The organism is Brevibacillus fulvus (assembly GCF_016908525.1).
GTDB classification, from domain to species: domain Bacteria; phylum Bacillota; class Bacilli; order Brevibacillales; family Brevibacillaceae; genus Brevibacillus_G; species Brevibacillus_G fulvus.
This window is the reverse complement of record NZ_JAFBEB010000022.1, coordinates 1-46,237: the sequence shown is the minus strand read 5'-3', so window position 1 is coordinate 46,237 and position 46,237 is coordinate 1. Positions and strand designations below refer to the sequence as shown.

Below are 46,237 nucleotides of genomic sequence, written 5' to 3'. Positions count from 1 at the left end.
TAGTTAAGGGAGGAAAGAACGATGGAAAACAAAGGTTTGTATGTGAAGTACGAGGTTCGTAAGAAGGAGAACGGGGAATTGGTGGACGGCTGCTTTGTTCTCCGGCCAGATAAAGACGGTGCAGCCCTCGCAGCACTGAGGAAATATGCAGAAGCTACATCCAACAAGCAATTAAGCGAAGACATAAACAATTGGCTTGATTCCATCATCTACGAGAAGACAAAAGATTTAAAGGCATTTGCGATTGGCCCGGATCGTTATGAGGTTGTCGTAGGTTACGACAAAGAATCAGCGGTTGCTTGGTATAAACAAAACTCCGGCATCAGCGAAGATGAATGGGCCGAATATGAAGTGAACGACTATCCGATGGATAAACCATTTAAGGTCGAGGCCGGAAATGGCATCGGTTTTGAAATGACCACCGTTAGGCAATTCGTTGCTCATGTAAAGGAGTTTCCTTGCATCGCATGGTGGTCGGAGTGATTTAACACTACGGTAATTCGGATAAGGGGGGGTATTGATATGGCATTTTACGATAAAAACAGTTATTTGGAGAATGACGTGATAGGTAATTTTCTCAATGAGAATTGCCCTAAGTGCGGAGCCACTCTGCTAGGGAATAAACGTGGTGACAAATGGTGCTCTAATGCTGGTGGAGTCGGTACGAGCGTTTGCGAATATGGCCTGAAGGATGAACCGAGCGATCAACAGATCATAACTGAATTGGCAAAGAAGGTGATGGGGTGGCATAGGGAAATCCACTTCAGAGATTTGGAGGATCAATACGGCGACACATACTGGGTGGATAAAACGGGATTGGCCGTTGCTAAAGATGGATTATGGAACCCACTCCAAAACATAGCCGATGCGTTCATGTTGCTGAAAAAACTAAAACACATGGAGCCTGTGGTTTATTACGTTGAACAAACGGTGGTTCCCGACAAGGTGGGATGGGGATGCAACATCGGAGGAGAGGTCATTGAAAGAGGACACCATACTGCACAAGAAGCCATTTGTCACGCTGTTTATAGAATGGTTAAGAGGGGGAAGCGAGAATGGCAATAAACGAGGGAATGTTCACATCAAATACGGATCTTTGGGAAACACCACAAGACTTTTTTGACAAATTGAATGAAGAATTCGGATTCGAGTTGGACGTTTGCGCGCTTCCTGAGAATGCAAAATGCGAAAGATACTTCACGCCGGATACGAACGGATTGGCACAGGAATGGACAGGCGTCTGCTGGATGAATCCGCCTTACGGAAGGCAGATCGGTAAGTGGGTTCAGAAAGCGTATGAATCATCCCTGAAAGGCGCAACGGTAGTTTGCTTGGTTCCAGCTAGAACGGATGCGCGATGGTGGCATGACTACTGTATGAAAGGTGAGATTCGCCTTGTAAGAGGCCGACTGAAGTTTGGCGGCAGTAAATGGAACGCGCCGTTCCCAAATGCAGTGGTGATTTTCGGGAAGAATGCACGGATTAACACAATAATTTCAATCGCTTAACACGGGATTGGTCAAACGATTTGTAAGGGAGGGTGTCTTTAATGACTAAAGAACAAAAGCGACAGATCAATGCGAAGGTTGCTGATATGTTGGGGTATGAAGCAATTAGTGGCGAAGTGGATAATGTGAATCCTTTGTATAGTAACGGTCACAGGTTGAAGGAAATGGATTTTTCGGGATCGTGGGCATGGATGGGCATCATGGTAGAGAAGGCAAGAGAACAAGGCATATACCTCCGCTTGTTCCCAAGAGTGAAAACATATTACGGCTCCGCCATCAACGTGTTCGCGCAAGAATTGGGACACGCCGCGTCAGAATCAGCGCCATTGGCTGTAGCTCTCGCTTATTTGGAAGCTAAAGGCATAGATACCGCGCAGTACCAAATAGAAAGTTAGTCGAGAAGATCGAACCGGTGCCAGCAAGGACTCTGGAATTGGGGTGGGGAACGGGATGCAAGCAGGACGTGAGCTGGATAGAAAAGTAGCAGACGCGCTTGGGTTGCCTACAAAACAATCCGACCAAGAGGAGGGGACAGAAGGATGAACTCTGAGACTATCGTTAAAGAAATAGTCAAAATGACCGATCAAGCTAAGACGTTGGAAGAGTTGTACCAAACGTTGCATTCGATGGCATACGCAATAGGCGGAATGGTCTGCCACTTTGACCAAGAGGATCGGACGCAAGTGGTCATAGGACTAACCGAATCAATCGGGATTGGCTTAATGAATACATCGAAGTCATTGGGTCAGCCTTGCAACCTTGAAATAGTGATGGGCAAACGATCTTAACAAAACTCGCATTGAGGAAAGAGGGGAGTGAACAGTTGTGAAATGGATTGACATTGAACGGATTGGACGTGAAATTTACGGTCTGTCGGAAGAGTGGATTTTATGTGCGGCTGACGCCTCCGATCCTTACGTTATGAAGATCGAATTTGGCAAGAAGGGGCCGCGCGGAGGTTGGCTCAAAGGGAAGGAAAACAAATTCAGCGGTTACATCAGCAACTACAAGCAGTATATGTCTTAACACAATGTGTATTGAGAAAAACGGGAGGAAAACGGTGCGAAAATCATTTGATTGGAGAAATGTTCTTCTGTGGGGAGTGGCAATCGGAAGTCATGAAGTAATGGTTTGTATCGGACCGTTGACCGTCTTTTTCACCAGAAGAACGCAACTCGTAAAAAGGTGATTTATATTGAACGGATATAAAGGCACAGTAAAAGAAGTGACCAAGGAGGAATACGCCGAGTTGCTAGCGTACACCAAATCGGTGGTTCATTAACAAAACGGTAACTTTGATAAATGGGGAGGGTACCTGGTGAAGGCATACCATGTTCATGATAAAGAAAATAGCGGTGAAGAAGCGTGTCACGAGATCGTATTTGCGGAATCACCAGCACAAGCAAAATACAAAAGTGAAGCCTACTCTAACGGCGTCCCTTGGACGGATATTGCAGCAGTTAGAAAACCGCAGTTCGACCAATACGCCGAAACTGGAATCATACCGCGATCTGCCTATATAGCAGATGGATGGTATTTCGAATGCGATCAGTGCGGCAGTTTTTCAGCGACAAATGAGGTAAACGGCCAAGTGATTTGTGAATTTTGCTTGGAAGATCAATCTGCTTAACACAACACACGATTTGATGGATGGGAGGCGAGCGAAATGAACGAGAAGTGCGGTGTGTGCGATTTTGAAATTCCGATTGACCTGCGGCGGTGTTGAGGAAAGAGTATGACGGGGCATACACGTTCTACCATCTGAGCTTGAGTATGATGAGACAATCGATGAAAATTGTATCTGGTGTACTTAAGGGCAACCTAAAAGGGGGAGCGAAGATGAGCACACAAATATCTTTCCTGCCAAAGATCGACCGAAAAGAGACGCAAAGAAGGGTTGAGGAAGCCCTGGAAACAACAAGGATATATAAACAAATTGGTTTTGTTCGTAGACAGTTAAGCAGCACATCAAGTTATGAACCACGATTTCATGGACCGACAAATAAAACGAGCGATCCTGCAGGGGATATCGCAACATGGAACGTTGACCAAGAAGAACGATTAAGAAAAATGACAGAGAGAGTAGAATGGGCTGTAAGTCGATTGCCAGCTAAATTAAGGATGCTCATTCAAAAGAGATACCTGGAATCAGAAGATGCGTTGGATTATGTGGTCTGCTCGGAGCTGAACATGAGCAAGCGTACATACGAGCGCGAAAAGCCGCGTGCGATCTATATGCTTGCCTTCATGCTAAAGCTCGAGGTAATCGACAACGATGTCGCATGAATGTGGTGGCGGGAACTTGGCGGATTTTTGGCGGAATGATGGCGTGTCGTTTGGAAGTATCGGTGGTATGATTGTAATATGAATATTTGGGACAAGCCACTGGGAGACAATCCAAGTGGCTTTTCTTATTGGAGCGGGATGCAATGAGAAATTTTTCTGGTCAGGCCCCAAAATTAAAGAAAGGGCATTTTTGCTTCCGTTGCCCCTGGGCGAACGCCACCGGAAATAAAGTTGTGTGCTCAAGGTTGCCATGTGTGAAATCAGGAGCCAAGGATCGGACAAATGAAGGGACGGCAGCCAGTTTTATAAGGGGGGATGAGCAATGTACTGTTGCCCAAATTGTCTAAAGACATTCGAGGAAACGACTACACTCTTTGATCATCTGTCCTCATGCAAAGACGATTCCGAAATGAAAAAAATACTATGGGGAGGCCAAAGTCATGGTACGAAAGCTTTTCAGTTTGTTTCGGAAGCAGAGCAGGAAAGCGAACCGGTTGAGCAGAGCTGAGCCAAGACGTATCTGGAAATCAACTTGGAACCAGCATTTGCATGAGTCCCGATAATAAACATTATGTAAACAAGAGGGCCAAAATCCGATTTTCAGCCAAATTTGGCGATTATCCGCGATTATGGCCTTTTTGTTTGCCTGAATTTTGATCAAAATGTCCACCCATCGTGGACAAAACGAGGGGGAAAGGGGAAAAAACACGATCTCCCGTTTTCTCCGTTTTTCTTCGATTTTCTCGCTCCAATTTTCGGAAAGGAGGACGGTGATGATGCTTGAATGCAGTCGAGCCAATACGTGATATTCTTGTCATCGAGTCGATTCAGAAGGATCTCAAGAAAGAGAGTCTTAAATATCATGCCTTTTTTAACGTGGGAATATATACCGGATTGAGAGTCTCGGACATGCTCCGGTTAAAAGTGCGTGACATGAGAGGCGAAGAAATCAAGATTAGGCAGAAGAAAAACAAGAAATGGGTTATGCTCCCCATTCATCCGGATCTCAGGCGCGCGATTGCAGAGTATATTGCCGATAAAGACGACGATGAATGGTTATTCCCCAGTCGACAGCGGAAACAGAAATTGAAGGTGAAGAGGGAGCTCGACCGGAGCACGGTTTATAAAATGCTGAACAAGGTTTGTCGTAAGTATGGCCTTCGATCCATCGGCTGCCATACTACGCGCAAGACCTTCGGCTATCACCTGTATATGGCAAACGAAAAGAATATCGCGCTGCTCATGGAGATATTTGGGCATAGCGATCCATCCATCACCCTTCGATATATCGGCGTTACTCAGGACACAATCAACAAAGCCGTACTCAAATTCAAATACACCAGTTAACCACAAATAGTCGGTGTGGAACTCGATTTCTGAAAACTGTATAAAGCCTTGTCAGTATTAGCAAAACCCGGTTTGCTTGAGTGCAACAGAATATAAGATATGGAGAACTGATAGAGATGGAAAAAGAAAAACGATCGAGGAAATCGCTCAAACCCTTGCGGCTCTAAGGCTGGATGGGCTTTTGGCATCCGTTATCCGATCGGGGCCTGTGGGCGCTGGTAGGTACTTCTGGAGGTTCAAAAAGCCTGCGGGTGCGCGTGACCCCGAAATCTCGCTAGGCACAAATTTTTTTTAGCAATTTCGCTTCTGAATAACATAGTAATTCATAACTATGCATGAATATGCAATCTCTGTCATCCTTAGAGCCATCTGGGATCACGGCTTTTTGTATTTGAAAAGATGGGAGGGAAAAACTGGCCGATGGGTAGCGAAAAGGAGTCTCAAAACGAAATCATTTTAACGACAAAACAGTTCTCTGAACTGCTCGATTTGAGTCCTCGACGCATCCAACAATTGGCCGAAGAAGGTGTCTTGGTCAAGGTCTCTCGGGGGCAATACAAATTGATCGAGAGCATTCGGAATTATATCGCTCAACTTCAGTCGCGCGCCAGCGAGCAAGAGGTTGACTATTACAGAGAAAAAGCCCTTCACGAAAAAGCAAAGCGGGAGAAAGCAGAATTAACTTTGATGGTGATGAAGGGAGAATTGCATCGATCGGAAGATGTTCGATTCGTTATGAATGATATGATCGCAGCTTTCCGTTCCAAAATGCTCAACATTCCAGCAAAAATTGCACCTCAGCTTGTCGGGAAGAAAAAACATAGTGATATTCAGCATATGCTTGCTCGTGAGGTCAGAGACGCATTGGCCGAACTATCCGAGTATGATCCAGAGGCATTTTATGCGAAAAGCTCCGATTATGTGGATGTGAATGACGATGAGGACTCGGAAGAATAGGACGTTTCGTTTATTTAAGGAGATTGCCAAGCTTGCAGCACCACCGCCAGATCTTACGGTTTCCGAGTGGGCGGATGAATATCGTTATCTCTCTCCGGAAGATTCAGCGGAACCCGGAAAGTGGCGGACGGATCGTGCCCCTTACCAACGTGAGATGATGGATGCCGTCAATGATCCAGATGTTGAGACAGTCGTTTTTATGACCAGTGCACAAGTCGGGAAAACAGCGATCATTTCCAACATTATCGGCTACCATATCCACCAGGATCCGGCTCCTATGATGCTTATTCAACCAACGCTGGAGTTGGCCCAGGCTTATTCCAAAGACCGCTTAGCTCCGATGCTTCGGGACACACCGGTATTGAGAGGAAAGGTAAAAGATGCAAAAGCCCGGGATAGTGGAAATACAATGCTCCATAAAATCTTTCCGGGTGGCCATATCACCATGGCAGGGGCAAACTCTCCTTCCTCCTTAGCAAGCCGACCTATTCGGATCGTTTTATGCGATGAGGTAGACCGTTATCCAATTTCAGCGGGAACAGAAGGTGATCCTGTATCGCTTGTTGCCATGCGTGCCTCAACATTTTTGAACAGGAAGATCATCCTTGTGAGCACCCCTACCATCCGCGGTGCTTCGCGCATTGAAACTGCGTATGAGGACAGCACAATGGAGCAATGGTGCCTACCCTGCCCGAGTTGCGAAGAATATCAGCCACTGAGTTGGAAACAAATTCGTTTTGAGGATGCAACTCATGTTTGTAAATTTTGTGGCGCCATTCATGACGAATTTGAATGGAAAGAAGGGAAAGGGAAGTGGATTGCACGCAAGGAAAACCCAAAAATTCGCGGTTTTCACCTGAATGCATTAGCGAGTCCATGGAGGCTATGGTCTGAATTGATCGAGATGTTTCAAAAGGCTAATGCAGACGGCCCCGAGAAACTCAAGGTTTTCATCAATACCATTCTCGGAGAAACATGGGAAGAAAACAGTGAACTTGATAATATTGACACGTTTTTGGATCGGCGCGAGGAATATGAAGCTGATCTCCCGGATGGCGTGTTGCTGCTTACTGCCGGTGTTGATACCCAAGACGATCGGCTGGAGTATGAAATTGTCGGATGGGGAAAAGGGCATGAAAGTTGGGGCATCGAATACGGGGTTATCATCGGAAAACCGGATGATGCCCAGACGATGCAACAACTGGATGATGTCTTGAACCGTGTGTATAAATTTCAAGATGGGAAGGGGCTCAAAGTTGCATGTACCTGTATCGACTCTGGCGGCCATTACACGACAGAAATTTATAAATACACCAAGCGCAATGAACATCGCCGAATTTTGGCGATAAAAGGTCTTGGGAGTCCGGGCATTCCGTTGATTCATCGGTATTCGCGGAACAATAAAGAGAAAGCCTTGCTTGTGACTCTTGGTGTGGATGATGGGAAAAGTAGCATTTACTCCGCGCTAAAGGTTCAAGAACCTGGTCCGAGATATTGTCATTTTCCAAGCGATGATAGCCGTGGCTATGATCGTTTTTATTTTCAAGGATTACTTTCGGAGAAACTGGTTCCAAGGAAGAAAAACGGAGCAATCCGATACACATGGGAAAAAGTCTCGTCCAGCGTCCGAAATGAAGCGCTGGACACGCGTAACTATGCCCAGGCGGCTAGAGAGATTATAAATCCAAACTACGAGGCATTGGAGAAACGTCTCAAGGGAACAACTGCTTCGGTTTCCACTCCAGTAAGAAAAAGACAAGAACTTAAAAAACAACTGGTGAAAAAAACAAATATTTGGTAGGTGGCTGAAATGGGTCGAAGGGAACGAATACAGGCGCAGCTGAATCTCGTCAATCAACGACTTGAAATGTATTACAAGGCCGAGGCAGCAGTTCTGATAGGAGCACAATCCTACCAGATGGGGCAAAAGCAGATTACAAGGGCCACTCTCCCGAGTTTACAGAATCAAATACAAGAACTTGAGCGCCGGAAGGAAGAGCTAGAAACGGCGCTTGCTACAGGGGCTGACAAACGGAAAGCGGTGCGGGTTCTATTCCGAGATCTTTGAAAGGGGTGATGTAATTTGTGAATTTCATCGATAAAACGATAGCCTGGGTTTCCCCAACTACAGCTTTGCGACGTGAATATGCCCGCGCAAGGCTATCACTGCTACAACGATTCACGAACAGCGGATACTCGCACAATGGAGCGAGTAGGAAGAAAAAATCCATGCAAGGATGGAAAAGTACAAGTCGAAGCCCGCAGGAGGATGTGGGGGAAAATCTAAGCTTGCTTCGGGAGCGGAGCCGCGATCTTTATATGGGCGGCGGGCTCGCCACCAGCGCAATCAAAAAAAATCAGTCCAACGTATTGGGCTCAGGTTTGGAACTGAAGTGTCAATTGAATTATCGGATGCTTGGATTGACACCGGAGCAGGCAAAGGAGTGGGAAGAGAGGACCGAGTTTGAGTTCAAACTGTGGGCAGAGTCGAAAGTGGACAACACTGGGCTGAACGATTTTTATGACGCCCAGAGGATAATGTTGACCGGCTGGCTGCTCAACGGTGACTCGCTTTCTGTTACGAAATACGCTGATCGACCAGAGGGTATGAACCCTTATCGTCTTCGTTTGCATCTGATCGAAGCTGATCGTCTGAACACGCCGGCTTCTGTTTCGTCTAACACATCTGCGGTTTTCGGCGTATCCGATTTCTCTGTCAACGAATATATCGAGTTGCCAAACGGCGGCAAGATCCAAAATGGCGTGGAGACAGACGAAAATGGAAAGGTTGTAGCCTTCTGGATAAGCAACCGGTATCCAAACAGCCTCTTGCCAACTCGCAAAACGATAGAGTGGGCGCGCGTTGAAGCCTACAACCCGGTGAGCGGATTGCCAAACGTTCTTTTCATCATGGACCCAGAAAGAGCTGAACAGTATCGCGGCGTTCCCTATCTGTCCCCCGTGATTGAGCAGCTGAAGCAAATCAGTCGGTACACGGAAGCGGAGATTGCAGCTGCCATCATCAATAGCTTCTTCACAGCGTTTATCACGACGGAAGGTGACAAGAATGACCTCCCGTTTGGTGATGCAATCCCCGAGGAGGATCAGACCAGCCTTTCCCCGGAGGAAAGAATCGCAAGCTATGAAATGGGGCCAGGTACGATGAATGTTTTGGGACCTGGCGAAAATGTACAGTTTGGCGATCCCAAACACCCTGTTGCTGGATTCGAGGCATTCACAAAAGCGATGGCGCAGCTGGTAGGCGCTGCACTTGACATACCGTATGAGATGCTTCTCGGCGTATTCAATTCCAGTTATTCCGCAAGCCGAGCGGCATTACTGCAGGCATGGCGTCCTTTTCGTGATCGGCGCGACTGGTTTGCCCATGATTTCTGTCAGCCAGTCTATGAAACCTGGTTGTTTGAGGCTGTGGCCACCGGGAGAATTCAGGCGCCCGGTTTTTTTACCGACCCCATAAAGCGAAAACTTTGGAGCCAGGCTATTTGGATCGGACCGTCACCGGGACAGATCGACCCAACGAAAGAAGTTCAGGCTGCTGTGATGCGCATTAACAACGGATTCAGCACACACGAACGCGAGACGGCAGAACTGACAGGAATGGATTGGGATACGAACATAGAAGTCCTGAAACGGGAATGGGAGGCTCTCCAAGGAATTCCACAGTCAACAGCCAAACCATTGAGCGAAGGAGGTGAGAATAGAAATGGCGCCCAAACTTAAATTTTGGAATCTGGTGAACACTGACACTGATAATGCTGACCTGTATGTATATGGGACAATTACGAACGGCGATGGGTGGATTTACGAGTGGTTCGGAATGGAAGCGACTGATCAAGTCGAGTTTATCCGAGAACTCAATGCCCTTGGTACAAAGAAAAACATCAATGTGTATATCAATAGCGACGGCGGCGATGTGTATGCAGCGCACACGATTCACAATGTGCTGAAGCGTAATCCAGCAAACATCACCGTGTATATTGATGGCATTGCAGCATCAGCAGCATCAATCATTGCAATGGCTGGTGATGTAGTGAAAATGCCAGTAAACTCAACGCTTATGATTCACGACCCGTTGATTGGAATTAGCGGGTATTTTAATGCCCAGGACTTGGACGGCATGAAAGATTTGCTTGACCAAGTTAAAAACGGGATTATTGCCGCCTACGCTGCAAAATCCAATATCACCGAAAAAGAAATTTCAAAGATGATGAGCAGGCAAACGTACCTGACCGCAAAGGAAGCCGTAGAAATGGGCTTCGCCGACGAGATCCTGTATGACAAACAGATCGAAGTCGTTAACGCTGGTAAATACGTGATTGTCAACTCACTTAGCTTTGAAATGGATAAGCTGATAGGCAATCCGATATTACAAAACAAACCTGGAAGGATGGATCCTATGCAAGTACCAACGCAAGCACCAAATGTAACGAACGCGGTACAGACTCCTGTCAACTCGGCACCTGTTGCAGATGCTCCTGTCGCGGTAACATCTCCACCCTCTCATCCAACACCTGCACCTGCGGCAACACCGATTGTAAACACAATTGATTTTGCGGCCCAAGAGCGCGCGCGGTTGAAAGCAATCGATGAAATCGCAGCCAACATCGATCCGGAACTGGTGAACGAGGCCAAATATGGCGACAACCCGATGACAGCTGAACAGCTTGCTTTCCGTGCGATGAAAGAAGGCAAGATGCGCAATACCGGTATATTTGAAGCTGCAATACAGGCCAACAAAACAGCGGGAACAGAAGGTGTGCTGGCCCAAGCACAACACCAAGGGAATGAAAAAGAATACGACTTGAACAATATCAAAGACGTAAACGCCATCTTCGCCCAAATTGCAGCAAGCTCGCATATGGGCCGACTGTAAAAGTGAAAAGGAGGTAACAAACCATGCCTGATTTTGGAACTGTAGAGAATCGCACGTTGTTTGCCGGGACAGAGATCCCTGCCATGACTTCTTCCGTTACTGTTCTTGCCGGCCAGGGTGTCCTGAAGACCGGCTCCATCCTTGGGAAGGTAACAGCCGATGGAAAGTACAAGCTGGTGAATAAAGCTTCCGCAGATGGTAGTCAAGTCGCATCCGTGGTCCTTGCTGAAGACCTTGATACCACGGGCGCTGATCAGGTGGCTGTGGTTTATACGTCTGGCCTGTTTAACGCCGATTCGCTGAGTGTGGCCGCCGGAGATACCGTTGAGGCCCACAAAGAAGAACTGCGGGATGGGAATATCTACATCAAAACGGAATATTAAGAAAAGGGTGATTAAGCCATGAAAATCAGACAAAGCGCCATTCAAAACCGAATTTTCCGTCCGCAAAACGTCGTGGCAGTAACCGGCGGAAATGTCAACATCTATGAACCACAAACGATGCAACCTGCATTCGAAAAGCGGATGCCGGTCACCACGTTTCTTCGCACCACCTTTTTCCCAGGGTTTTCAACCTTCCCTACGGAAACTGTCTTGATGGACTTTTACAAAAACCGCCAAAAAATCGCTCCGTTTGTTGCGGAGGGATCCAAGCCAGTAAATATCCGTCGCGAAGGATACGAGACAAAAGTGTATAAACCGCCGTACATCGCGCTTTCTGCACCATACGATACGAAGCTGCTTCAAGGCCGTTTGCCAGGTGAGCAGGTGTTTGGTGGTATGACGCCAGAGGAGCGCGCGTTGGCGTTGATGCAGCGGGACTACCAAGAGCTGGATGACATGATCGTGCGCCGAGAGGAAGCGATGTTTGCCGATCTTCTCCAAAACGGAACTGTAACCATCACCGGGTACGTCGATGACAGCGCAACACAGGTGCGAACTGAAACCATTGACTATGGCTTCGACAACGTGCTCAACCTCACGGGTGCAGACCAGTGGAGCGATGCGACATCTGACAAGTACGAGGATCTGTACAACGCCGTGTCGAAGGTACGGCAGGCGGGATACAACCCGACGATTGTCATCCTGGGCGAAGGAGCTTGGAATAATCTGCGGAAAGACAGCAACTTCATGGACAAATACATGGATCTGCGATACGCCCAATTCGGCATGATCAATCCGCAGCTGAGCCTCCGCAACGGGAACGGTTTTGCATACATTGGCCGGCTGTCTGAGCTCGGGGTCGATTTGTACCAATACATCGCATGGTACTATGACGAAACAACCCAATCCCTCAAACCGTACATCGAGGCGAACAAGGTGATCGTTGGTGCGACGAACCTTGGCGAGGTACTCTACGGTGCCACGACAATGATTCCGGAGGATTCGATCGATTACGTTACAGTTGAAGGACCGCGCGCCACAAAAGTAACCGTCGACCGAAACACAGATACGAAATCGCTGATCGTGAAGTCCCGCCCGATCCCGAAACCATTTGACGTGAGTGCATGGGCCGTGATCAATACTGTGACAGGTTAAGGAGGGATCCGGCCATGAGATATGAAGTGAAAAAAGGGACGGTAAAGCATAAAGGAGTCTTTTATCCGAAAGGCTCCTTTTTTGATGCCGAAAAACGCGAGGTTAAGGGGTTGATTGCTACAGGTGCACTCGCCCCTGTACATTTCGAATCGCTCGACAGCAGCGGGGGAACAGGAGAAGGAGATGCAATTTCGAATCCCCAGCCTGACATGACGATTGAAGAACTCAAAAAGTTCCTGGAGGATGCAGGATTTGAGGAAGTGGAAAGAGTCCTCGAAGCTGAACTTGCAAAACCGGAACCGAGGAAAACGGCGGTTAAGCTGCTGAATGATTGGCTTGAAAATGCGGATGTGCAGCCGCCAACCTTGGATGCGGATGATGTGATCGTCGAATGAATTTCAAAGATTATGTCGCACAAGACACTCGACTGGTGTTCTTCAATCCTGATGAATTTGGTGAGATCCACCATGTCGGCGGCAGGGATATCTGCATTGTGATCGACCATGAAGAGCTCACGAGACGCAAGGCAAATACGACCAACCCGGACGATGGCATCCACGATGCTGAAATTCTGTTTTACGCGAAGCGTGAAGACTTCGCCGGCCGGCCGGCCATCGATGGCTTCCTGACTATGGACGGAAAGCAATACCGTGTTACGTCCGTCCAGGAAGATGCTTTTTCATACACTATAGCATTGGCGGCGACTCGATCATGATTACGATCGATGCAAGCAAGCTGAAGGAAGTAGAGGATCGGCTTGGCCAGTATCGGAAAAAGGCTCCTGTGGTGCTTTACCGTGCGATTAACCGAGCTGCTTCTAACTTGAAAACCAATGCTGCCAAAGAGGTGCGGAACTCCTACGTTATCAAAGCCAGCGAGATAAAAAGCACGATGACAATCAGCCGCGCTACCAGCAAACGCATCGCAGCAGCTGTCGTTTCACGCGGTAATGCACTGGGGCTGGAGAAGTTTAGCATCCGTCCTACACAGCCACGCCCCGGAAAACGACCAAAAAGCCTGAAAGTCCAGGTTAGAAAAGACAATAGTATGAAGGGGTTACTCAGCGCGTTCGTTGCCAATGTTCAGGGAAATCGGGTATTTGAGCGTGCAAAAGGAAGAACATCGCATCGGAAAAGAAGCGACGGACAGTGGACCGAGCTGCCGATCAAGCGTCTTTTTGGCCCTCCTGTTCCCGTTATGCTGGAAAATGAGGGAGTCCGAAGCAAATTGGAATCCGAGGCGGCAAAAGTATTTGAGAAGCGGCTTGAGCATGAAATCAAGCGCGTTTTGGAGGGGAACGGATGAGCACGCCGTATTTGCTGCAAGTGGCCTTGGTCGAAGAGATCAAGGCTCTTTTTGCGGACACAAGGCTCAAAAATAGCAAAGGCGAGGAAGTGGCGTTGAATGTCTACTCGCAATTTGTTCCGGGGAAACGATCCGATCAAGATGATGATCCCTTTCCGTATGCTATCGTCCGGCTTCAGGAGGGTAATCTATCCGCCTTGACTGATCCGGAAACGTGCAATGTTCTCATTTTCTTCGGCATATGGGATGATTCGCTCAACTTCCAGGGATATAAGGACGTCCTAAACGCCATTACCCGCCTGAAAATTCACCTTTTTGCTAAAAAGATCATCGATAAACGCTACCAAATCAGCTACCCGTTTGATTGGGCCATCGACGAGGATGGGAAGAATCACCCTTACTATTTTGGCGGTATGCAAACCACCTGGATGCTGCCGCAAGTTCAACAGGAGGTGCATTTGTTTGAGTAGGAAACAAACAGAAGCTGTAAATATGAAGGCTGAGAAAACGGAAACTACGGAACCAGCTCAGGAAGTGGTGGAAGAGGACAGACAGGAATCTGCACCGCAAGAAAAACGGGAAAAAAATCAACTAATTTACATCGGTCCAACACTGCCAGGTGGTTTTCTGGCACAACATACGGTTTTTCGGGATGGGATCCCGAAGCATCTTGATGGGATCAGGAACACATATCCGCAAGTCGATACGCTGATCGTCCCGATTGAGCAGCTGTTGGAGGCACAAGCAGAACTGCAGCACAAGGGAACGGCAATACAGCAAGCATATCAGGCGTTAAGCAGAAAGGAGTAGGCAAATGGAAATTAATCATGGCGTATCGGGCAGCGAGGTCTCCACTTCGCTGCTTACCCCAGTAGAGGCTACCGCAAGCTTGCCTGTCGTAGTCGGCACAGCTCCGGTGAATCTGTCCACGAAAGATACACCGCCGGTCAATGTCCCGGTGCTTTGCTACTCTTTTGCAGAGGCGGTAGCAAACTTTGGGTATTCGGACGATTTCGAGAAGAATTCCTTGTGTGAAGTGATGGACTCACATTTCCGCTTGTTTAATCTGGCACCTGTCGTGTTGATCAACGTACTGGATCCCGCGGTCCATAAAACAACGGTTCCTCCTACGGCCGTCAATGTGACGAAAGGGATCGCTACCGTGGAAGTGGAGGGAATCCTGCTTGAGAGCGTTGAGGTACAATCGGCAACGGAACCAAGCGTTACCTATACGCGCGATACCGATTACACGCTTTCCTTCAATGATGACGGTCATCTGGTGGTGTCTGTAAAAACAGGCGGAGCGATTGGCAACGCGACATCTGTGCTGATTAGTTACGATATGCTGGACCCGTCAGCGGTAGATAGCACGGATATCATTGGTGGCGTGGACAGCAACGGGAACTTGACTGGACTGGAATTGGTCAAAGAGGTATTCCCACGATTCGGTCTGGTGCCGGGTTTGATTCTGGCCCCCGGCTACTCTCAAGATCCACTGGTAGCTGCCGTAATGACCGCCAAAGCAAGCAACATCAACGGCGTTTTCAATGCGTTAGCCCTGACAGACCTGCCCTCGGATACCGTGAAACAATATGCGGATGCGCCGGCCTGGAAAAACAGTAACAACTACACGAATTCACGCCAAGTTCCTCTGTGGCCAATGGTGGCCATGGGTGGAAAAAAATATCATTTCTCGACGCAATTGGCCGGAGCAATAGGGGCGACAGACGCGGCAAATAGCGGTATTCCGTATGCGTCACCATCGAACAAGGCGCTAAAGGCGAACGCTGCTGTACTTAAAGATGGAACGGAAGTGTTCTTGGGTCTGGAAGAGGCGAACTACCTCAACAATCAAGGCATTGCGACTGCTCTTAATTTTATCGGCGGGTGGAAAACGTGGGGGAACTTCACTGGCGCTTTCCCTGCAGTCACAGATCCGAAGGACAGCCTGATCCCAGTACGTCGTATGTTCGACTTTGTCATCAACTCACTAATTTTGACCTACTGGAGCAAAGTTGATGACCCGACCAACAAACGGCTGATCGAAACGGTAACGGACGGCGTGAACATTTGGCTCAACGGCCTAACCTCTTCCGGTTACTTGTTGGGTGGACGTGTCGAGTTTCGCCGGGAGGACAACCCTGACACCGAATTGATGGCAGGGCACATCAAATTCCGTGTGTTCTTGACTCCGCCTTCACCAGCACAAAGCATCAGCTTTATTTTGGAGTACGACACATCTTATCTGGCTGCCCTTGCAGCGTAAGGAGGGTAACACATGTCAGAACAAATCTCGGCGATTCTGAATGATTTCAACGCCTACCTTAATGGGACTGATTATCTGGGCGTGGCCGATGTTGACCTGCCTGACCTTGAATCAATGACGGAAACCATTAGCGGTGCCGGAATTGCCGGTGAAATCGATAGCCCGATTTTGGGGCACTTTTCTTCCATGACGGTAACGATTAACTGGCGCGTCTTGGAAAAGGCAAATTTCAGTCTCGCAAGGCAGGAAATTCACCATATTGACTTCCGCGGCTCTATTCAGCGGATTGATAAAAAAACAGGGACATACGACCAGGTTCCGGTGAAAATTACCGTTCGCGGCATCCCCAAAAATACGCCACTTGGAAGTTTTGCAAAAGGATCTACCATGGACAACTCAAACGAGTTGGAAGTGGTGTATCTCAAAGTGTTAATTGATGGTGAAACAGTGGTTGAAATCGACAAATTCAACTACGTTTGTGTGATTGATGGGGTAGATTACCTAGCCAAAGTACGTTCAAATCTTGGCATGTAGGAGGAGTTTATGATGGAAATGCAGAGTAACGAAATGGCGTCAAATCAAGAAAAAGCGGAAAAACAGGTAGCAGAAGATACCGTATATAGACTATCTACGCCGATCCAGTTTGATGGGGAGACGATTACCGAATTGGATTTGCGTTTTGATGATTTAACAGGGAAAGACCTGATTCTATGTGCAAAACAGGCCAGACGAATCGATCCACAGGAGATTCATCCTGGACGAGCCTTGTCTTTATCGTATCAAATTGCTGTTGCGGCAAAGGCTGCCGGCGTGACACCAGAACTGTTTGACAAATTGAAGGCTGACGACTTTACCATTGTTACGCAGATGGCAGAGAATTTTTTATTGCGACGGGGATAGAAGGGAATATTAAAAAGGGCCTCCGCGTTATTGCGGTGGCTCTTGCTTCTTCTATGCCCTATTCAAGCCCTCATGATTGGCTCAATGAAACTTTACCCGATCTAAAAGAATGGGTAGAAGCCAATAAGGAAGTGGAGAACCGACGCGCGAAATTAAGAGGACAAAATCAAGAGCAATCTGGGATGCGTAAATTTCGAAGACGAGGGGGGAGACGGTAGTTGGCTAAAGTATACCAAACCACTTTTGCATTCGGGGGAGAGCTAAACCCGACGTTTTCGAGTGCGGTGGATAAAGCGCGTGACGGAATAAAAGGCCTGGAAAAAGAGGCCGGGAAAGCAGAAGGCGTCTTCGGGCAACTGACCAAGTCCGTCGGTGGGTTCGGGAAGATTGTCTCCAGAGTGGCGCAATACACCGGGGCATTCGCGCTGGTAACGGGCGTCACCGATGCCATTGGCAACATGACCAGTTCTATCGTGGGCTTTCAGGACTCGATGGCTCAGCTGCAGGCTTCGACCGGGGCAACCGTGCAGGACATGCAGGAATTATCTGAATCAGCCAAAAACCTGTATACGCAAAATCTAGGCGAAGATTGGAACGATGTCGCCAATTCCTTGAGTCTGGTAAAGCAGGTGACAGATCAAACTGGTGCCGATCTGGAGAATACCACGAAAAATGCGATCGTCTTCCGCGATGTATTCGGAGAAGAGATCCAAGAGTCAATTAAGGCGACGGACACCATGATGAAAAATTTCGGGATCACCAGCGACCAGGCTTATAACTTATTGGCGCAAGGAGCTCAGAAGGGTCTGAATAAGTCGGATGAGCTGCTGGATACCGCCAACGAATATTCGCCTTACTTCAGTGCCCTTGGATTCAGCGCCAATCAAATGTTTGATACATTTAGCGCCGGTCTCGAATCTGGCGCTTTTAATTTGGACAAAGTTGGGGATGCGGTTAAAGAGTTTAACATTCGGGTGAAAGATGACTCGAAAACGACGAATGAAGCCTTTGCTGCTCTCGGTTTTAATGCCAACGAAATGGCACAGACGTTCGCCCGAGGTGGCCCAGCTGCTCAAAAAGCATTTACGCAGGTCGTCGATGCAATTTCAAAGGTTCAGGACCCCGTACAAAAGAACATTCTTGGTGTGAAATTGTTTGGGACACAGTTTGAGGACTTGGAGAAGGATGTCATTGCAGCAATGGGGAGCGCTCGTAGTCAATTTGATATGACGAAGAGCACCATCGATGAGATCACAAATGTAAAATACAGTACAGCTACGAAAGCCATTCAGGGGATCGGCCGACAGATTATGACCGGTATTATCATGCCGATCGGTGACTTGGCATTACCGGCCTTACAAGGATTTAGCGATTGGCTGGGGAAATCCATAACCAAAGTAACGGACTTTTTTAGCAATACCGGACAAAAAGTAGGACCGTTTGTCACTGAGGCATATGAAAACTTGCAGTGGCTCTTTGAGAATGGATTCGATGGAGAAATGAAAGGCGTCACTATCAACTACGCAAAAATGCTTGGGATTAGTGAGACTGACGCATCCGAGATTGCAAATGGCATAGGAAGAGTTTTCTCAAACATAGCCGATATAAAAGACGATTTTATCAGCAGCTGGGAAATCATTTCCCCCAGTGTACAAAACGTATTTCAGTCCATTCAAGAGATTGTCATGCAAGTGGTTCCGATTTTTCAGAAGGTCGGAATAGGCGTCTGGGAAGCGGCGACGAAGATTACCAAATCCCTTATGCCGGTGGGGGTATTTATCCAATCGAAATTGTGGCCCATTATCACAAAAGTGTTTGGTTTTCTTGCCAACGACGTTGCTCCTGCTATTTCGCATGCCTTTTCCGCAATGGTTCCGACGTTTGTTAGTGTAGCGGGCAAGGTAGGGAATACGGTATCTGCTTTGTTCAACCTAGTTAAGCCGGTCATTGACGGACTTGTCGGAGCATTTAACTTTGCTTTTCCGTTCATCAAAGCAACCGTCCTTAGTGCCATTAATAGCGTGTCAGGCATTTTAAACGGGCTCATGACGACTTTAGGCGGTGTCTTGGATTTTATTACAGGCGTTTTCACTGGCGATTGGAGCAAAGCTTGGACAGGAGTCAAAGAAATTTTTGGAGGCGTATTTGATGGCCTCGCAGCTTTACTAAAAGCTCCCATTAATGCTGTGATCTCGCTCATCAATCAAGCGTTTCAATCGATTGGCAGCATTAGTATCGACATCCCGGACTGGGTTCCAGGCATGGGTGGGGAAAAGTTGAGTTTTAGCTTCCCGGAAATTCCGATGCTTGAAGCGGGAGGGATTGCCACCGGTCCAACATTGGCTATGGTTGGGGAAGGTACAGAAGATGAAGCCATTCTTCCTCTCTCCAAGCTAGAAAGTCTTTTAGGGTACGGAACAGCAACAGCACCAACCAGTGGAGGCGGAAGCGGTGACATCTACTTGAACTATTCTCCAAAGATCATGATTGAAGGAAGCAACAACCAAGATGCGCAGGGAATTATCAATCAAGCATTAGACCTGAATTTGAGAAAGTTGGAACAAATGCTGAGAGATTTAAAGCGCGACCAGCAGAGGAGGGCCTTTGTAAATTGAATACCTATACAACAGTACAAGGAGATACTTGGGACGGTATCTCCTTTAAACTTTTCGGTACCGACAAGCACATGCCGCGGCTGATCGCGGCCAATCCAGCCTATGCCGAAACCGCGATTTTCTCGTCTGACGTGGTACTCAAAATCCCAACGATTCCGGCCGACGTCTCCTCCTCACTTCCGCCGTGGAGACAAGAGGGGTAGCATGGACATGATCGACGCACGACGCGCGGAATTAGTCATCTTTTATAACGGCCATGATGTGTCTATCGATCTGTCCAACTACAACTTAGACTTCACCTATACCGACGCTGCCCCCGGCGAGTCCGATGATATACAAATTACATTAGAGGACCGGGAAAACAAGTGGAAGAGTCCGGAATGGATGCCCGTACAGGGAGACAGTATCCAGGCAGAAATCAGAACGATTGGTTGGGAGAAGTCAGGGGAAATCAAACGACTTCCACTCGGGAATTTTGAAGTAGACTCCGTCGAGCTGGACGGCCCTCCTGATACAGTGAAGATCAAGGCGACGAGTCTTCCTGTTAAGGGAACGGCCAAACAGGAGAAACGTACAAAAGCGTGGGAAAACGTCACACTTGAATCAATCGCTGGGGAGATTGCCAAAAGAGCGGGATTGAAACTTACCTACCTCGCTCCGGTAAATCCCACTTATGAGCGGGTCGATCAGACTGAACAAGAGGATCTGGCTTTTTTGTATAGTCAGGCGAAGGAAGAAGGAATCGCCGTTAAGGTTGCTTCTGGCCAGTTGGTACTGTTCGATGAATTTGAATTTGAAAAAGGTGACCCAGTTGCTACCTTCACCCGCGGTAAGGACAACATCCTCTCGTACAAATTTGATTGGAGTGCCTCCTACGCTGCATACGTTGCATGCGAAGTGAGTTACACCCAAGCGAAAAAGAAACAGACGATCAAAGCCAAGTACGTGCCACCGGGAGCCCCAACTGTCGGCCCGGTGCTAAAGATCAACGAGCAAGCGGATAACGAAGCAGAGGCCCTGCGTAAAGCGCGGAAGATTTTGCGCGATAAGAATAAAGAGATGTCACTCGCTTCAATGTCCATGATGGGTGATACCAGACTTGCTACAGGAGTGACGATCTTGGTATCTGGATTTGGAACGTTTGACGGGAAATACCTCATTCTGAGCGCCAGTCACAACATCGGCAGCGGTGGCTACACAACGAGCATTACAATGCGGAAGGTATTGGGGTGGTAAAGGCATGAGTGTGTTGAAAAATATGCTAAGGGTCGGCATTGTATCTTCATCAAATCCGGCAAACGCAACGGTCAGGGTCTACTTCCCAGATCGAGACAACTTGGTTTCCAATGAACTGCCAGTGATCTTCCCGCACACGCTAAAAACCAGGCATTACAGCCTGCCGGAAGTGGGCGAGAGTGTCATTTGCCTCTTTCAAGGAAACGGGATCCAGGACGGCTACTGTCTTGGGGCGATCTACTCGGAAGTCGACTTGCCGCCTGTGCAGGATAAGAACCTGTCGGGGGTATGGTTCGAGGACGGTAGCCACATTTATTATGACCGCGAGCATCGCAGGCTGTATGTAAAAGCGGTTAGCGATATCTATATCGACGGTAATCTGCATGTATCAGGTCAGGTATACACAGGTGGTTCCACATGAGCAGTGCTCTTGGAAGTCTTGGACCCGTTGTGTTTGTCGCGACTCCAGAAACCATGCGTACATTTCAAAATTTCACACGAAGCGGCGCCAGCCGATACGCCGATCACGAAATCCTCGGAAACAAGCCTAAGACACAGTGGATTGGTCCAGGTCTGGATACCATTACATTCTCAATGGTGTTTGATGCCTTCTATGGTCTTAATCCGCGGAAGGAATTGAACCAGCTGGTGGAGATCGAGCGAGCAGGAAAAGCGATGCCTTTGGCCGTTGGCGGCGTCGGTATTGGCGTTTATATGTGGGTCATTACCTCGCTGGAGCAAACGTGGGACGTGGTCGATAATCAAGGCTACGTGCTGAAAGCTACAGCAAATATCTCCCTAAAGGAGTATGTGAAATGACGGAATACACAGTGACCATATCACCCACTCGAACGTGGGTAAATTTCGCGCCTGTGACGCAGTTGGAGGAAGTAAAGCAGAACATACGAACGATTGCGACGACAGCTCTCGGATCGGCTCCGGGATCCAGATCGATCGGTGTGGAATGGGAATTGGTAGATGAACCCATCAACATTACCAAATCGAGAATTACAGGGATGTTAATGGCAGCCATTGCCGAACAGGAACCGCGAGCTCAAATCACCCGAATCGATTTTTACGACGAGCAAGACGCTGCGGCAGGTATGTATGGGCGATTGGTACCCATCATTCGCTTTATCTTGGCAGAGGGGGAAACTTAATGTCAGATTTAACGAGTTTGCCAGACATTCAATTTATTAACGTGGATGCTGAAAAGACCACGAACGAGATCATTACGATTTACGAAGCGCTGGCAGAACGCAGCTTATACCCAGGGGATCCGATTCGGCTGTTTCTTACGGCACTGGCGCAAATTATCATCCAGCAGCGGGTGCTCATCAACCAAACAGCATTAAAAAATCTTTTACGGTATGCAAGCGGGGATATTCTCGATCACATAGGCGCTTTTTACAAAGTTCCACGTCTTGCAGCACAAGCATCTCGAACCACAGTACAATTCACTCTATCTACGGCATTATCCTCTGTAACCCTTATACCAGCGGGAACGAGGGTTGGGCCAGCTGGCGCAAACGGCCTGTTTTATGAGACGGTGGGACCTTTGGAGATCAAAGCTGGATCTCTGACCGGCAGTGTAGAAGCGATTTGCACAACAGCTGGTGTTATCGGGAATGACTTTCTTCCGGGACAAATTAACACGCTCATTGACCCCATCCCTTTCGTTCAAAGCGTAAGCAACGTAAATACAACTTCGGGTGGTGCGGAGCGGGAAAGTGATGATCACTATCGTGAACGCATTTACAATGCTCCAGAGTCCTTCAGCGTTGCAGGACCGGATGGGGCCTATCGCTTTCTAGCTGCCTCTGCACATCCACTTATCGTGGATGTGTCTGTGGACAGTCCAAATCCGGGTGTGGTAAAGATTGTTCCCTTGTTAGAGGGCGGGGAACTGCCTTCACAGGAGATTTTAGACTCGGTGCTTGCAAAATGTTCTGCATCCGACAAACGACCATTAACCGACCTTGTGACAGTCGTGGAACCGAATGTCCGCAAATATGACATATCTTTGACCTACTGGATTAGTGTATCGCGTGCAGCTGAGGCTCAAACCATCCAAACCACAGTAAAACAAGCGGTAGAGAATTATATCCTTTGGCAGAAATCAAAACTCGGGCGGGACGTCAATCCATCCGAACTAACTCGTCTTGTTATGCAGGCAGGGGCACATCACGTAAAAGTTGATTCACCTGAATATACCGAACTGCAAAACGATCAAGTAGCTGTGGCAGAGTCGGTATCGCTGACATACGGGGGGTTAACCAATGGTTAATTTAAGCGAAATCAGCCTAATCAATCTGCTTACTCCCAATTTGCTTGCGGATGAAAACATTCGCAATGCTGCGTTAAGCCTCGATAGGGAATTACAGGACATCGCTTCCGCAACAAGTCGATTGCCACTGCTCGCAAACTTGGACAGTTTAGATGAGCAATGGCTTGACGAGTTACTTTGGCAATTCCATGTAGAAGGCATTGAATTTGCGGAAACTCTCGATGAAAAGCGTGGCTTAATCCGAAACTCGATCGATGTTCACCGGACGAAAGGAACGCGTTATGCCATAGAAAGGATTCTGGAAATTTTATCAATGCAAGGCGTGATCGAAGAGTGGTGGGAATTCGATGGGGAGCCCTTTACATTCCGAATCGACATCAATATCAAGTCTGATCGTGTCATCACTAATGAAAAACTGAACCTACTTGAAAAGCTTGTCAAAGAGTACAAAAATACAAGGTCGCACTTGACGAAAATTGGTACAGTCCTGACAACAAAAGGGATCATTGAATATTCGTCTCCAGAAAAATTGCTGGTTGCAGAAAACATGCCACTCGATTGTGGAGCCTTTTATTGCGGGGGTGAAAACAGCTTATGTTAACAGACTATGCCCTGGAGCGACAGACTAACGCACTAGATACGTTATTTACCAGTGCAGAAATTGAAATTAATGGCATGACTAAGACTATGGAGTTATTAAAAATACGGAATAGTGCCAGTATGATCACCTTTTTGATTCGTGTACCGGAAAATGAGACAGGATTGATTACAAAACGGATTATCCGGGACAGAGAGGGCGTTGTCATATGGCAAGACAACGTGGAAGTCAACAAGGGAATTAGGGAGTTAGCCTTGTCTATTCCAATTGAACTGAAATGGAAGGTAGGCGAAACGAATTGACCTATGAAAAACAACGACATATTAACCGTCTGGTTGATCGTCCTAATACCTATACTTTGACAGAAAATGAGGACGGCACGGTTTTGATTGTGCCCGCGTGGCGGGTAATAGCGGGAACACCGGTTGACGAAGTTCGTTTAAATCATATAGAGGATGGGATCGAAGGAGCACATCTATTAATTGAGCAAACGGATCGACGGGTCACTCGTATTGAAGCCTTTCTTGATATTGATAGCCGTGGTGTAACCGGCGCGCAGGCACGATTTGCAGATACTTATGACGGCCAGACAGATCCAGTTCTTCAGTTCGATCAAACCAAAACCTTTTCCCTCATCGAATTGGCAGCAAGCACCTCTTTAGTCTCTGTGCCAGTCGCCTCCATAACTGGCTTTTCCGTTGGCCAAGAAGTTACCATTGCCTCTAGCGCTGGTGTAGAGGATCAGCCGATTACCGCCATTAACGCGGATTCCAATACACTCACCTTCCCGACGGTGCTATTTAGTCATCCAAAAGGAGCCATGATTGCCCGGTCGACGATGGAAAGGGATACAGAAAATCAACGCTTGCGAATCGGCAATTGGTCAACTTATTCCGTCACGATAACGGAGATTTAGGGGGATGGGAATATGAAGCAACCTTCGGATAACGGCCATTTAACGAAGTAAGAAAGGGGGAGGAACATGCCGGTAGTTACTTTGAATCGAAGCAATTCAGTTATACAAGACACTTATATTGATCAAGCAAATCCAGCAGCCAACAATTCTTCCAGTTACACATTAGTGGTCGGGAAGTCCGCAACAGCTAATTCAGTGAAGAGGGCATTGATACAATTTGACTTTGGGCTTATCCCTAATGATGTTATCATCAACAGCGCAACTCTAAAACTATATCAAAACACTTCAGGTACAACACCAATGACTATTCATCCAATTACGAGTAGTTGGGTTGGCGCATCGACGACTTGGAATACACCGCCAACATTCGATGTGAGTTCCGCAGTCTCTTTTTCAGGCTTAGGTGCCGCTGGCGTTTTGTCGATAGATGTGACTTCACTTATTCAAAGATGGATAAATGGTGAAATTCTTAACAACGGCTTTTTAATAAAGGCCAATGATGAAACGGCGGTAAATGCGATTGAATTTGCATCTTGTGAAAACGGAGTTACTGCAAACCGCCCAACCCTCACCATCGACTACACCATCCCGACAACAGGCAAAAAACAGGTAGAAGTTGTAGGTAGTGGTGCTGTTAAAACTGCATCAGCCGCGTCGTCTATCTCTCCTTCGTTGCCTGCTAACATTCAAGTGGGAGACCTCCTTGTTGCGCATATTGTCGCTACATCATGGAGTACGGCAATAAGCGTTCCGTCAGGATGGACAAAACATATTGAATTTGGTGATGGGGGATTAAACAGAAGAATATGTGTAGCCTCTAAGAAAGTTGTTGCTGGAGAAACTGCTCCTACTTTTACAGGACCATCGAACGAAAGTTATGGAGCAATAATTTCAGCATTTAGAAATGTAAAGGGCGTCGTGAAAACTTCTTACAAAACATTCGCATCAAGCGTGACTGCCGTCTACCCTTCTGATAGTCCCGTAACGACAACGGCAGAGAAAACGATGTTCCTACTTTTGAGTCAATTTTCAAGCACAGGAAATGCCACTCCACCATTAAGCTACAATGAATTGTATGATGTGAACGCAAGTACTTCCGTTACGAATTCACTTGAGGCTTCCTATCACTACATGTACTCGGATAAAGACCAGAGTATAGCGGAAATGACAACTAGCGCTGGATCCTCGGGATATGCCGCGTCCGCTTTGTTGGTGCTAGAGCCAATCGTCAACAACCCTCCAACGCTAACTCTCACATCCCCTGCCGATAATCAGACATTATCCGAAGGAAACAATTATCCTGTTGAGGGCAGCGCGACCGATACAGATTCCAACAGTACAGTAATCATCAAGTGCCAAATTAACAACGGGCCAATTCGAAATATAGGGTCAGGCGTATCCGATGGGATTACGCCTATTCCTTTTTCTCGTACATTGGTCTATCGGAATAAAAGAATTTGGGACGGCACAACAGATATTGTTGGTAGCGACTTGGCAGAAAACGTCGACCATACCCTCAAAGTCTGGGCAGAGGATGATCAAGGCGGAAAGTCTCCAGAGCAGACCATAAAATTCCGAGTGCTCCACAACAAGCCGCCTTTGCTGATGGTTGATGCATTTACGCCTGTTCAATCTGGATTGATACCACCGGATTTAATCACATTCTCTGGAGAGGTATCGGATCCGAATGGGAACACCGTGACCGTTACCGGCCAAGTGAACGATTTGAATCCAGTGACACTTCTGCAAGGCGTCACTGAAGGGTCATGGAATTTTTTCTTTCCAGTTAACCTGCTTAAAGAAGGGAATAACACTGTTACCATAAAGGCCACTGATCAATTTGGCTCTTTCAGCGTAAAAAACTACAACATAAACACCGCAGTTACGAAAACACTTTTAACCAAAGGAGTCGCCCGGTATAAGATCATCCCACCACTCGGCACAGCTAAGGAAATTCTGGCCTGGTTACAGCGGGAAATAGGAGATTTATCCGTAGAGGGTGCCGCCTCATTCGTGGATGCTGGGCAACCAGAGACATACACTACGTTGGCTAAAACTTCTGTCGATCTTGCGAACGGGGTAGCAGAGGATGAGTTGATTGGCAGCGTCGTGGATCCGAAACCTAATATTGTGTTTAAGCAAACTTTTATACGGGCTAATCCAGAATCAACAGAAGGGGCTGTCCAATTAGTGGGGGTGATTGAGTGAAGTACCGCAAGAGAAATCCAGACGGAAGTTTTGGGGAATTGGTTGAAACACCTGGGAACATCGAAAAGTTGAGTCCTGAAATGCAGATTCTTTTCGAAGCTCTCGTTTATAAAGACATGGAAGTGGCTGAGTTAACCGAACGACTTTCAACATTAGAGGCGGAAGTACAAGCCTTGAAAGGAGGTAGTGTTTAATGGTAAAGCCGTACATGATTCCGGCCTATGCCGTACTGGTTAAGTCCGGAGGTTGGGCGCTGGAGCCAACCGGTGCCGAAGGTGAAAAGGTGGTTCCGGAATCCTATCGCGTGCCGGTTGCTGAATATTTGGCTGCTCAAGAAACAGCAGCGTAAAACGCTCTCATAAAGGGAGAACCTTTGGGTTCTCCCTTTACTTTTCCCCTGAAAGGGGTGAGGAGGAGAAAAGTACGTGGATGAAATCAAGGATCTACAAAAAGGAATTACCGACATTTTAGTGGCCATCGGGAAAATCGAAACCGAGATCAAGCAGCTCAACAACATGGCCGGCAAACTGGATGCAACAGAAAAACTTGCGATCGAAGCCATGCAGAGCACCCGATCGGCTCACAAGAGGATTGACGGCTTGAACAAAGAAGTGGAAACCCTTGTTCACAAGGCAGAGGAGAGCAAGCGGGAAGGGAAAGACGATAAAAAATGGCTCATCGGTGTCGTCCTCAGCGTTCTGGCACTCATTTGGAATGTCATGAAAAGGTAGGTGCAAGCGGATGCGATCGTCGCGAAGAAAAAAGACCTGGGAGTTTTCAAAACTGGTGCTGGCTTTGGTGATGGCCACCTACTTTTTCGGGGTACTCTTCGGGGCCTACATCGTTTATCGATCCACTGCTGATCCTGGAACGACACTCGCCTCCCTCCTAACCTTCATTGGAGGCCCGACAGCGGTAGCCATCCCTTTTTACCTATGGAAAGCCAAGAACGAAAATATGCAAAAACACGGGGAGATGTCGTCTTTGACCGATAATGCCCCCGTTCAAAACGAGGAGGTTCAAAATTATGACCTTTGATATGACAAAGATTGTGGAAGCTCTGATTGCTCTAGTGGCTGCGGTGATTACAGCCTTCGTCATCCCCTACATCCGTTCCAAAACCACAGAAGCACAACGTTCGCAAATCCAAGCGTGGGTAAATATTGCCGTTGCCGCGGCCGAGCAAATCTTTAACGGAAACGACCGCGGAGCCGAGAAAAAGCGGTATGTATTGGATTTTCTCAAAAGCAAAGGCTTCACACTGGACGATGCAGCCATTGAAAATTTGATCGAAGCAGCGGTCTTTGAACTTTCCCAAAAGGTGGTGGAATAAGATGGCCTATCCAATAATTAATAACATTATTCCCGGATTGCCGAAGCAGGCTTTTCGTAATGGGGTTGGTAACTATGAAGGGGTTGTCGCCCATTCCACCGGCAGTTTTGCTCCCGATGAGAATCAAGTCAAATATTTTCAGAACAACTGGCAGAGTAGACAAGCCTTCGTACAGTTCTTTGTAGACTGGGACAGTATCCGGCAGACATCTGACCTGAACTATCGGGCATGGGGAGCGGGACCGACTGCAAACCAGCGATATGTTCATGTGGAGCTGTGCCAAACCCATGACCACGCCCAATTTTTGGAGAGCTACAAGCGGTATGTCTGGGTATTGGCATGGATACTGAAACGCAAAAATCTGGGCGTTTTTGATGGCAAAACGTTAGTGAGCCACGACTATTGCAGTAAGACATTCCGGGACACAACGCATACAGACCCCATTGGCTACTTGAAAGAGCATGGAAAGACATGGGCAAATCTTGTGGCTGATGTTAATGCGGAATACAGCAAGATTGATACGAATGGGAATTATTTATCCACAGCAAAAACCGAATCTGTGGAAAAGTGTAAGATTCAACTGAACGGTATCAAATTGCCCATAACCGGTTTTTTGAAAGCCGGCGTTTCGTACATTCCTGTTCGTGCCATTGCCGAATCTGCCGGCGGGAACGTGTACTGGAATCAAGCGACGAAGCAGGTCAAAGTGAACGATCACGACCTGGACGAGCACATCATTGATGGTGTTTCTTACGCACCTGCCCGGGAATTGGCGGCCGCATTAAACCTTTCCGTTGATTGGGACCAGCCCAACAAAACGGTAAAACTTTCCCAGGCGTAAGATGCAGAGAGGCGCAGTGTCCCCTCCCCGGGTTTTTCCGTGGGAGGATGGCTCATAGTGGCCCTGCTCTTGAAACAATCCACCCGTCTGACGCAGATGCTCCACTAAAAAGTGGGGCATTTTTTATTTGCATGTTCGTGTCGCTGCTGTTAATGGGAAAACTCAACCGGTTCCAGTCTTAACTACAGCGCATATCGTTGCTTTTGAAAAGTTAAGACAGGGGAAGTCAGTTAATTGTTCTGTCCAAATCATTGAGGATCTGATTCGCTTAGGCTGGATCAGCCCTCAAAGAACGGAATGTCTAGTATGACCCCACTGAGCGAAGAAAAATGGCGGCCAGTCCTTCAAGAATGTATTGTGTATGACCTCCTATTCAAAGCGCTCATGGCCGATAAAGAGAAGATTGGAGAGGCCGGCCTAAAGCTCCGTTATGGCCCCACGCTTGAAAAACTGTCCTTACTTGCAGAGAAACAGCATCACCACTTCCGGAGAGAACTGGGGAAACTAGGTTGTAAGATACTCACCAGGGAGAATAGAGGCGGTTTTTATGTCGTTCAATGCAAAGTAAGGGGTTTTATCCAGGAGGCCATTTATTGGGGCGAAATGCTTCAATCTGAGTGCGAGGTGCGGCTCCTGAAGTTAATTGGGCAGGAAAACCAGTTGTAACATCGATCAACTCAGTCATATCAAGGATTTCAAAAGCGTTGTATACTACATTCATCCGCCCTGTAGACCGTATGAAGCCAATCGTAGCGCGGCTTCCAAGTTGGCTGTAGCCAACTTAATATCCTGCACTTATAGGGCACAGTCCGAAACAGCCTAACGGCTGCCCCGGACCATTTCTACCAATCCACGGTCAATCTGATGGTTATGGAGCGGATGCTTTTTCATCGCGTCTAACACCTTTGAATTATCGATAGCCAAGTAATGCTCAAGCGTTTGTACGTGGGCATGGCCGGATATTTCCTTCAGGACGAACAGATCCACTCCCTGCTTGTATAGGAACGTCAAGCAGCTGCGCCTGAGCGCATGGAGACTTAATTTATCTTTGTAGATCCCCAACCTCTTGGTGTAGGACTTAAACAGCCAATCAATTCCTTTCTCCGTATATGGCTCACCAAACTTGGTCAGAAACAGTGTCTGATCGTCCTCCCCTGCCACAAAGTATTTGCGGCCGCACTTATAGCGGTTGATTTTACTTCTCTGATTTTCATTCTTGACCAATTCCTCATAAACAATCCCACTCTGCAGATAGAGCTGCAAGGCATTCGCCAACTGCGGAATCATCGGGATGATCCGATCTTTCCCGCCTTTTCCGTCCCGAACGTGGATAAAGTTCTCTTCAAAGTTGATGTCATATGTCTTTAGATTGATCAGTTCGGACACCCTGACACCCGTGAAAAGGAATGTAGCAAAGATCGCATAGTCCCGGACTGCGTACTTGCCGGTCAGCATGATTCCGTCCAGCAGCGTTTTAGCCTGCTGCTCTCCCAAGGTGATCGGGACCGTCTTGGGAACCTTCATCCCCTGAATATTTTTGGCTGGATTTTTCACGATATCGTAATCATCGTGATCAACAAAGTATTCATAAAATGAGCGGATTACAGAAACATGTCGATTAACAGTTCTGGGCGATAACCCGGTGTCCACCAGGCTGAATTTGTACTCTCTGATCTGCTGCTGCCGAAGCTCCAGCACATCCTGGGTGGAGAAATGTCTAATAAAGCGTTTTAGGTCGGTTTCGTACCCTGTTAAGGTCTTTGGTCTGGCCCCCTTATCAGACCGCATAAAAAGCAGGAATTCGCGCAGATACAGGTCGTTTTGGTTCGTCTTAACGATACTCAGTACATTGGTCACTCTGTTTCCCCTCCCTGGAACTTGTTCCAGAGCAGCGCCAGATGTGGTATCATCGTGTTGGCAGGCACTTTGGCGTTGCCTGGTAGGAAAAAGCCGTTTCACAGTCTGGCCGGACGGGAACGGCTTTTTTATTGTGATTTTTGCAGTCAAAAAACCTAGTAGTTGGGTTTCGGATGCATTTTCTTCATCGTAAAAAAGCAACTTGATGTGATCTGGTACAAAAAATGCGAAAAAGATTGATAAACAAGCATTATGTGATGCCTTGCCGTTAAATGTAGTATCCAATACGTTTCAAATACCTACATGCTCTTGATACCATTACAGATGCATTACAATTACATTGTGGTTACATCATATTGATTTGCAAAAAATCGATTAGAAAGTAGAGCCATGATACATCTAAAATGCAAACGCATTGCATCGCAGAAGATCATACGTTCCGAGATCATACGTTCTGATTTTTGTCGAAAAAGACCCAGGGATTCGTTCCCTGGTGATTAATTTGTTCACTTTTTATTTGCGTTTATTGAGGTCTTCAATTTTCCAATCTTCGGTTTTAGTCTTTCTTGTTTTTCCTCTACCTGTTGATTCGGCTCTTTCTCGATCAATCCAGAAATATCGGTTAATCGACCAGAGAGTAATAAGACGTCTATCGCTTCAAGGATTTCGGCTTTGTCAGCTCTAATTTTCTTGTACTCCCCTGATTTAATGGACATCCCTTCTCTAATGATTTCCCGTAGCTTCTCTTGTCGATCAGGATCGTCCGCATATGCTTTCCACCATGCTACAATTTCCGGTGTTGCCAGAAGTTGAATGCGTTCGTATTCTTTTTTAGACACTCACATCATTCCTTACCTGCAGCCGTTTGTTCTCTCAATTCATTCGCCAAATACTTTCCATACCGGTACATTCCTCTTGCAGAAGAAAATTGCGGATCTTCTGGGATTTCAACTCGCTTCGACCACTTTTTAAAATATTGACCCCAAATCGAGTCTACAGCTGCTCCACCTACGACTCGGACGCGATTAAAAAGGTCTGGGTCTGGAATCAGGATTTGCAGCTCTGCAAACAGGTCATCGAAAACGGCTTTCACTGTTTTCTTGTAGATATCATCGAAGCCTGGAATCTCTTCCCCTACAAATACAAATTTCTTGGTTTCGGAAGCAATCTGTTCATCCAGTTGTCGAGTTACCTCTTGAACGGTGATCTCTTTTCCTATCTGCTCGGTAAGCCAATCCTTCAATCGTTGGATCACATCTAAGTAGGAAACCTTAATCGTTTCCCTGTCCAGCGGGATGTACTCCAACTCGTTATACCGGCTAATATCGGTCGTACCATACCCGGCATTAATGACGATGATATCTTGATTTTCAACAGAAGCATCAGCAACGAAGCCTTCATCATTGAGGTACACGTCATACAGAGAAGCTTCAGTTTCGGACATCGTTTCATAGTTGGTGACGTTAATGATGACTCTTTCATCATTAATTTTTAATTTATGCACATCGCGGAAAATTTTGTCCAATGCTTCAACAATCTTTTTGTCCAAGGAATCGCGGGCTGGCGTTGAAGTAACTACAAGCACACGCGCAGGACGCTGATCGCCAATTGCTTTGGCAAGACCAATTTTTGAATAAGTGCTGTACATTGGTTGACTATAACGAACCAGTCCCTCTCGACCAGCAACCAACAGCGGCGCTGCTTTAACGCGATCAACATCTTGGTATCCAATTACCCACTGCTGCGGATCTCCTTCTACCTCATACAGAGGAATGTCCCGTTCCGATTGCATTTTGGTTTTACCCAGCGGAGCCTTGTAACGGCCAAGCACCCCTCCCACTCTTAACCGTTTTACCGAGTCAGAAACAATCTTTAATTCTCCATTCCCAGTGTCTAATGCTACAACAAACCAATCATTGTTGAACATGAAATACCCCTCCATTACACAATAATTAATCATTGTTTTTACTGACAATTATCAATTTCATTGGTAAATATTGCACAATTAGAATGTTAAACTAATACACAACGGAAATCAATATAATTTTAGCTTTTTCCCAATTTTCCTTTTCTGTTATTGTGTAATAACAAAAAACTCCTTTTGGAAAAAGGAGTTTTTTTGAGCTTCGTTATTCAGCTGGTTCAACTTGGTAGGTCCTTACTAAATTCCACTTCGCGCTGTGGGCCTTTAACCAATAACTAACCAACGCTTTTCCGTCAATGAGTTCAATACCCAACCCTGTCGCATATTGTTTAGCTCCATCCGTAAACGAACTTGTCGTTACTACAACCCCCCCTTGTGCTTTCTGCTTCACCATCTGGGAGTGGATGATCGCAATCGGTTCATACCCGACCGGCTTGTTATAACATTTGACCTGACCTACATAGAACCCATCCGGACGGTTGTGTTCAATATCCACACCAAAGTCATGGGAACGCTTTGTTACGATAGCTTGCCCGCCATGCAGATCCTCCAAGATTCCCGCAACAAATCCCTCAAAATCAAATGGATTTTCGCCGGTATCGTCCGCATTGTTGAATCGATAATACAATCCAAGCCTCATTGTTTCAAGCATTTCTTCGCTGGTGTTGGTAAAGTCAAAACCAAGTTTTTGTAAAAAGTCCAAAGTTGCCTTGTGCTTCCGAACAAGGAAAATCACACCCGTAACAACGAGCAGAGAAATTACAAGCAGCATCATTTTTTCTCCCTTCAAATTGACCAAAAATCTTCGTAATCAACGTTTTTTCCAACACGACGAAGAGCACTAATGATTTTCAGAGCGCTCTTCATCGATGGTTTGAAAGCATCTCCACTGCATAAACGGCTAATCGTTGACTTGTTTACCCCACTAATACGGACCAGTTCCTCCTGGCTTATTCTTTCTGAATCAAGCCATCGTCCAAATTTTGATCTCGGTTTTCCTAATCCCATGCGAATCCTCCTGAATTTTCTCGTTAGATGAAGTATGTCCATAAATTTCTTTTTGCAAACATTGCTAAATATGGAATATTGGACAATCCGTATTGCATTCTCTAGGAACATATCAACACCACCAAGTATGGCAGCATTGCAGATCCTATCGAGTTCTGTACCAACGTTCATACAGCTACGTTCATAGACAACGCGAAAAAGCTATTGTCACGAAAAATTGAATCTGTGTTAAGAAAGGAGCGGAAGCGAGCATATTGCGAGCGGAGCGACTCGCCAACAAATCGGCTGGAGGTTTTGAAAAGAGTATGATGCGCGAATTGTGGAACAGCTTAAAAGAATGGAACGACGTCATGGATGATTTCATTGGTTCTGTCATGTTTGAATTGTTTGGCGCTACCTTTGTGGGGATTCCGTCGGCAAGTCTTGGAAAACCCTTATCCGTCTTAACAAAAATGATCGCAGGTGCCTATATTGGCGCCAATCTTTATACACGATTACCTTCCTTGCTATCAAAAAAGGCACAAGTTCGTTATCGACTAACGAATTCATTTCTTCATTCCGGCCTTTTCCTTACAATCAAACGGCGTGACATAGGGGATGGTCAAATCAAAGAAGTGCGGGTATTTCCCAAAATTAACGATGTGAAAATTGCGAGCAAACTGACCGAAGTTCGGATTTCGCTTCCGCTCGGGATGGCGCCTGAAATGATCCAGCAGCGAGAGTGGGCCTTTCAGCGGACATTTGGCGACACAACGCAACTGATCGAGGATTCCCCTGGTCATTATCGCCTTCGTATTCCTGCAGCCCTTCCGGATTCTTTCCGATACGATTACGAGCAGGCGCGTACCATTTTAGAAAGAACGGGGGGATTTCCGGTTTATGTCGGGGAATCTTCCGAAGGGCCGGTTGCCATTAATCTTCAGAAAACACCGCACATCGGCATTGTTGGCGTTACAGGATGGGGAAAATCCTCGCTACTTCGAATCATCTTAAATTCGTGGTTACGCTATTATTCCCCTGACCGGCTGCGGCTTTTCTTGGCCGATCTGAAAATGAGCGAGTTTGGTATGTACGAACGAGTCCCGCATGTGGAGGGGCGTGTCGCTGTCAGAAAGCATGAAGTTAGGTCCATGCTTTCCGAAGTCCACGAAATCCTGCTCGCTCGGCAGGAAATGTTCTACAATGCCGGCGCCATCGATCAGGAGGAATATGAGGAAATGACCGGGGAGAAATTGCCCTTCATTGTGGTCGCGATTGATGAGGTAGCGGCCCTGCGAAAAGAGACAGAAATACATGACGTGCTGGATGATATTGCGGCCATGGGGCGCTCGCTAGGAGTGTTCCTCATCCTGTCCCAACAACGCGCTGACAAAGAAGTCATCGACGGCCGCCTAAAAAATAACTTGAATATCCGCATTGCTTTCCGCATGAGCGACGAGTTGAACAGCCGAATGTTTTTAGAAAATGGGCTAGCCGCCAAAATCAAGGTAAAGGGGCGCAGCCTGGTCAAAGACACTACCGATCTATTGGAGACACAAACCCCTTGGCTCGATACAAAGGAAGCACGCGCCATGATCGCGGAGATCAAAGACAAATACAGGGATCACAGGAAAAAGCCTCTACTTGTGAAGATTAATGGGGAAGTTCCGCAGGATGTGGAGCTGAATGCACAAGATAACAAGGATCTGCTCGACCTGGTTATGCAGCTCCAGAGCAGCAAAAAAGACTGGATATTCCCGAAAGAGGAGGAGGAAATTTCATGAGGCTGCGCGATAAGGAAATCATCAAGGATTTGGAAAAATTTCGATGCCTTTCCCGGAATGACATCATCAAACTACACTTCCAGGGGGTAAAAGACCCGATCAACTCGGCAAATCGTGTGCTTCGCCGTCTCCGTGACCGCGGTGAAATCGAAGTCATAACTTCACAGGCTCCGTATGTCTATGCGTGCAAGCCATCCCCAATTAAGCGCGACTCGCAGAAAATCCCGCACTATCTGGAAATCGTTCAGGTCTATCATGACATGGCCCAAATCGGCACTCCTTCGACCTTCATTCCAGAACCCAAATACGGGAAAGGATTGCCAGAGCCTGATATTTTCACCATATGGGGCGGAAAGCCAATGTTTATTGAGGTACAGCGCAACACGTTCACTTCAGCGGTATGGGGAGAAAAATTCGCTCGGTACCGCACATACTTCCACCGGAAGGACTGGATGCGCGAGCCCTGGCAAGGGAAGGAACCTGTTTTCCCGTGGCTCATCATTCTCACCCAAACGAGAATTGCCGTTCCCGATGGGCTGCCCTTGAAAGTATTCCAGATCCCAGGGATTCGCCATCTTCTTCACAAGGGGGCATCCGCAGAGAAGGTTACAAGTAAGGATACAAAGGAGTTGATGAATCCATGACACCCTTAGAATTTTTCCTATCCGCTGGTGCCATTAAATACATCGTCATTGGTGGCTATGTTTGCCACAAAGTGTGGTGGAATCGTCAGAACAGAACAAAGCATATGACATGGGAGCAATTTTTCAAAAAATACAAAGACCACGAACTCGCTCAATAAGAGCGAGTTTTTAACATTCGGTTCTAGTTTGTCCTCTCCACTCATACAACTGTAGTACTACGGTTCTAAAGTGGTATAGTTGTGGGCTAACACCCTCGGAGGAGGGGCAAAAAAGCTAAAAAGTGAGGTAGAGGAGATGGCGACTCAAAAACGTGCCGAACGTTCTGATAAAAAGAAACGGATTTATCCGTATCTGACAGATGATTCCCACACACGATTGGATAAACTTCGCCAAGCCATTAACAGCCAAAAGTCCGTATCCATTCACGATATAGCCGAGGAGTTGCTGGACATCTGCACGCAATCTCCAGAGGTCATCTCCTGGATTCAAAATAAATACGGCGTACCAGCGGATCACCCCATGCGTGTAATCCGTGTAACGGAAATGGGCAAAAGCGTCCTTAGACACCTATACGAGTGCTAACTCCGGTAAGCTTTTTTAGTGTCTTAGGAAGTGATTTCAACGTCTTATGACAGGGATCGCACCGCCCATGGCGAGCCTCGTAACCCCGACTTGTTGTTTGGTTTCCGCAAAGTACACACTTAGCCACAATGATCCCGACCTTTCTGAATTGTTTGGTTAGTCTAAGGATCACCACTCTGGGCATAAGTTATTCGCTTTTACGCATATTTTTTCCGCAGACGATTCAACATTTCGCGCAATTCGGGATCATCTTGAACAGTTGTGACGTTGGAAGCCTTGATCGAATGCTGTTGTTCCCGTTCTAACTGACGTTGCACCGACTCCGGCAGCTTGTCCGTTAAAACTTCTTTACCTAAGAGTTGCGAATATACCGGTTTCCACGACCCTAAATGCCCGTTTTCCCTGCCTTCCCGATCAATTTGACGTTGTACGGAGGCGGGGAGTTTGTCCATCAACATCACACCACGCGTTTGATTTGGCTCGTTTTTACGCACCAGTTGGTTGTAGATGGCACCATAGAAGAACCTTCCAATATCCTCCGCCGTACCTTTCCGTAATGCGTGGCGAAGCGATTTTAGGCTACTGGTCAGCTGCATCGCAGTGATCATGTTCGTTTTGGCTTTCTTGAGAGCAAATATCACACTATTCCAAAGCTCCGTGACGGTTAGCGGATCTTGGCTGATTACCCTAACGGCTTTAATAAACCAATCAGGAATTGTAGAATCAATTACCAATTCAATGGACGTTTTCACTACGTTCTCTTTTTCTTTTTGATCGTAAGAAATTATAGTTTTAGAAATTATAGTTTCGGCTTCCAAAATATCGCCTTCATCGTTAGAGGCATCGATATTTGTATGTTCAATGCCGTGTATCATTTGCCGTGTATCAGATGGTGTATCACTGACGTGTAGAGAAGGCTGGATGAGGTAAATGGAGCTGCTAAACTTCCCTTGTTGTGAACGACGTTGCTCCTTCAGCCGTTGAATAATGCCCAAGGATTCCAATTTCTTAATGGAACGCCATACGGTGGGCACAGAGACTTCTAGATAGGCAGCCAAGGTTTTGGCTTCTGGCCAAGACACGCCAAGGATCTTGCAGCTAAAACGGGATAGAAGTTTCAGAAGAGATTTTTCTGTTTTGGTGAGTTCATGTGCATGGAAATAAAGATGCTTGCGGACGGCCTCGTTCATGGCATCGACGCTGCTGAACGTGGCGAGGGAATGACAAACGTTCATTAAACTTTTCCTCCCATGTTGAAGGAAAAAGCACCAACATTCCAAAGAAAACAATAGGAAACTAAGCCTTGCGTATCTTAATTTTTTTCGATACAATAAAGGCAACTGAAAATTTGTTTGTTTGTTTGGTTTGTTGGTCCGGTGTTGGTCGCACCGGGCTTTTTCCTTTTCTTTTTTTATTTTGAAATAATAAACGCTCTGGCACCGATCCATATGGATTGGCAACAGAGCGCAAATGTCTAAAAATGACAACTTTTCACGATACATTCATTCTTGTAAATCCCGCAAAAAATGGATATACTAAAGAACGAAAGATCGGAGCGTTCAGTTACCGAGTGTGGTTCGGTGATTGATGAATCTGTGAGAGGGTCGCAGCTCTCAAGATTCCCGATCGTTTTTTATTTTCCAAAAACTTTCTGTTGATATATTAGCATGACTCATCCAAAGTTGTCCACTTGTGGATAACTTTTTTGTTTTGCCCCGGTTGTTACTCACCCGAGAAGGGGGGGCAAGAAAAAGGGGAACTTCGTCCGGGCATTTGGTCGACTTCCCCTGTGGATAGTGCTATTTATGTGAATTCATGTTGTCGGTTCTCCCCAGGAGATAATCAATTGACACATTGAAAAATTCCGCGATTTCATAAAGTTTTTCCACCTTCGGGAATCCTTTCCCTGTTTCATAAAGACTCCAAGATGCAACAGTAACGCCTATCTTATCAGAAATCACCTTTGTTGAAACATTGCTATGTTTTCGTAACAATCGAAGCCGTCTGGAAAAAATCAGCTGGACATCCATTTATCAATCTCCTTTTTAAGTTTAACTTGAATTTATCAAAAAGTCGACTTATTATTTAAAAGAGGGGCGCTTCAATGCCAAAAAGTATGATACTATACATACTTTTTGGTGGAGTAGATTTACATCTACTCATCATCACTGCTGCTATCCGACGACCACTCATAAAGATCCTCAATACTACAAGATAAAGCGATAGCAAATCGCCTAGCTGTTTCCAGTGACATGACAATACGGTTGTTAACATAGTCGTTAACTTGTTGCTTTGACATTCCTAATTTATCGGCAATTTGCTGTTGTCTAATGCCTCTGGATCTGAGTATCTGTCGGAGTCGGCAGCGGCCGATTTTCTCGGTCATAGCCCCTCCGTATGAAACCTTTTAACTGATACCATTTTATCACAGCCAGGATTAACCTACCATGAAGACTATTCGTTGAAAGTGGGGGGTAAGATGATTGTCGATACCTATAGTTTACCGCTCGTATTAAGCCAAGACATTAAAGAATCTGGAAGAACACAAGCGTCCATTGCTGAGGAAATTAAAATTTCCAAGCCTACGCTAAGTAAAGTATTAGCTGGTGATAAACCTATATCAATTAATCTACTGGATAGACTTACAGAGTCCCTCCAAAAAGAACCCGGATACTATTACGAGTTGTTTCTAGCAGAACTCTTCAGAAAAGACGGAATACGCCCTAGAAGGCCAAAAAAACTGGAGAAGTATGTTCTGCACTGTTTGGAAAAAGGACTTCAAAAACAAGCAGATCAGGCTGTAAGCCATATGATTGAGGATGGGGGGTATATCCCAAATATTTTTGAAATTGCAGAAGAATTAAATAGAATTGGGAAGATTCCACAAGCCAGATCTTTTTACGAAATCGTTATAAGAAACGAAAAAGATAGAACAGCCCCTCATCTTGCCATGGCATATTTCAGAAGATTGATGATCGTCAAGAAAATAAACTTGGACTTATATGAGGAGGCTGCTATCAGGCTCTGCGAATATCTAGAGTATGTTCCTGATGAAGCTATACTGGAAGCTTATTACCAGGTAATCAGTGCTTTTCGTCTAAAATCAAAGTGGGACTACGTTTTAAAATATGGACATGAATTAATGAGATTAGCTCAAAAAATGGAACGCCCTGATTACATAGGAGATGCTCTCATTAAATTGGCAATTGCCGCGAGGGAAAGAGGAGAGTATGACTTAGCAATACATTATCACGATTTATGTGCTCAGATCGAAGTGGGAAGTTATAGTTTATGGGCAGAAGGAAATAAGCTGATTACTCAAATTGCCGCAGGACAATCAGACAAGATTATTGATTTATACAAATACTGCTTGCGCAATAAAGAAATGTGCTTTGACGGAATTGAAACGCTCTTGGAGTCTGCTGTGAACTATGATAAGCACGAAATTATTAGTCAGTTCTTTGACGATTTTGCTGAACAGATCGTTTTTCTGAAAAAGAACATTGCCAATGAACCAATTTATTACAGGAATTATGTTAGTTTGAAAATAGCTAAAGCAACATGGTATCGCAAGCAAAACAGATCGGATTGGTTGAACGAGGCTTTTAAAGCTCTCGAAATGGCGGGAGCCAAACAGTTAAAAAAACAAGCCATTATGGCAGCCGTTATGATATTACAATTTGCAGAAAGGGGTAGTGACGAATTTCAAAAAGCTATTAACATCCTCGAAAAAATAGAAAAATAGAAGTTATTGACACCTCTAACCAATAAGGTATATCATGCTCTAAACTTAAATGAGGTGATAATTGATGAAAAAAGCAACAACTCTACTACTTGTAGCTTTACTGGTTTTTGCGGGCATTTCCTCGGCTTCAGCGGAAACATCCAAAGGAAATTCAGGTACAATTACACCATACGATTTTGGTGAAAGAAGTTAAAATTTTTTTGAGTTAGCCATTAGTGGGACCCCCTGCTAATGGCTAACTTTCTTTATAATGGTAATATAAATATTTTTATCCAGTTGCATTAGGGAGGGAGGAGTATAATTTGGACATAATTTGCTTCAATCAAAAAAAATTCCCTTAGTTGTCAGCTAAGGGAGGAACAAGCACTTTTAGATTGTTAGTTTTATTCTAACCGGCGTATCAAAAAATACGACTCTAAAAAATAAATGAAACGCTTAATTGAAAGAAAAGTAAAATCGTGGCATAATAAAGAAACGAATCAGAACGTTTGTTCTTATTGGGGGTAAACGTATGCGGGAAGGATTAAAAGAGAAACAAATCAACAAATTGGAGTTGCTATCCTACATAGTCAACAATTGCACCCCTGAGCAGCTCAATGCGTTATTGTTGCAATTTATGGAACAGATTAAAGCAAAGAGTTGAACCATATATAAAAACCGCCCTATTCAGGGCGGTTTGATGCTTTCATACCATTTACATATACTTCAAGGAACTCAAAAAATTGATCCTGCTTGTTTTTATCAAGCTCAGCTAAAAACTCATTCAGTTTTTGGGCATTTTGATTAATGATGTCTATCTTTGCTGGAGGAGTTCGATCAGTGGTTAAACCCAGGAGGTAATCAGTGGTTACTTGGAAATAGTTGGCGATTTGTATGAGGATCTCAAAGGATGGTTTTCGCTTTCCACTTTCATAACCATGAATGGTAACTTTCCCAACGCCTAATACCTCTCCAAGTTCTTCTTGCTTTAAATTCTTTTCTTCACGTAATATTCGAAGTCGCTCTCCGAAAATATTATCCATTTGATTTTTCACCCTCACAGTTAATTCAACTACATTTTATTTGATTAGTTAGCAAACTGCAAACAAAAAGTAAGGTTTAAACATTCATTGTTGTTGACAGTTAGCGATACGCTAACTTATTATATTGAATAGATAGCAAAATGATACTTGGAAGTGATGGAATGCCCAATAAATTTCGACAAAGGCGCAAAGAACTCAACTTAAAACTTGTGGATGTTGCTCGACAAGCCGGCATTTCAAAAGAGTATCTATCACAAATAGAGTCCGGAACACGCGGGAAAAAAATGAACTATACTTTGTTGCTGCGAATTGCGAAAGCTTTAGAGACGACTCCTGATCAATTGATCGAAGTTGAAGACAAGGAAGTACCAAAGAGAACAGGGGGGAGGTATTTGTGAAATTTGGTGCAACTTGGGGTCGTGAAAACAGAGCGAGGCGAAAATCAGAACCGTCTCCTGCCTGTGAAAGTCCGTGTATTACCCGGCCCATGACGCCAGAAGAATGGGAGTGGATCAAATCCCTCCCTCTACCTAAAGAGGAGCTTATTCTCACCAATAAGGGGGAACGGAAGCGGCAGCGGATGGCTTCGACACTGAGAGGAGAGGACAGACATGAATCAAAGCAACGTTAGATTAGCTCGGATTTGCATCCAAACCATCGATAGGGAAATGGATCTGCAAGCAAAGTATGGCAGCTTGATCCTCAAGCGATATGGAGTTGCCGAGAATATCCAAAAGGTAAATGATGGGCATCGGTTTCAGGTCCATTCTTTTGAGAAAGCATGGGGGAGGAACTTAAATGCTAATAACACCCACTACTGAGATTTTGAATATTCAGAAAGAGATCAAAATGTTGTCAGCTGAGTTAGAGGATGCATCGAGACAAATTCGCGAGCATCATTCGTTGCTTGAACCGATGCTAGCCGATTTGAACAAGCTTTTGGATTATCAAAAAAAACTCACGAAGCTTATTCAGGAGCGGCAAATAATGATCGGAAACCTGATTATTCATGAACTTTCCAAATCCGAAAGTGGAGCGGAAGACACCTTTGTATAAGTCTAATGCTCAGGCGCAACCTGTACCCGGCGTTTGCTTTGTTTGCGGTCATCGTGGACCATTCGCATTAAAAATTGTCAAGCACGAATTACATAGAACTTGCCGTTGTGGCAAAATCATCAACCTTGATGATCCAAGTCATTTTAATTATGAGGAGGGGAAACATGAGTCATTTACTCTTGGATGAAGAACCCTTAATCATCATGCCATCCCTCGCCAAAGCGATTGGCTTGAATGAATCAATAGTCGTTCAACAATTGCATTATTGGCTGCGGAAAGCGGGAAAGGTCATTCAGGGCAGAAAGTGGGTCTATAACACCTACAAGGAATGGCAAGAGCAGTTCCCTTTTTGGAGCGAAGTAACCGTCAGACGGATCATAACTTCACTGGAAAAAAGGGGAATTGTCCTTGCCGAAAACTTCAACGAAATGAGAGCGGATAAAACAAAATGGTACACGATCGATTACGAACGATTGGAGGGTGTGATCAGTCCATGTGATCAAATTGATCAGTCCATGCGATCAAATCGATCAGATGGATGTGATCAATTTGATCAAAGCAATACCAGAGAATACACAGAGAATACTACAGAGAAAGAAGAAGAAAAGGAAAAGTCCGATATGGGTGTGATCAGTCCCTTTGAGTTTTACCAAAAAAATATCCATCCCATCATCAAACCTATGATCTTGGAAGAAATGAATTATTGGTTGGATGGAGGATTTTTTGATCAGCCGGAAGAGATCCTGCTGGAGTCATTAAAACTGATTGTACGAAAAGAAGCCAAATGGGATTACGCAAATAAAGCGTTGATGGATTGGAAAGATCAGGGATTGCGCACGCTTGAGTCGGTCAGACGCTATATCAAAGACCGGGAGACGCGGAAGCCAGTCAATGGGAATCGGGGTACGAATCAGCTTAAACAGGACAAGCTTCCTAGCTCCCTTGAGAAGCAAATCGAAAGGCAGCATGCCGGCCAACATCAATCGAAAACGGATGGAAAGACTGTCAAAGATGATCCTGAATTAAACGCTTTGCTTCAGCGCATGAGAAGTGCAAGCAAGAACGGAGCTTCAGATGATCAAGTGGGGGGCAAACCCTATGATTGACGCGGAGGCTGAAAAAATGAAACAAATACCGGTTAAAGTCAAAAAACTACATCCTGACGCAGTTATCCCGCAATATGCTAAACCGGGAGACGCAGGATTCGATTTGGTGGCAATTGAGGACGTTATTATCGCGCCGGGAGAAACCGTGAAAGTGCCAACTGGTTTGGCGTTTGCGATTCCAGAAGGATATGAATTACAAGTTCGGCCAAGATCGGGGATCAGCGCCAAGACAAAATTGCGGGTAAGCAACGCGCCCGGAACAATTGATTCCAGCTATCGCGGTGAGGTTTGCGTGTTGATTGATAATGTCGCACCTATCCCGTACCGCCACTTGACATGCGTTAGACGTATTGATGGTGCGGTGCATTCCGTTGACATTAAGAGACCGGAAGGATCGTACATCATCCGAAAAGGCGACCGCATCGCTCAGGGCGTGATTTGCGAAGTGCCGGTTGCGCAGTTTGAAGAAGTGGACGGGCTTGACGAAACGGAACGTGGCATCGGCGGGTTCGGAAGTTCGGGAGTGAGAGCATGACCAAAGAAGACTGGTTGAATTGGCAAAAACAAGTGATTCGCGAAGAGATGGAGGAAGAAGGTCAGGAATCATCTCAGAGGGAAAGGGGAAATCGTTATGAATTTACTCCCTTACTTGAACAGAAGGCAACTTGATTACTTGTTCGTCTTAACACACGCAGTTTTTGCGATGGAAACTCTTGCCGAGGAAGATACATTCGCATCGTTTCGCGGGGATTTGAACCGAGGGAAAGCCTTTGCCAAAAAAGCGTTAAAGCAGATTGTAGTTGCGGCCACACCCGAAGATAAAACCAAATACAAAAATACAGCAACGAAGTACAAGCTCTTGATTGTCCCCGAGAGCAGTCCGAAAGCAGAGGAGGTCATTGTCAGCAAAGAATGCTTGGGCGATCTGGCCAGTTTTGCCATCGGGAATCAATGTGTGGGTTGCGAGCGGGAAGACTGGAGAAAATGCGAGCTGCGGGTCACGCTCCAGGATGCCGGGATACCCGCAGCCAACGATTGCAAGAAGGACTGTCAGTATCGGCAGTAAGTTAGTATATGCACATCTTAAATCATAGGAGGGGTAAAAATGAATCTGCAATTGTCTGTTACTAAAGGTGGAACAAGTGTATCTCTGTCGTTGGAAAATACAAGTAACGAATATGTCAATGAGGCTGTAAACAAAATTTTTAGTTTCTTTGGAAACAGTGAGCTAACGGTCGAACCGACAATAAGCACCAACCAGAATATCAAAAAGGGCGAAGTTCCAAGATCTAAGACAATCGAGAAAATCAACAGCGAGCGGACGCTTATGCAACCGTTGGCAGAGAAGTTGTCAGCAGCGTTGGGCATTACAGCTCCGGATGATGCACCCAAAGAACAACCAGCAGAAGGAGTTGTGGAGAGCAGCAAAGAGGACATTAACGAGGCAGTTGAAGGTCGTTGGCCATACTCAAAGTATCGGGACGGGAAAGAATACTTCAAATGCCGTTACTACTGCCGGTGCGGACACAAGGCGAACCACTACATCGAGGAAGACAGAAAAACAGTTTCATGCTTCCAGTGCAAGACTACATTGGGCGTCCGGGAAGCAACTGAGTACGAGCAGCAAAAACTCCAAACCAGGTTTATGGCAACGGAACCTGTTGAGCAAGTGATCAACAATCAACAAGAACCGTCAGAAGAACAAGAAAGCGAATGGAAACTCCGCAAGTGCCTGTCGGTAAAACAATGCCGTGCCTGCGGGGAAACAATCGCTCAAGGAGAGCGATTCGATACCTACTACCAGAAAGGCAAAACAAGAACGATCGTCTGCCCTGAGTGTTTCGAGCAAAACCACTCAGTTTCGGAGAAATCTGCTTAACAAACTGCTCAGGGAGATAAGGAGTGAGAACGATGGCCAGACAATACACAAAACCATTGGCGGAAACCCGAAAGGTAGATAGGTGGAAATGCCCGTGGTGTAGGGCAGTTCACGATGAACCGGAATGGCAAAAACAAGTGGATACCGTGTTTCATGAAGAGTATATTGGTTGTCCTGATTGCGGCAAGACAGTACTGGTGTCGGTTAGCCCAATGTTTATAGCAGTACCTGTCGAAGACGAGTAAACAGTAAAGTGGAGATTTGAATGTTGTTGCCGAGAGATCAAAGGAGGAATGACATTTGGACAAACAATATAAAGAGATTAAATTCCTACTGGGTGCTTCCATAGACGAAGCGGTAGACGAACTCCTGTATTATAAAGCCAAAGGAGTCCCGGCTTGCGGTGAATTTAATGGCGTTATCTTGTATTCGGATACCGTTACACTCGATGACGCTTATAAAGCAATAACGGGCAAGACGAAGGATGAGTTTGATGCCTGCCTAAAGGAAATTTAACACAATAGTTAAGGGAGGAAAGAACGATGGAAAACAAAGGTTTGTATGTGAAGTACGAGGTTCGTAAGAAGGAGAACGGGGAATTGGTGGACGGCTGCTT

At 46.1% G+C, this 46,237-nt stretch carries 65 protein-coding genes; 56 read left to right on the top strand and 9 right to left on the bottom strand.

All coding sequences use genetic code 11. The features are described from left to right. The first annotated feature begins 21 nt into the window (after nucleotides 1-21). The 41 genes from JOD01_RS19215 to JOD01_RS20105 all read left to right on the top strand — a co-directional run bounded on the left by JOD01_RS19215 (nucleotide 22) and on the right by JOD01_RS20105 (nucleotide 29,701). The gene (locus JOD01_RS19215; RefSeq protein ID WP_204520088.1) at nucleotides 22-483 is read left to right on the top strand and encodes a hypothetical protein; all 462 of its coding nucleotides are present in this window, start codon (nucleotides 22-24) and stop codon (nucleotides 481-483) included. Between the two features lie 39 nt (nucleotides 484-522). After that, on the top strand, nucleotides 523-1,065 hold the full coding sequence (locus JOD01_RS19210) for a BC1872 family protein (protein ID WP_204520087.1): 543 nt from the start codon (nucleotides 523-525) through the stop codon (nucleotides 1,063-1,065). Continuing rightward, the gene (locus JOD01_RS19205; protein ID WP_204520086.1) at nucleotides 1,056-1,508 is read left to right on the top strand and encodes a DNA N-6-adenine-methyltransferase; all 453 of its coding nucleotides are present in this window, start codon (nucleotides 1,056-1,058) and stop codon (nucleotides 1,506-1,508) included. The genes JOD01_RS19210 and JOD01_RS19205 overlap by 10 nt, the downstream gene beginning before the upstream one ends. A gap of 41 nt (nucleotides 1,509-1,549) precedes the next feature. Continuing rightward, the gene (locus tag JOD01_RS19200; RefSeq protein ID WP_204520085.1) at nucleotides 1,550-1,903 is read left to right on the top strand and encodes a hypothetical protein; all 354 of its coding nucleotides are present in this window, start codon (nucleotides 1,550-1,552) and stop codon (nucleotides 1,901-1,903) included. Between the two features lie 144 nt (nucleotides 1,904-2,047). Next, nucleotides 2,048-2,296 carry a hypothetical protein gene (locus JOD01_RS19195; RefSeq protein ID WP_204520084.1) on the top strand — a complete coding sequence of 83 codons (249 nt, stop codon included), beginning with the start codon at nucleotides 2,048-2,050 and terminating at the stop codon, nucleotides 2,294-2,296. 37 nt (nucleotides 2,297-2,333) lie between these two features. After that, nucleotides 2,334-2,534 carry a hypothetical protein gene (locus JOD01_RS19190; RefSeq protein WP_204520083.1) on the top strand — a complete coding sequence of 67 codons (201 nt, stop codon included), beginning with the start codon at nucleotides 2,334-2,336 and terminating at the stop codon, nucleotides 2,532-2,534. A 292-nt stretch (nucleotides 2,535-2,826) separates the two neighbouring features. Continuing rightward, nucleotides 2,827-3,138 (top strand): hypothetical protein, encoded by a 312-nt coding sequence (locus JOD01_RS19185; protein WP_204520082.1) that lies wholly within the window; start codon nucleotides 2,827-2,829, stop codon nucleotides 3,136-3,138. Between the two features lie 209 nt (nucleotides 3,139-3,347). Beyond that, nucleotides 3,348-3,794, top strand: a complete 447-nt coding sequence (locus JOD01_RS19180; protein ID WP_204520081.1) for an ArpU family phage packaging/lysis transcriptional regulator — start codon at nucleotides 3,348-3,350, stop codon at nucleotides 3,792-3,794. A 780-nt stretch (nucleotides 3,795-4,574) separates the two neighbouring features. Beyond that, on the top strand, nucleotides 4,575-5,141 hold the full coding sequence (locus JOD01_RS19175) for a tyrosine-type recombinase/integrase (RefSeq protein ID WP_204520080.1): 567 nt from the start codon (nucleotides 4,575-4,577) through the stop codon (nucleotides 5,139-5,141). A 420-nt stretch (nucleotides 5,142-5,561) separates the two neighbouring features. After that, the gene (locus tag JOD01_RS19170; protein WP_204520079.1) at nucleotides 5,562-6,098 is read left to right on the top strand and encodes a hypothetical protein; all 537 of its coding nucleotides are present in this window, start codon (nucleotides 5,562-5,564) and stop codon (nucleotides 6,096-6,098) included. Then, nucleotides 6,079-7,899 carry a phage terminase large subunit family protein gene (locus JOD01_RS19165; protein WP_204520078.1) on the top strand — a complete coding sequence of 607 codons (1,821 nt, stop codon included), beginning with the start codon at nucleotides 6,079-6,081 and terminating at the stop codon, nucleotides 7,897-7,899. Before JOD01_RS19170 ends, JOD01_RS19165 begins: the two co-directional genes overlap by 20 nt. 428 nt (nucleotides 7,900-8,327) lie before the next feature. Beyond that, on the top strand, nucleotides 8,328-9,839 hold the full coding sequence (locus JOD01_RS19160) for a phage portal protein (RefSeq protein ID WP_239565595.1): 1,512 nt from the start codon (nucleotides 8,328-8,330) through the stop codon (nucleotides 9,837-9,839). Beyond that, the gene (locus tag JOD01_RS19155) at nucleotides 9,823-10,992 is read left to right on the top strand and encodes a head maturation protease, ClpP-related (RefSeq protein WP_204520076.1); all 1,170 of its coding nucleotides are present in this window, start codon (nucleotides 9,823-9,825) and stop codon (nucleotides 10,990-10,992) included. The genes JOD01_RS19160 and JOD01_RS19155 overlap by 17 nt, the downstream gene beginning before the upstream one ends. A 23-nt stretch (nucleotides 10,993-11,015) precedes the next feature. Beyond that, nucleotides 11,016-11,375, top strand: a complete 360-nt coding sequence (locus JOD01_RS19150; protein WP_204520075.1) for a head decoration protein — start codon at nucleotides 11,016-11,018, stop codon at nucleotides 11,373-11,375. Between the two features lie 18 nt (nucleotides 11,376-11,393). Then, on the top strand, nucleotides 11,394-12,530 hold the full coding sequence (locus JOD01_RS19145) for a major capsid protein (RefSeq protein ID WP_204520074.1): 1,137 nt from the start codon (nucleotides 11,394-11,396) through the stop codon (nucleotides 12,528-12,530). A gap of 26 nt (nucleotides 12,531-12,556) precedes the next feature. Next, a complete protein-coding gene (locus tag JOD01_RS19140) occupies nucleotides 12,557-12,925 on the top strand; it encodes a hypothetical protein (RefSeq protein WP_204520073.1) in 369 nt (122 codons plus the stop codon). After that, on the top strand, nucleotides 12,922-13,245 hold the full coding sequence (locus tag JOD01_RS19135) for a hypothetical protein (RefSeq protein WP_204520072.1): 324 nt from the start codon (nucleotides 12,922-12,924) through the stop codon (nucleotides 13,243-13,245). The genes JOD01_RS19140 and JOD01_RS19135 overlap by 4 nt, the downstream gene beginning before the upstream one ends. Continuing rightward, nucleotides 13,242-13,835 (top strand): phage tail protein, encoded by a 594-nt coding sequence (locus JOD01_RS19130; protein WP_204520071.1) that lies wholly within the window; start codon nucleotides 13,242-13,244, stop codon nucleotides 13,833-13,835. The genes JOD01_RS19135 and JOD01_RS19130 overlap by 4 nt, the downstream gene beginning before the upstream one ends. Next, on the top strand, nucleotides 13,832-14,305 hold the full coding sequence (locus JOD01_RS19125; RefSeq protein ID WP_204520070.1) for a hypothetical protein: 474 nt from the start codon (nucleotides 13,832-13,834) through the stop codon (nucleotides 14,303-14,305). The genes JOD01_RS19130 and JOD01_RS19125 overlap by 4 nt, the downstream gene beginning before the upstream one ends. Next, entirely contained in the window at nucleotides 14,298-14,645 is a 348-nt protein-coding gene (locus tag JOD01_RS19120) for a hypothetical protein (protein ID WP_204520069.1), read from the top strand. The genes JOD01_RS19125 and JOD01_RS19120 overlap by 8 nt, the downstream gene beginning before the upstream one ends. A 4-nt stretch (nucleotides 14,646-14,649) precedes the next feature. Beyond that, nucleotides 14,650-16,101 (top strand): phage tail sheath family protein, encoded by a 1,452-nt coding sequence (locus JOD01_RS19115; protein WP_204520068.1) that lies wholly within the window; start codon nucleotides 14,650-14,652, stop codon nucleotides 16,099-16,101. A gap of 12 nt (nucleotides 16,102-16,113) precedes the next feature. After that, complete coding sequence (locus JOD01_RS19110) at nucleotides 16,114-16,635, top strand: phage major tail tube protein (protein ID WP_204520067.1); 522 nt, start codon at nucleotides 16,114-16,116, stop codon at nucleotides 16,633-16,635. 12 nt (nucleotides 16,636-16,647) lie between these two features. Further along, nucleotides 16,648-17,001: a phage tail assembly protein gene (locus JOD01_RS19105; RefSeq protein ID WP_204520063.1), complete on the top strand. Its 354-nt coding sequence runs from the start codon at nucleotides 16,648-16,650 to the stop codon at nucleotides 16,999-17,001. Nucleotides 17,002-17,219: 218 nt separating this feature from the next. After that, nucleotides 17,220-19,616, top strand: a complete 2,397-nt coding sequence (locus tag JOD01_RS19100; protein WP_204520061.1) for a phage tail tape measure protein — start codon at nucleotides 17,220-17,222, stop codon at nucleotides 19,614-19,616. Next, nucleotides 19,613-19,819: a tail protein X gene (locus JOD01_RS19095; RefSeq protein ID WP_204520059.1), complete on the top strand. Its 207-nt coding sequence runs from the start codon at nucleotides 19,613-19,615 to the stop codon at nucleotides 19,817-19,819. The genes JOD01_RS19100 and JOD01_RS19095 overlap by 4 nt, the downstream gene beginning before the upstream one ends. Before the next feature lies 1 nt (nucleotide 19,820). Further along, complete coding sequence (locus JOD01_RS19090) at nucleotides 19,821-20,852, top strand: phage late control D family protein (RefSeq protein ID WP_204520058.1); 1,032 nt, start codon at nucleotides 19,821-19,823, stop codon at nucleotides 20,850-20,852. Nucleotides 20,853-20,856: 4 nt separating this feature from the next. Beyond that, nucleotides 20,857-21,273, top strand: a complete 417-nt coding sequence (locus tag JOD01_RS19085; RefSeq protein WP_204520052.1) for a phage baseplate assembly protein V — start codon at nucleotides 20,857-20,859, stop codon at nucleotides 21,271-21,273. Continuing rightward, entirely contained in the window at nucleotides 21,270-21,671 is a 402-nt protein-coding gene (locus tag JOD01_RS19080) for a phage tail protein (RefSeq protein WP_204520051.1), read from the top strand. Before JOD01_RS19085 ends, JOD01_RS19080 begins: the two co-directional genes overlap by 4 nt. Next, nucleotides 21,668-22,012 (top strand): lysozyme, encoded by a 345-nt coding sequence (locus JOD01_RS19075; protein WP_204520050.1) that lies wholly within the window; start codon nucleotides 21,668-21,670, stop codon nucleotides 22,010-22,012. The genes JOD01_RS19080 and JOD01_RS19075 overlap by 4 nt, the downstream gene beginning before the upstream one ends. Further along, nucleotides 22,012-23,139, top strand: a complete 1,128-nt coding sequence (locus tag JOD01_RS19070) for a baseplate assembly protein (protein ID WP_204520049.1) — start codon at nucleotides 22,012-22,014, stop codon at nucleotides 23,137-23,139. The genes JOD01_RS19075 and JOD01_RS19070 overlap by 1 nt, the downstream gene beginning before the upstream one ends. Then, complete coding sequence (locus JOD01_RS19065; RefSeq protein ID WP_204520048.1) at nucleotides 23,132-23,740, top strand: phage tail protein I; 609 nt, start codon at nucleotides 23,132-23,134, stop codon at nucleotides 23,738-23,740. Before JOD01_RS19070 ends, JOD01_RS19065 begins: the two co-directional genes overlap by 8 nt. Continuing rightward, nucleotides 23,734-24,039, top strand: a complete 306-nt coding sequence (locus JOD01_RS19060; protein WP_204520047.1) for a hypothetical protein — start codon at nucleotides 23,734-23,736, stop codon at nucleotides 24,037-24,039. The genes JOD01_RS19065 and JOD01_RS19060 overlap by 7 nt, the downstream gene beginning before the upstream one ends. Beyond that, nucleotides 24,036-24,653 carry an integrase gene (locus JOD01_RS19055; RefSeq protein ID WP_239565594.1) on the top strand — a complete coding sequence of 206 codons (618 nt, stop codon included), beginning with the start codon at nucleotides 24,036-24,038 and terminating at the stop codon, nucleotides 24,651-24,653. The genes JOD01_RS19060 and JOD01_RS19055 overlap by 4 nt, the downstream gene beginning before the upstream one ends. Nucleotides 24,654-24,719: 66 nt before the next feature. Beyond that, nucleotides 24,720-26,861, top strand: coding sequence for a DNRLRE domain-containing protein (locus JOD01_RS19050; protein ID WP_204520043.1), 2,142 nt, complete (start codon nucleotides 24,720-24,722; stop codon nucleotides 26,859-26,861). Beyond that, nucleotides 26,858-27,055 carry a hypothetical protein gene (locus JOD01_RS19045; RefSeq protein ID WP_204520037.1) on the top strand — a complete coding sequence of 66 codons (198 nt, stop codon included), beginning with the start codon at nucleotides 26,858-26,860 and terminating at the stop codon, nucleotides 27,053-27,055. The genes JOD01_RS19050 and JOD01_RS19045 overlap by 4 nt, the downstream gene beginning before the upstream one ends. After that, a complete protein-coding gene (locus JOD01_RS19040) occupies nucleotides 27,055-27,210 on the top strand; it encodes a CD1375 family protein (protein WP_204520035.1) in 156 nt (51 codons plus the stop codon). Before JOD01_RS19045 ends, JOD01_RS19040 begins: the two co-directional genes overlap by 1 nt. 76 nt (nucleotides 27,211-27,286) lie before the next feature. After that, complete coding sequence (locus tag JOD01_RS19035; protein WP_204520033.1) at nucleotides 27,287-27,592, top strand: hypothetical protein; 306 nt, start codon at nucleotides 27,287-27,289, stop codon at nucleotides 27,590-27,592. Nucleotides 27,593-27,602: 10 nt separating this feature from the next. Further along, nucleotides 27,603-27,899, top strand: a complete 297-nt coding sequence (locus JOD01_RS19030; RefSeq protein ID WP_204520031.1) for a hypothetical protein — start codon at nucleotides 27,603-27,605, stop codon at nucleotides 27,897-27,899. After that, nucleotides 27,889-28,194 carry a phage holin gene (locus JOD01_RS19025; RefSeq protein ID WP_204520029.1) on the top strand — a complete coding sequence of 102 codons (306 nt, stop codon included), beginning with the start codon at nucleotides 27,889-27,891 and terminating at the stop codon, nucleotides 28,192-28,194. The genes JOD01_RS19030 and JOD01_RS19025 overlap by 11 nt, the downstream gene beginning before the upstream one ends. A gap of 1 nt (nucleotide 28,195) precedes the next feature. Continuing rightward, entirely contained in the window at nucleotides 28,196-29,035 is an 840-nt protein-coding gene (locus JOD01_RS19020; RefSeq protein ID WP_204520028.1) for a stalk domain-containing protein, read from the top strand. Between the two features lie 297 nt (nucleotides 29,036-29,332). Continuing rightward, nucleotides 29,333-29,701 carry a YhjD family protein gene (locus tag JOD01_RS20105; RefSeq protein WP_476695688.1) on the top strand — a complete coding sequence of 123 codons (369 nt, stop codon included), beginning with the start codon at nucleotides 29,333-29,335 and terminating at the stop codon, nucleotides 29,699-29,701. A 153-nt stretch (nucleotides 29,702-29,854) separates the two neighbouring features. Here JOD01_RS20105 and JOD01_RS19015 read toward each other — a convergent pair whose 3' ends face one another. The 5 genes from JOD01_RS19015 to JOD01_RS18995 form a co-directional block, all read right to left on the bottom strand. Beyond that, nucleotides 29,855-31,177 carry a tyrosine-type recombinase/integrase gene (locus JOD01_RS19015; RefSeq protein WP_204520020.1) on the bottom strand — a complete coding sequence of 441 codons (1,323 nt, stop codon included), beginning with the start codon at nucleotides 31,175-31,177 and terminating at the stop codon, nucleotides 29,855-29,857. 221 nt (nucleotides 31,178-31,398) lie between these two features. After that, a complete protein-coding gene (locus JOD01_RS19010) occupies nucleotides 31,399-31,731 on the bottom strand; it encodes a hypothetical protein (protein ID WP_204520012.1) in 333 nt (110 codons plus the stop codon). Between the two features lie 5 nt (nucleotides 31,732-31,736). Next, on the bottom strand, nucleotides 31,737-32,819 hold the full coding sequence (locus JOD01_RS19005) for a ParM/StbA family protein (protein ID WP_204520010.1): 1,083 nt from the start codon (nucleotides 32,817-32,819) through the stop codon (nucleotides 31,737-31,739). Between the two features lie 202 nt (nucleotides 32,820-33,021). After that, a complete protein-coding gene (locus JOD01_RS19000; protein WP_239565593.1) occupies nucleotides 33,022-33,588 on the bottom strand; it encodes a restriction endonuclease in 567 nt (188 codons plus the stop codon). Between the two features lie 14 nt (nucleotides 33,589-33,602). After that, a complete protein-coding gene (locus JOD01_RS18995; RefSeq protein ID WP_204520008.1) occupies nucleotides 33,603-33,824 on the bottom strand; it encodes a helix-turn-helix transcriptional regulator in 222 nt (73 codons plus the stop codon). Nucleotides 33,825-34,129: 305 nt separating this feature from the next. On the opposite strand from JOD01_RS18995, the gene JOD01_RS18990 reads away from it, so the two are divergent. The 3 genes from JOD01_RS18990 to JOD01_RS18980 all read left to right on the top strand — a co-directional run bounded on the left by JOD01_RS18990 (nucleotide 34,130) and on the right by JOD01_RS18980 (nucleotide 36,813). Next, nucleotides 34,130-35,587 carry an FtsK/SpoIIIE domain-containing protein gene (locus JOD01_RS18990; protein WP_204520006.1) on the top strand — a complete coding sequence of 486 codons (1,458 nt, stop codon included), beginning with the start codon at nucleotides 34,130-34,132 and terminating at the stop codon, nucleotides 35,585-35,587. Beyond that, a complete protein-coding gene (locus JOD01_RS18985; RefSeq protein WP_204520004.1) occupies nucleotides 35,584-36,231 on the top strand; it encodes a replication-relaxation family protein in 648 nt (215 codons plus the stop codon). Before JOD01_RS18990 ends, JOD01_RS18985 begins: the two co-directional genes overlap by 4 nt. A 294-nt stretch (nucleotides 36,232-36,525) precedes the next feature. Continuing rightward, nucleotides 36,526-36,813 carry a hypothetical protein gene (locus JOD01_RS18980; protein ID WP_204519997.1) on the top strand — a complete coding sequence of 96 codons (288 nt, stop codon included), beginning with the start codon at nucleotides 36,526-36,528 and terminating at the stop codon, nucleotides 36,811-36,813. A gap of 197 nt (nucleotides 36,814-37,010) precedes the next feature. On the opposite strand, the gene JOD01_RS18975 is transcribed toward JOD01_RS18980, so the two are convergent. From JOD01_RS18975 to JOD01_RS18965, 3 genes are all read right to left on the bottom strand, one after another. Next, a complete protein-coding gene (locus tag JOD01_RS18975) occupies nucleotides 37,011-38,048 on the bottom strand; it encodes a helix-turn-helix domain-containing protein (protein ID WP_204519995.1) in 1,038 nt (345 codons plus the stop codon). 564 nt (nucleotides 38,049-38,612) lie between these two features. Next, nucleotides 38,613-38,843: a helix-turn-helix domain-containing protein gene (locus JOD01_RS18970; protein ID WP_204519994.1), complete on the bottom strand. Its 231-nt coding sequence runs from the start codon at nucleotides 38,841-38,843 to the stop codon at nucleotides 38,613-38,615. 125 nt (nucleotides 38,844-38,968) lie between these two features. Further along, nucleotides 38,969-39,199: a helix-turn-helix transcriptional regulator gene (locus JOD01_RS18965; RefSeq protein ID WP_204519991.1), complete on the bottom strand. Its 231-nt coding sequence runs from the start codon at nucleotides 39,197-39,199 to the stop codon at nucleotides 38,969-38,971. Nucleotides 39,200-39,292: 93 nt separating this feature from the next. Between JOD01_RS18965 and JOD01_RS18960 the strand changes: the two genes are divergently transcribed. From JOD01_RS18960 to JOD01_RS19925, 3 genes are all read left to right on the top strand, one after another. Next, nucleotides 39,293-40,558, top strand: a complete 1,266-nt coding sequence (locus JOD01_RS18960; RefSeq protein ID WP_204519990.1) for a helix-turn-helix domain-containing protein — start codon at nucleotides 39,293-39,295, stop codon at nucleotides 40,556-40,558. A gap of 64 nt (nucleotides 40,559-40,622) precedes the next feature. Next, on the top strand, nucleotides 40,623-40,751 hold the full coding sequence (locus JOD01_RS19930; RefSeq protein ID WP_275581980.1) for a hypothetical protein: 129 nt from the start codon (nucleotides 40,623-40,625) through the stop codon (nucleotides 40,749-40,751). 318 nt (nucleotides 40,752-41,069) lie between these two features. Next, nucleotides 41,070-41,201 (top strand): hypothetical protein, encoded by a 132-nt coding sequence (locus tag JOD01_RS19925; protein WP_275581979.1) that lies wholly within the window; start codon nucleotides 41,070-41,072, stop codon nucleotides 41,199-41,201. A 19-nt stretch (nucleotides 41,202-41,220) separates the two neighbouring features. Here the strand turns inward: JOD01_RS19925 and JOD01_RS18955 are convergent, their stop codons facing one another. After that, nucleotides 41,221-41,580 (bottom strand): helix-turn-helix domain-containing protein, encoded by a 360-nt coding sequence (locus JOD01_RS18955; RefSeq protein WP_204519988.1) that lies wholly within the window; start codon nucleotides 41,578-41,580, stop codon nucleotides 41,221-41,223. Between the two features lie 161 nt (nucleotides 41,581-41,741). On the opposite strand from JOD01_RS18955, the gene JOD01_RS18950 reads away from it, so the two are divergent. The 9 genes from JOD01_RS18950 (at nucleotide 41,742) to JOD01_RS18910 (ending at nucleotide 46,137) form a co-directional block, all read left to right on the top strand. Continuing rightward, complete coding sequence (locus tag JOD01_RS18950) at nucleotides 41,742-41,978, top strand: helix-turn-helix domain-containing protein (RefSeq protein ID WP_204519986.1); 237 nt, start codon at nucleotides 41,742-41,744, stop codon at nucleotides 41,976-41,978. Between the two features lie 400 nt (nucleotides 41,979-42,378). Beyond that, nucleotides 42,379-42,636: a hypothetical protein gene (locus JOD01_RS18945; RefSeq protein ID WP_204519985.1), complete on the top strand. Its 258-nt coding sequence runs from the start codon at nucleotides 42,379-42,381 to the stop codon at nucleotides 42,634-42,636. A 164-nt stretch (nucleotides 42,637-42,800) separates the two neighbouring features. After that, nucleotides 42,801-43,742 carry a DnaD domain-containing protein gene (locus tag JOD01_RS18940; RefSeq protein WP_204519983.1) on the top strand — a complete coding sequence of 314 codons (942 nt, stop codon included), beginning with the start codon at nucleotides 42,801-42,803 and terminating at the stop codon, nucleotides 43,740-43,742. After that, nucleotides 43,735-44,277 (top strand): dUTP diphosphatase, encoded by a 543-nt coding sequence (dut, locus tag JOD01_RS18935; protein WP_239565592.1) that lies wholly within the window; start codon nucleotides 43,735-43,737, stop codon nucleotides 44,275-44,277. The genes JOD01_RS18940 and dut overlap by 8 nt, the downstream gene beginning before the upstream one ends. Beyond that, nucleotides 44,274-44,411, top strand: coding sequence for a hypothetical protein (locus JOD01_RS18930; RefSeq protein ID WP_204519981.1), 138 nt, complete (start codon nucleotides 44,274-44,276; stop codon nucleotides 44,409-44,411). The genes dut and JOD01_RS18930 overlap by 4 nt, the downstream gene beginning before the upstream one ends. Then, nucleotides 44,374-44,808 (top strand): DUF5651 domain-containing protein, encoded by a 435-nt coding sequence (locus tag JOD01_RS18925; protein WP_204519979.1) that lies wholly within the window; start codon nucleotides 44,374-44,376, stop codon nucleotides 44,806-44,808. The genes JOD01_RS18930 and JOD01_RS18925 overlap by 38 nt, the downstream gene beginning before the upstream one ends. Nucleotides 44,809-44,847: 39 nt before the next feature. Beyond that, nucleotides 44,848-45,621 (top strand): hypothetical protein, encoded by a 774-nt coding sequence (locus tag JOD01_RS18920; protein WP_204519978.1) that lies wholly within the window; start codon nucleotides 44,848-44,850, stop codon nucleotides 45,619-45,621. Between the two features lie 32 nt (nucleotides 45,622-45,653). Beyond that, nucleotides 45,654-45,866 carry a hypothetical protein gene (locus tag JOD01_RS18915; protein ID WP_204519976.1) on the top strand — a complete coding sequence of 71 codons (213 nt, stop codon included), beginning with the start codon at nucleotides 45,654-45,656 and terminating at the stop codon, nucleotides 45,864-45,866. A 55-nt stretch (nucleotides 45,867-45,921) separates the two neighbouring features. Next, entirely contained in the window at nucleotides 45,922-46,137 is a 216-nt protein-coding gene (locus JOD01_RS18910) for a hypothetical protein (protein WP_204519975.1), read from the top strand. Nucleotides 46,138-46,237: the final 100 nt, after the last annotated feature.

Bases quoted from the DNA above. Each gene is read 5' to 3' on its own strand.
- JOD01_RS19215 (WP_204520088.1), top strand. From the start codon at position 22: ATGGAAAACAAAGGTTTGTATGTGAAGTACGAGGTTCGTAAGAAGGAG.
- JOD01_RS19210 (WP_204520087.1), top strand. From the start codon at position 523: ATGGCATTTTACGATAAAAACAGTTATTTGGAGAATGACGTGATAGGT.
- JOD01_RS19205 (WP_204520086.1), top strand. From the start codon at position 1,056: ATGGCAATAAACGAGGGAATGTTCACATCAAATACGGATCTTTGGGAA.
- JOD01_RS19200 (WP_204520085.1), top strand. From the start codon at position 1,550: ATGACTAAAGAACAAAAGCGACAGATCAATGCGAAGGTTGCTGATATG.
- JOD01_RS19195 (WP_204520084.1), top strand. From the start codon at position 2,048: ATGAACTCTGAGACTATCGTTAAAGAAATAGTCAAAATGACCGATCAA.
- JOD01_RS19180 (WP_204520081.1), top strand. From the start codon at position 3,348: ATGAGCACACAAATATCTTTCCTGCCAAAGATCGACCGAAAAGAGACG.
- JOD01_RS19170 (WP_204520079.1), top strand. From the start codon at position 5,562: ATGGGTAGCGAAAAGGAGTCTCAAAACGAAATCATTTTAACGACAAAA.
- JOD01_RS19165 (WP_204520078.1), top strand. From the start codon at position 6,079: ATGAGGACTCGGAAGAATAGGACGTTTCGTTTATTTAAGGAGATTGCC.
- JOD01_RS19160 (WP_239565595.1), top strand. From the start codon at position 8,328: ATGCAAGGATGGAAAAGTACAAGTCGAAGCCCGCAGGAGGATGTGGGG.
- JOD01_RS19155 (WP_204520076.1), top strand. From the start codon at position 9,823: ATGGCGCCCAAACTTAAATTTTGGAATCTGGTGAACACTGACACTGAT.
- JOD01_RS19150 (WP_204520075.1), top strand. From the start codon at position 11,016: ATGCCTGATTTTGGAACTGTAGAGAATCGCACGTTGTTTGCCGGGACA.
- JOD01_RS19145 (WP_204520074.1), top strand. From the start codon at position 11,394: ATGAAAATCAGACAAAGCGCCATTCAAAACCGAATTTTCCGTCCGCAA.
- JOD01_RS19135 (WP_204520072.1), top strand. From the start codon at position 12,922: ATGAATTTCAAAGATTATGTCGCACAAGACACTCGACTGGTGTTCTTC.
- JOD01_RS19130 (WP_204520071.1), top strand. From the start codon at position 13,242: ATGATTACGATCGATGCAAGCAAGCTGAAGGAAGTAGAGGATCGGCTT.
- JOD01_RS19125 (WP_204520070.1), top strand. From the start codon at position 13,832: ATGAGCACGCCGTATTTGCTGCAAGTGGCCTTGGTCGAAGAGATCAAG.
- JOD01_RS19115 (WP_204520068.1), top strand. From the start codon at position 14,650: ATGGAAATTAATCATGGCGTATCGGGCAGCGAGGTCTCCACTTCGCTG.
- JOD01_RS19110 (WP_204520067.1), top strand. From the start codon at position 16,114: ATGTCAGAACAAATCTCGGCGATTCTGAATGATTTCAACGCCTACCTT.
- JOD01_RS19105 (WP_204520063.1), top strand. From the start codon at position 16,648: ATGGAAATGCAGAGTAACGAAATGGCGTCAAATCAAGAAAAAGCGGAA.
- JOD01_RS19090 (WP_204520058.1), top strand. From the start codon at position 19,821: ATGGACATGATCGACGCACGACGCGCGGAATTAGTCATCTTTTATAAC.
- JOD01_RS19085 (WP_204520052.1), top strand. From the start codon at position 20,857: ATGAGTGTGTTGAAAAATATGCTAAGGGTCGGCATTGTATCTTCATCA.
- JOD01_RS19080 (WP_204520051.1), top strand. From the start codon at position 21,270: ATGAGCAGTGCTCTTGGAAGTCTTGGACCCGTTGTGTTTGTCGCGACT.
- JOD01_RS19075 (WP_204520050.1), top strand. From the start codon at position 21,668: ATGACGGAATACACAGTGACCATATCACCCACTCGAACGTGGGTAAAT.
- JOD01_RS19070 (WP_204520049.1), top strand. From the start codon at position 22,012: ATGTCAGATTTAACGAGTTTGCCAGACATTCAATTTATTAACGTGGAT.
- JOD01_RS19065 (WP_204520048.1), top strand. From the start codon at position 23,132: ATGGTTAATTTAAGCGAAATCAGCCTAATCAATCTGCTTACTCCCAAT.
- JOD01_RS19060 (WP_204520047.1), top strand. From the start codon at position 23,734: ATGTTAACAGACTATGCCCTGGAGCGACAGACTAACGCACTAGATACG.
- JOD01_RS19050 (WP_204520043.1), top strand. From the start codon at position 24,720: ATGCCGGTAGTTACTTTGAATCGAAGCAATTCAGTTATACAAGACACT.
- JOD01_RS19040 (WP_204520035.1), top strand. From the start codon at position 27,055: ATGGTAAAGCCGTACATGATTCCGGCCTATGCCGTACTGGTTAAGTCC.
- JOD01_RS19030 (WP_204520031.1), top strand. From the start codon at position 27,603: ATGCGATCGTCGCGAAGAAAAAAGACCTGGGAGTTTTCAAAACTGGTG.
- JOD01_RS19025 (WP_204520029.1), top strand. From the start codon at position 27,889: ATGACCTTTGATATGACAAAGATTGTGGAAGCTCTGATTGCTCTAGTG.
- JOD01_RS19020 (WP_204520028.1), top strand. From the start codon at position 28,196: ATGGCCTATCCAATAATTAATAACATTATTCCCGGATTGCCGAAGCAG.
- JOD01_RS20105 (WP_476695688.1), top strand. From the start codon at position 29,333: ATGTCTAGTATGACCCCACTGAGCGAAGAAAAATGGCGGCCAGTCCTT.
- JOD01_RS19005 (WP_204520010.1), bottom strand. From the start codon at position 32,819: ATGTTCAACAATGATTGGTTTGTTGTAGCATTAGACACTGGGAATGGA.
- JOD01_RS19000 (WP_239565593.1), bottom strand. From the start codon at position 33,588: ATGCTGCTTGTAATTTCTCTGCTCGTTGTTACGGGTGTGATTTTCCTT.
- JOD01_RS18995 (WP_204520008.1), bottom strand. From the start codon at position 33,824: ATGGGATTAGGAAAACCGAGATCAAAATTTGGACGATGGCTTGATTCA.
- JOD01_RS18990 (WP_204520006.1), top strand. From the start codon at position 34,130: ATGATGCGCGAATTGTGGAACAGCTTAAAAGAATGGAACGACGTCATG.
- JOD01_RS18985 (WP_204520004.1), top strand. From the start codon at position 35,584: ATGAGGCTGCGCGATAAGGAAATCATCAAGGATTTGGAAAAATTTCGA.
- JOD01_RS18980 (WP_204519997.1), top strand. From the start codon at position 36,526: ATGGCGACTCAAAAACGTGCCGAACGTTCTGATAAAAAGAAACGGATT.
- JOD01_RS18975 (WP_204519995.1), bottom strand. From the start codon at position 38,048: ATGAACGTTTGTCATTCCCTCGCCACGTTCAGCAGCGTCGATGCCATG.
- JOD01_RS18970 (WP_204519994.1), bottom strand. From the start codon at position 38,843: ATGGATGTCCAGCTGATTTTTTCCAGACGGCTTCGATTGTTACGAAAA.
- JOD01_RS18965 (WP_204519991.1), bottom strand. From the start codon at position 39,199: ATGACCGAGAAAATCGGCCGCTGCCGACTCCGACAGATACTCAGATCC.
- JOD01_RS18960 (WP_204519990.1), top strand. From the start codon at position 39,293: ATGATTGTCGATACCTATAGTTTACCGCTCGTATTAAGCCAAGACATT.
- JOD01_RS19930 (WP_275581980.1), top strand. From the start codon at position 40,623: ATGAAAAAAGCAACAACTCTACTACTTGTAGCTTTACTGGTTTTTGCG.
- JOD01_RS19925 (WP_275581979.1), top strand. From the start codon at position 41,070: ATGCGGGAAGGATTAAAAGAGAAACAAATCAACAAATTGGAGTTGCTA.
- JOD01_RS18955 (WP_204519988.1), bottom strand. From the start codon at position 41,580: ATGGATAATATTTTCGGAGAGCGACTTCGAATATTACGTGAAGAAAAG.
- JOD01_RS18950 (WP_204519986.1), top strand. From the start codon at position 41,742: ATGCCCAATAAATTTCGACAAAGGCGCAAAGAACTCAACTTAAAACTT.
- JOD01_RS18945 (WP_204519985.1), top strand. From the start codon at position 42,379: ATGCTAATAACACCCACTACTGAGATTTTGAATATTCAGAAAGAGATC.
- JOD01_RS18940 (WP_204519983.1), top strand. From the start codon at position 42,801: ATGAGTCATTTACTCTTGGATGAAGAACCCTTAATCATCATGCCATCC.
- dut (WP_239565592.1), top strand. From the start codon at position 43,735: ATGATTGACGCGGAGGCTGAAAAAATGAAACAAATACCGGTTAAAGTC.
- JOD01_RS18930 (WP_204519981.1), top strand. From the start codon at position 44,274: ATGACCAAAGAAGACTGGTTGAATTGGCAAAAACAAGTGATTCGCGAA.
- JOD01_RS18925 (WP_204519979.1), top strand. From the start codon at position 44,374: ATGAATTTACTCCCTTACTTGAACAGAAGGCAACTTGATTACTTGTTC.
- JOD01_RS18920 (WP_204519978.1), top strand. From the start codon at position 44,848: ATGAATCTGCAATTGTCTGTTACTAAAGGTGGAACAAGTGTATCTCTG.
- JOD01_RS18915 (WP_204519976.1), top strand. From the start codon at position 45,654: ATGGCCAGACAATACACAAAACCATTGGCGGAAACCCGAAAGGTAGAT.